Here is a 57,671-nt window from a genome sequence, read left to right as displayed (position 1 = left end):
CGCCATCCTCGGCGACGCTGCAGACATCGAAGTGATCATCGTTGATCGTGGTGAAAAAATCGGCGCGTCGATGGGGGCCGAGATCAGCGTTTCGATTGCTTTGGCCAGCGCCGAAGTGGGCGTTGAATGGCGTTTGAAGTCGTCGGTGGTGTCTGTCGATGAAAACGGCGTGACCTTGGCCGACGGCCAGCGGATCGACGCTAAAACCGTGATCTGGACCACCGGCGTGCGCGCCAGCTCACTGACCGAACAAGTGCCCGGTGAGCGCGACGCGCTGGGTCGTCTGCATGTGGACAGCCATTTGAAAGTCATTGGCCAGGACGACATCTTCGCCACCGGTGACGTGGCCTATGCCGCCTCCGATGACATCGGCAACCACGCGATGATGACCTGCCAGCACGCGATCGTTTTGGGCCGTCATGCCGGTAACAACGTGGCCGCGCAGATCCTCGGCGTTGATCCGACCCCTTACCGCCAACCCAAGTACGTGACCTGCCTGGACCTGGGTGCCTGGGGCGCGGTGTACACCGAGGGCTGGGATCGCCAGGTGAAGTTGGTCAGGCAGGAAGGCAAGGCGCTGAAAACCCAGATCAACACCCAGTGGATCTACCCGCCGGCGGCAAATCGTGAAAGCGCTTGGGCGGCGGCGGATCCGTTGATTCCGATTGCTTGAGGCTTTGCCTGAGAGATGTCGCCCCCTCTAATGCTGTTCACTAAGAATTTTCGAAGCGAATGAAATCCCGTGGCGAGGGAGCTTGCTCCCGCTGGGCTGCGCAGCAGTCCTTGTTTCAGAGGGCCGCTTCGCGGCCAACGGGAGCAAGCTCCCTCGCCACAGGAAACAATGTTGCGCTTAAGTAAACTGCATTTCCTCTATCGGAGGTGTTTAGCGTTCAAAATAATCAACATCACCTTGCCGTTATGAAATATCCCGTGTATTTTTTCATGAAATTTGAATAATAAAATTTCATGAGGCCCGCATGTTTCAGCAATCCGATCAGCACGTCGACAGCTATTACGCCCACACTTGCGCTGACCGTCTGATTGATCGCACCCCTCTGGAAGGCGAGCGCGACACCGAAGTACTGATCATCGGCGCTGGCTTCAGCGGTCTGCACACGGCGCTGCGCCTGGCGTTGGCCGGTAAGCGGGTGACGGTGCTGGAAGCCAGTCGGGTCGCCTGGGCGGCGTCTGGACGCAATGGCGGGCAGGCGATTCTCGGGTGGTCCTGTGACATGCCGCCCCTGGAAGCCGCGCTGGGTCTCGAACGCGCGCGGCGCTTGTGGGACGGTATGCGCTGGGCTGCTCGGGAATTGCGTGACTTGCCGGGTCGCCATTATTTCGATTGTGATTATCGTCCCGGCCACCTCTGGACATCAGTGATGCCGCGACGAGTCAGTCTGCTGACGGAGTGGCAACACGAGGCCAGCCACAAGTGGGGCCACGATGGATTGCAGTTCATTGCCAAGGAGCAGTTGCCGCAATGGGTGGCCAGTGATCGCTATCAGGCCGGGCTGTTCGATCCGGAAGGCGGGCACCTCAATCCACTGAAACTCGCCCTCGGCCTGGCGGCTGCCATTGAACGCGCCGGTGGACGCATTCACGAACTCAGCAAAGCGACGAGCTATCGCGAAGAAAACGGACGCTATTCCGTCGACACCGAGCGCGGGTGCATTCGCGCGGATGTGCTGGTGCTGGCGTGCAATGCCTACCTCGATCAACTGGATCCCCAGCTGTCGAGTTGTGTGCTGCCAGTCGGTACCTATCAGGTGGCCACTGAACCGCTCTCGGAAGAGCTGGCCATCACGCTGCTGCCGCGCAATGTGTGCGTGACCGACAACCAGTTCGTGCTCGATTATTTCCGCCGTACGCCGGATAACCGGCTGCTGTTCGGCGGTGGCTGCACCTACCTTGGCGGTATGCCCAAGGACATCGCCGCTGCGACCCGGCCGTATCTGGAACGCGTGTTTCCTCAACTCCAGGGTGTCGGTCTGGAATTCGCCTGGGGCGGGCACATCGACCTCACCCTCAAGCGCACGCCGGACATCGGTCGACGCGGCGATCTGTACTGGATGCAAGGTTACTCCGGGCACGGCGTACTCCCGACCCTGGCCGGGGCTCGCGCGGTGTCTGATGCGATCCTCGGTCAACCGGATGAACTCGCGTTGTATCAGGGGCTGGTCAACGACCGCTTCCCCGGCGGCAAGTACATGGCCGCTCCTCTGGAAGCCATTGGCAAAGCCTGGTATCGCCTGCGCGACAGCCTCTGAACCGCACTATTTCTGGAAGCTATCTAGATGGACATGCAAGAAGAAATATCGGCGCTGGCGATCCTGATCCAGGACCTGCGCAAACACAAAAAGTACACGCTCAAGGAGCTGGCGGACAAAATCGGCCGTTCGGTCGGCTTCCTTTCTCAGGTCGAGCGCGGCTTGTCCCGGCCCACGGTGGCCGACTTGACCGCCATCAGCGAAACCCTCGGCGTGCCGACCACCTATTTCTACAGCCTGCCCAAACCCATGGCCCTGCCGTGGGTGACCCGTCCGGACGAACGCCGCACGTTGTACTACGCAGACGGCATCACCGACATCCTCGTCTCGCCGAAAATGCGGGCGTCCTTCTCGATGCTCGAAAGCCGGCTCGAGGCGGGTGCCAGCAGTGGTGACCGGCACATGAACGACAGCTCGGAGCAGGGCGGTTATGTCCTCGAAGGCGAGCTGACGCTGTGGCTGGATGACGATCAACCGGTCACGTTGCGCACCGGTGACAGCTTCCAGCTGGCCAGTCATACCCACTGTCGTTACGGCAATCTCACCGACCAACTTACCCGCGTGCTCTGGGTTTACACCTGATAACAACAAGGAACATTACGATGGATGCTGTCTGCTCTGATCTGGTTGCTGAAGTGCGTGCGTTTCGCCAGCGTTTTCCGGATGTGCGATACGTTGATCTGATCGCCCTGGACATCCCCGGGCATTTTTACGGCAAGCGCTACCCGATCGAGATGCTCGAAAAAGTAGCCGCCGGCAGCGTGTTGAAACTGCCGCAGAACTGCGTGCTGCTGGGCACTCAGGGTGGGCTGTTCAAAATCGGCGATTACTGCTTCAACGACGGTGACCCGGACGCCGCGCGTCGACTGGTGCCTGGAACACTGAAACTGGTGAGTTGGGAAAAGCAACCGCTGGGGCAGATGCTGATTACCTCGGACGGCACTGCCAATCCGATCGAGTTCGAACCCCGTGAAGTCCTGGCGCAGGTGCTGCAACGGCTGAACCGCAAAGGGATCTTTCCGGTGGTCGCGTTCGAGCTGGAGTTCTATCTGTTCGACCGTCAGCTGCGTGACGGCCTGCCGCAGTTCCCCCGTGATCCGCTGACCGACGATGCCGATGATCAGCCGAACATGCACATCGAGCGGCTGTCGCGCTTTTCAACGGTACTGGACGACATGGTCGAGACCGCACGCGAGCAAGGCATCGAGACCACGGTGATCACGGCGGAGTTGGGGCCGGGGCAATTCGAGATCAACTTCGGTCACCTTGACGATGGCCTGCGTGCGGCGGACTGGGCGGCGTTGTTCTGCCGAAGCAGCCGAGGCGTGGCCCTCAAGCACCATTACCGCGCCAGTTTCATGGCCAAGCCCTATGTGCAGCACCCCGGCAGCGGCATGCATGTGCACGTGAGTCTTTACGACGAAGCCGGGAACAACCTGCTGGCGGCCAATGATCAGCAACCCCTGCGGCATGCTGTTGCCGGCTGTCTTGAGGTGTTGCCTCACTGCATGCCGATCTTCGCGCCTAATCACAACGCCATGCGTCGTTTGAGCGGCACGGTCAACACCGCCACTCGAGCCAGTTGGGGTTTTGAAGATCGGGATGCCTGTTTGCGGGTGCCTGATTCAGACCTGAAAAACCTGCGCATTGAGCACCGTTTGTCGGGAGCCGATGCCAACCCTTATCTGGTGTTGGCAGCCATTTTGGTCGGCTTGGAGCAAGGGCTGGAAGCCGGCCAGGAACCGATCACACCACTGAACGAAGATCGCAACAGCGGCATTGGTTTCCCGACCCAAATGCTCGAAGCGGTGCAAGCCATGCAAGGCTATGCGCCCGTTCGCGAAGGGTTGGGCGCGGAATTTGTGGACGTGTATTGCGAGAACAAACGCCAGGATCATTTGGCGTTCATGGAGGAAATCAGCGCGCGGGAATACCGTTGGTTCATGTAGTGGCATCCTTAAAAAATGTGTGGATATATAAGGACTTATAAACCTTAGTAACTTTATGGTTAATCAAAACATATTGTTACATGGGGAAATATTCAGTAATATTCGCCCCGCGTTCACCACCACGGTTTATGCATTTTTAAGTCCCAGGCGTCCATCAGCTGCCTGGGATTTTTTTTGCCCGAAATTTGGCCCACCGCTTTTCTCGTGGATGCGCTCCCACAAGATACTCGGGAAGAAACCTTGAATATCGAGCAAGTCACTCACGGCAATGCTTCCCATTTGACCTGGGTTACCCCGGACTTTTCGGCGTGCAGGCGCAGCGCCGCAAAATCCTCCTGCGCATCATCGTCCCCGTACACAAGGCCCACACCCGCGTGCAGGCAGGCGTAATACCAGGCATCGGCATCGGTCATGTATGAGTCGGGCTGGACGAACACCTGTCGGGCGTCGTTCAAGCGGTAAGTGATTTGAAAATGCAGGGCGCGCATCCGATTCTCCAGGCGAAGCCACTACGACCTTGCTGGCCCATCGCCAGTTCCCTTTCTTTTCGGATGCGCGACTTGGATTACCGCGAGGCTTGCTCCAGTACAGGTCGATGTTTGTTACCCAACTTCATCAACCCGTAGTAGCTCAGCGCCGGCACCAGCAACCCGACGATCCATGCCAGGTCCACGCCATCCAGTGCCGTGGCGATCGGGCCGACATACAATGTGGTGTTCATGAACGGAATTTCCAGAGCAATGGCCAGCAGGAAACTGCCGCAGGCAATCCAGTTGATGCGCCCGTAGATGCCGTTCATGTCGAAGATGTCATCGATGCGGTACTGACCTTTGCGCAGGCAGTAGTAGTCCACCAGATTGATAGCGGTCCACGGGATCAGGAAGTAGCTCATGAAGAAGATGAAGTTGAGGAAGAAGTTGATGAAATCGTCCTGACTGATGGTGCACAGGGCCGTCGCCACCAGGCTGATCACCAGCATGAACAGACCCCGCACCCGAGGCGTGACTTTGAGTCGGGCAAAGGGCTCGATGACGGTAACGGTCGACATGAAGGCGCCGTACAGGTTGAACACGTTGATCGAAACCTGGCCGTAAAGGATGAACGCGAACAACAGCACCGCGCCGCTGCCGAACAACCCGGCAACATTCCCCCCCACGTTGCTGGAAAAGTCGCCGATGCCGACGCTCAGGATCGCACCGAGAATCATCATCCACGCACCGCCACTGACCGTACCGGCATAGCTGTACCAGAACACTTTGGCGCTCGAGGTGTGTTCAGGCAGGTAGCGGGAATAGTCCGCCACATACGGCGCGTACGACAGCTGCCAGGTGACCGCGATGCTCACCGCCACCAGAAATTTCGAGAGCACAAAACCGGTCGGCAGCCATTGTTCGCTCGGGATCTGCAGCTGCAATGCAAACAGCGTGGCGGCGGCGAACACCAGCAGTGACAGCAACGACAGCAGCTTTTGCAGTCGATGGATCAGTCGATAGCCATACAGGGCGACGACAAAACACAGCGTGCCGATCAGGTAGATGTTGCCGGTCGCCGGTAACGGGCTGACGGACTCCAGTGCCTGGGCCGCCAGCAATGTATTGCTGACGAAGAAGCCCAGGTAGATCAGCATCACGAACAGCAGCGGCAGCACTGCCCCCAGCACGCCGAATTGCGCGCGGCTCTGGATCATCTGCGGAATGCCCAGTTTCGGTCCTTGAGCAGAATGCGAGGCCATGAAAATCGCCCCCAGCAGCGATCCGACGATGATCGCCAGTGCGCTCCAGAACAGGTTGAGCCCCATCACCACCGGCAGCACGCCGGAAGCGATGGTGGTGATGTTCATGTTGGCGCCGAACCAGATGAAAAACAGTGAGCCCGGTTGGCCATGACGCTCGGACGACGGGATGAAATCGATGCTTCTTTTTTCGACTTGCATGGCGATTACTCCTGAGTCCGGTCGAGGTGGGTGTGGAGGCGGGCGATGGCGCTTGCGAACTCATGAGGCTGATGGGCGAACTGGTCCGGGTGTTCGGCAATCAGGCTCAAGTAATCGTGCTGGTCCATGGCGCGCAGGCACTGGGCACAGGTCAGGATTTCCAGGGCATACACCCAGTTGGCCATGATCAACAACGCCGCATAATGTCCTGCCAGGGTGGTCGTGGTGCAGGCGTCGCTCACCAGGCGAACCTGATACCCCAGGGCAAAGGCATCGAACACGCTGCTCAGTACGCAAACATCGGTCAATACGCCGCTGACGATCAGCGTGTCGACGCCCAGCGCCTTGAGTCGGGCATCCAGATCGGTGCGGTGGAAGGCACTGTAGCGGCCTTTGTCCACCACCTGTTCGTCGGCGCGGGGAGCGAGGCGTTCGATGATGTCGACACTCGGGGTTCCGGCGCGATAACCCGCAGGACCACCATCGCCCGCACGGGGTTCGCCGCGCGGCATGTCGGAGCCGTCGGCCTGATTGATGTGGCGGGAATAAATAACCGGAATCCGCTGACGGCGGGAGGTATCGAGCAGGTCGGCGGTATTGCTCACAACCGACTCGAAGTTTTCCAGGACGAAGCCGTCCTCTTGCTGCATGTCGATGATCAACAGCGCGTTGTTATTGTTCATTGGGCAAACCTGATCATGAGCGAAACACAATGCACCCGCCGCGTCTCGCGTTCGCGGCAGACGGGTGCGTGAAAGGCTGTTCGGGTGAGCTCAGTGAACTATTTGCCAGAAGCCATTCTGCTTGGCCGAGACACTGGCGCGCAGACGTTTGAGATGGATGTGCGAAGCGGTCCATTCGCCGCGCAGATAGGCCTGCTCGGCGCCGGAGGGAAGGGCAAGTGACGGGAGACGATCACTGTTCATGGGAAGGACCCTGCACATCGGTCTGCACATTGATATACACATCGGCTCGCGTCCGAAGGGCAGGGTGGGGACTCAGCGGAACGCCGGCACGACGTGTTTGATAAACAACTCCAGGGATTTTTTCTTTTCCGCGTGGGGCAGGCTGTTATCGCACCAGAAGCTGAACTCGTCGACGCCCAGTTCTTCGTAGTATTTGATGCGCGGGATGATTTCTTCGGCCGTGCCGATCATCGCGGTCTTGTGCAGGCTTTCCAGTTCGAACTCGGGGCGCCCGGCGAATTTTTCTTCAGGACTTGGCTCCAGGAAACCGTTGACCGGCACGGTCTTGTTGCCGAACCAGGCATCGAAGGTGCGGTAGAAACGCGAGATCGCCTTGGCCCCGACTTTCCAACCTTCAGGATCATCGGCGGTGTGCACGTGTGTGTGACGCAGCACCATCAGTTGCGGGCGCGGCACATCCGGATTGTTGTCCAGCGCGGCCTGGAACTTGTTCTTCAGGTCGAGCACTTCTTCATCGCCCTTCATCAACGGTGTGACCATCACGTTGCAACCGTTGGCCACGGCGAAGTTGTGCGAGTCCGGGTCGCGAGCGGCGATCCACATCGGCGGATTAGGCTTCTGGATGGGCTTGGGCACGCTGGTGGACATCGGGAATTTCCAGATGTCGCCGTCGTGGGCGTAGTCGCCTTGCCACAGCGCACGCACCACTGGAACCATCTCGCGCAGCGCCTGGCCGCCGGAGGAGGCGGGCATGCCGCCGGCCATGCGGTCGAACTCAACCTGGTAAGCGCCGCGTGCCAGGCCCACCTCCATGCGTCCATTGCTGATGACGTCCAGCAATGCGCATTCACCGGCTACCCGCAACGGGTGCCAGAACGGCGCGATGATGGTGCCTGCGCCGAGATGAATGGTGGTGGTCTTGGCCGCCAGATACGCCAGCAGCGGCATCGGGCTTGGCGAGATGGTGTATTCCATGGCGTGGTGCTCGCCAATCCAGACGGTGCTGAAACCACCGGCTTCGGCCATCAGGGTCAGTTCGGTCAAGTCTTCGAACAATTGGCGGTGGCTGACGCTTTCGTCCCAACGTTCCATGTGCACGAAAAGGGAAAACTTCATGACGCTTACCTCGGATCTTTTGTTGGCGGCCTGTCGACTGCGGGCCTGATGATTATTGGTATACCATAATACGTAATTTGTGCCAAATTGTTCCGGCCCGGCAGTAATCCTGTGGCGGGGGAATTTGCTCCCGCCAGGTCGCAACGCGGCCGCAAGGCGTCACGACGGCTTCGCAGCCGAACGGGACGATTCGACAAGCTCCCTTGTCACAAGAACTCACGCAAGAACCGGCAGGGCGCCCATCTTGCCGTGGCAATACACCAGCGGGCCGGCATTCTGCTGAGGCACGATGAGGTTTTTCACCGCGCCCACCATGATCGCGTGATCGCCCCCTTCATATTCACGCCACAACTCGCATTCGATCACTGCCGTGGCATTGGCCAGAATCGGATTGCCCAGTGCGCTTAACGTCCATTCGATGCCCTGTGCCTTGTCCTTGCCTTTGCGCGCAAACGCATAGGCTTCGCTTTGCTGGCCGCCGGACAGGACGTGAATGGCGAAGCGCTTGTTCTTGATCAGGACCGGGTAGGAGTCAGAGCTGTAGTTGGGGCAGAACAGTACCAGGGCCGGGTCCATGGACAGCGAGCTGAACGCGCTGGCAGTCAGTCCGACGATTTGTCCGTCGTCATCCAGCGTGGTGATCACAGTGACCCCGGACGGAAACGAACCCATCACTTGTTTGTAGATGGCGGCATCGATCATGGGACGGTCCTCTGGCGGTGGAGCAGTTTTTATGAGTTTGTAGGTCTGATGGTATACCGTAATACATAGTTTGCAAGGGCTTTTTCCATGACCCGATAAACGTAGGTTGGTGGCGTTAAGTTCAATGTATACGGGGCTTTCAGAGGATTTGCGATGCGTCACGCCGTGCTTTTTACCAGATCAGTGGGGCGCTTAACGACCGGATCAGTCTTGTTAAAATGTTGGAATACCATAATATGGTTCGCATCTGAGGGGTTGCCGAAGAGCACCCCCGGTTTGGCTTCATACAAATATAAGATCAGACAAACTTGAGTTCATTCCCATGTCCCAGATGTCCCGGCAAGACCCCCTGATCGAGAATCACACGGTCGATTACGTCCCACTCGCGGAACGCCATGGGAAGGCCCGCGACCTTTTCACCCTATGGTTCAGCACCAACATTGCGCCTCTGCCCATCGTGACGGGCGCCATGGTGGTTCAAGTGTTCCACCTCGACCTGTTCTGGGGTTTGCTGGCCATTGCCCTCGGGCACATGATCGGCGGCCTGGTGATCGCCCTCGCGTCGGCCCAGGGGCCGCGCATGGGGATTCCGCAAATGGTCCAGAGCCGTGGCCAGTTCGGCCGATACGGCGCACTGCTGATCGTGTTCTTTGCGGCGATCATCTACATCGGCTTTTTCATCTCCAACATCGTGCTGGCTGGCAAGTCGATTGTCGGCATTGCCCCCTCGGTTCCCGTGTCCGCGAGCATCCTCATCGGAGCCCTGGCCGCCACCGCGATCGGGGTGATCGGGTATCGCTTTATCCATACCCTTAACCGCATCGGGACGTGGGTCATGGGCGGTGCGTTGCTCGCCGGTTTCATTTATATCTTCGCTCATGACCTGCCGGTGGATTTCTTCACCCGCGGCAGTTTCAACCTGTCCGGCTGGCTGGCGACGGTATCGCTGGGGATCATCTGGCAGATCAGTTTCTCGCCGTATGTGTCGGACTACTCGCGTTACCTGCCGGCAGATATCGGCATTGCGCGGCCGTTCTTTGCAACCTACCTGGGCGCGACGCTGGGCACGATCCTGTCGTTTTCCTTTGGTGCGGTCGCAGTACTGGCGACGCCTGAAGGCACGGAGGCGATGTCTGCGGTGAAGCAGTCCACCGGGTGGCTGGGACCGATTCTGATGGTGCTGTTTCTGCTCAATATCATCAGTCATAACGCCTTGAATCTGTATGGCGCGGTGCTGTCGATCATCACGTCGATCCAGACCTTTGCCAGTCAATGGACGCCGACCGTCAAGGTGCGTGTGGTGCTGTCGAGTGTGGTGCTGGCGGGATGCTGCGTGGTGGCGCTGGGGGCTTCGGCGGATTTCATTTCGCAGTTTATCGGGTTGATTCTGGCGCTGTTGCTGGTGCTGGTGCCTTGGGCGTCGATCAACCTGATTGATTTCTACCTGATCAAGCGTGGGTGCTACGACATTGCGTCGATTTTCCGCGCGGACGGTGGGGTCTACGGGCGTTTCAACCTGCATGCGATCGTGGCGTATTTCATCGGGATTATCGTGCAGCTGCCGTTTGCCAACACGTCGTTGTACGTCGGGCCTTATGCCAACTGGGTAGAGGGCGCGGATCTGTCTTGGCTGGTGGGGTTGGTGGTGACGTGTCCGCTGTATTACTGCCTGGCGACGCGGGGGCAGACCCAAGCTACCAAGGCGGCGCGATTGGGGTATACCGACTGATTTTTTGCAGCGTGTTTGTCTGAAGTGCCCGGCTCATTGCCGGGCATTTTTGTTTGTGGCTGGTTCGCGCCGATCTTCTGTAGGAGCAAAGCTTGCTCGCGATGGCGGCGCGACAGTCGCTCATTTCTGGCGGGTGTACCCAAATCAAACTGTGGGAGCGGGCTTGCTCGCGATGGCGGCCTGATCGGCGGTGAGATTCTTGCTGGTGTACATATCCATTCCTGCGGTCACGGCGGCTATTGGTTTCGCCCTTACGGCGAGTCACTTGGAAAAGCCCCAAGTAACCAAGCGCTCTTGCCCCTTTCGTACGGTGCCTCGCCTGGGCTCGGCATTCCCTCGCTCCGGTCCTGTTCCGTGGGCCCGCCGCGATCGGCCATCCATGGCCGTGCGCGGCTAACCCGGCATCCATGCCGGGTTACCCACTGCGCAGAACCTGCGCTCGGCCTTCCCATGGGGCAAGAAGATCAAAAGCAGATCAAAAGCCAAAACGAGGCGGCCTGAAAGCCGACCTGACTCTGGAGGCTCACGCGGTCACCTGTGGGAGCCGAGCTTGCTCGCGATGGCGGCCTCAAAGCCGATCGATATCTTCCTGATGCACCCGAATCAAACTGTAGGAGCTGGCCTGCCGGCGATGGCGGCCTGATCGGCGGTGAGATTCTTGCTGGTGTACATATCCATTCCTGCGGTCACGGCGGCTATTGGTTTCGCCCTTACGGCGAGTCACTTGGAAGAGCGCCAAGTAACCAAACGCTCTTGCCCCTTTCGTCCGGTGCCTCGCCTGGGCTCGGCATACCCTCGCTCCGGTCCTGCTCCGTGGGCCCGCCGCGATCGGCCATCCATGGCCGTGCGCGGCTAACCCGGCATTCATGCCGGGTTGCCCACTGCGCAGAACCTGCGCTCGGCCTTCCGATGGGGCAAGAAAATCAAAAGCAGATCAAAAGCCAAAGCGAGGCGGCCTGACAGCCGACCTGACGCTTGAGGGTTGCGTGTTTCCCTGTAGGAGCTGTCGAGTGAAACGAGGCTGCGATCTTTTGACTTTGATTATTTAAAAGGCAAGATCAAAAGATCGCAGCCTCGTTTCACTCGACAGCTCCTACATGGCGACGTTTTCCAATGACATCGTGTATTCGTTAACCTCCATCGCGAGCAAGCTCTGCTCCCACAGGGAAACGCGCAGGCTTCAAGCGTCAGGTCGGCTGTCAGGCCGCCTCGCTTTGCTTTTGATTTTGATCTCAGGCGCTCCGTTAAACCACGCTGGCCCAGCGCGGCGAGCCGCGGAGCAGTGCCGGAGTGTGCCACCACCACTCCAAAACTCACCCAGAATCACACCCACAAAAAAAGGCCGCTACAACCCGACGTTGTAGCGACCCGAGGGTGACACTTGTTCAAGCAGGCTGCATAACCAGCCCCAATACAGAATCAATGCGCGCCGGCAGCCTTGTTCAAATCACTCTCGGCCCACTCGGTATAAACACAGGCATCCGCCGTCGCCCAGCGAACCTGCACCGGATCACCCGACTTGAGCGGCATCCCTGCAGCAGACAGCGCTTTCACCGTCATCGACGTACCGCCTGAAGTCACCACACTGCACGTCTGGCTCTCACCCAGGAAAAGCACCTCCACCACCTTGGCCGAGACCTCGTTCCAGCCTGCCGCCAGCGGCTCGCGAATGGCTTGATCGACGCTCAACGCCAGGGCTTTTTCCGGACGTACCATCAGCAATACATCCTGATCGCTCTGCAACCCTGCGGTCAGTCGAATCGACAGCGCCTGGCCTTCAAACGTTGCCACCGCATTCCCTTGAGCCTTGAGCTTGAGGAAGTTTGAATTGCCCAGGAACGACGCGACAAATGCGTTTGGCGGATTCTGATAAAGGTCATACCCACTGCCCAGACCGACGATCCTACCGTGACTGAAAATCGCGATGCGCTGAGACAGGCGCATCGCCTCTTCCTGATCGTGGGTCACGTAAACGATGGTGATGCCCAGACGCCGATGCAGCTGACGAAGTTCATCCTGCAAATCTTCACGCAGTTTCTTGTCCAGTGCACCCAGGGGTTCGTCCATCAACAGGATGCGCGGTTCATAAACGAGTGCCCGGGCGATGGCGACGCGTTGCTGCTGGCCGCCGGACAGTTGCGAAGGGCGGCGATGGGCGAACTGTTCCAGTTGCACCAGCTTGAGCATCGCATCGACCCGGCGCTCGCGTTCTGCAGTGGCCAATTTGCGGATGGCCAACGGGAAGGCGATGTTGTCGCGCACCGACAGATGCGGGAACAGCGAGTAACGCTGGAACACCATGCCGATGTCGCGCTTGTGCGGCGGTACGTTGACCAGGGACTGGCCATTGACCAGGATCTCGCCGCTGCTCGGGGTTTCGAAGCCGGCGAGCATCGACAGCGTGGTGCTTTTGCCCGAGCCGCTGGAGCCGAGGAAGGTCAGGAATTCGCCGTCCTTGATGTCCAGCGAGATGTCGTCCACGGCGGCAAAATCACCGTAGTACTTGTTCAGGTTGCGCAAGCTGACCAAGGGTTTGTCGTTTTGCTGCGCGGTGTCTTTGATCACGGCACTCATGTCGTACTCCTCGCGCTCAGGCGCTGATTTCATTGCGCCGGCGAACGGCAGCGGCGATGACCATGACCAGTACCGACAGGCCGATCAGCAGCGTCGAGGCGACGGCGATCACGGGTGTCAGGTCCTGGCGCAGGGTGGTCCACATTTTGACGGGAAGGGTTTGCAGAGTCGGGCTGGCCATCATCACGCTCAGCACCACTTCGTCCCAGGAAACAAGAAACGCGAACAGTGCTCCGGCGACCATGCCCGGGCGAATCGCCGGGAACGTCACCTTGAACACCGCCTGCAAGCGGGAGGCGCCACAGATCACCGCAGCATCTTCGATCGACTGATCAAACAGCTTCAACGAGTTGATGATCGAGATGATGGTGAAGGGCAAGGCCACGATCACGTGGCTGACCACGAACGCAAACATCGTCCCGGTGTAGCCCAGTTTGAGGAACAGCGCGTATACCGCCACAGCGATGATCACCAGCGGCACGATCATCGGCAGGGTGAACAGGCCATAGAGCATTTCCCGGCCGGGAAAGCGTCCGCGCACCAACGCAAATGCGGTCGGCAAGCCCAGCGCTACGGCGAAGAACGTAGTCAACACCGCCACCTTGAGGCTCGCCAGTGCCGCGTTCATCCAGTCGGCGTTGGAGAAGAACTGGCCGTACCATTTCAGCGTCCAGCCCGGTGGCGGAAACACCAGCCACTGGGAGGAGCCGAAGGACAGCAGCACGATGAACACGATCGGCAGCAGCAGGAACAGTGCGATCAGACCCGTCGTGAAGTACAAGCCGAAACGCATGCGTCGGCTCATCGCGTTGGGAGTCAGCAGCATGACGGCTTACCTCGCGTTACTGGCGCCAACCGGGGATTCCGGCTGGAGCTTCAGGTAGAAGTAGAACAACACCAGCGTAATGACGATCAGCAACGCGGCGCCGGCGCTGGCCAGACCCCAGTTGAGGAACGACTGCACCTGCTGAATGATGAACTCGGGCAGCATCATGTTCTGCGCACCGCCCAGCAATGCCGGGGTGACGTAGTAACCGAGGGACATCACGAACACCATCAGGCCGCCCGAGAACAATCCTGGCCGGCAGAGCGGCAGGAACACCCGGAAGAAGTTGGTCCAGGGGCTCGCGCCGCAGATCGATCCCGCTTGCAGGATCATCGGGTCGATGGCCTGCATGGTGGCCTGCAGCGGCAGCACGATGAACGGGATCATGATGTAGCTCATGCCGATCACCACGCCGGTCAGGTTGTGCACCATTTCCAGTGGTTGATCGATGATGCCCATCGCCATCAGCGCTTTGTTGATCACCCCTGAAGCCTGGAGCAGTACCAGCCACGAATAGGTCCGGGCGAGCAGGCTGGTCCACATCGACAGCAGCACGATGTTGAGAATCCAGCGGCCCCAGCCACGCGGCACCAGGGTAATCGCCCAGGCCAGTGGAAAACCCAGCAGCAGGCTGAACAGGGTGACCAGGCCCGCGACCGAGAAGGTGTTGAGTAGCACCCGCGCATACGCCGAGTTGGCAAACAGCTGCTCGTAGTTGCCAAGGCCTGGCGTCGGTTCCAGCACGCCACGTAGTAACAGGCCGATCAGCGGTGCCAGAAAGAACAGACCGAGGAACAGCAGGGCGGGCACCAGGTTACTGGCGCCACGCCAACGCTGCGCCAGCGTCAGGGTTTGCGTCATCGCGGCGGCCTTGTCGGAGGCGCTTTGAGCGCTCCCGACTGGCGCGGGTTGACGGGCTGCGGTTGCCACCATTTTTATTTGACCAGCCATTCGTTCCACCGTGTCGCGATGGCCGGACCGTTTTTGGCCCAGTACGCGAAATCAAGAGTGATCTGATCCTTTGCGTAGGCAGTCGGCAAGTTAGGCGCCAGCACCGAATCCAGGCGCGCCACGCTGTCGACGTTGACCGGCGCGTAGGCCGTCAGGTTGGAGAAGTCCGCCTGGCCTTTGGCGCTGCTGGCGTTGGCCAGAAACTTCATCGCCGCATCCTTGTTTTTCGAGCCTTTGGGGATGACCAGAATGTCGGCCATGACCAGGTTCTGTTTCCAGCTTACGCCTACAGGTGCGCCGTCTTCTTGAAGCGCGTGGATTCGGCCGTTCCAGAACTGACCCATGCTGGCTTCACCGGAGGCGAGTAGCTGTTGCGACTGTGCGCCGCCGCCCCACCAGACGATGTCTTTCTTGATGGTGTCGAGTTTTTTGAAGGCGCGATCCAGGTCCAGCGGGTAGAGCTTGTCGGCGGCGACGCCATCGGCCAGCAGGGCCAGTTCGAGTACGCCCGGGCTTGGCCATTTGTACAGGGCGCGCTTGCCGGGGTAGGTCTTGGTGTCGAACAGGGCGGACCAGTCCTGGGGTTTGTTGGCGCCGAGTTTGCCTTCGTTGTAGCCGAGGACGAAGGAGAAGAAGAACGAGCCGACGCCGTAATCGGAGACAAAGCGTGGGTCGATCTTGTCGCGCTGGATGACCTTGAAATCGAGGGGTTCGAGCAGGCCTTCGGCGGCGGCGCGTAACGCGAAGTCGGCTTCGACATCGACCACGTCCCACTGCACATTACCGCTTTCGACCATGGCTTTGAGTTTGCCGTAGTCGGTAGGGCCGTCCTGGACCACTGTGATGCCGCTGGCCTTGCTGAACGGGTCGGCCCAGGCCTGCTTCTGCGCATCCTGAGTGCTACCGCCCCAGCTGACGAAGTTGACGCTCTCGGCAGCCATCAGCGCCTGGCTGGTCACGCTCAGCAGTCCCGCAAAAAGAACTGCGGTTGCACGTTTGTTCAACACCATTTTTACGCCCTCATTGTTGTGTTTATGAGCGGGGCTTTTTATGCCCGCCTATCGGGAGCAGTAGGTCCGTACGGTCAGTCATGGTCGTCCGGTCTATGGAATATCATATTATGGTATTCCAAACTTTGTGCAAGCACTTTGCCTTACCGGCTATCTGCTTGAGTAGGGTTTTGTCTCCATTCCAAAGCAACCCTGTAGCAGCTGGCGAAGCCTGCGTCCGGCTGCTACAGGTCATGGGTCGCGTCAGTGATGGATTTCACTCCGTGAACGGAATGCTCTCCACCACTTCAAGGTCATACCCGGTCAAACCCGCGTATTTGAGCGGCGGTCCAAGGTGCCGCAGCTTGCCCACCCCGAGGTCCTGCAGAATTTGCGCCCCGGTGCCTACTTCAGAATAGATCCGCGATTGCGAACGGTTGAACTGGCGCGGTGCCTGGGTCAGTTGCGGCACCCGTTCCAGCAGTGCCTGGGACGACTCATGATTGGCCAGCACCACCACGACACCGCAGCCTTCCTGCGCCACACGCTGCAGCGCGGCCCACAGGGTCCAGTTGGGCGGGCCGCTGTACTCGGCGCCCACCAGATCACGCAGGGGATCGATCACATGCACGCGCACCAGCGTCGGCTCATCGCGCTGTAATTTGCCCATCACCATGGCCATGTGAACACCGCCTTCGATCCGGTCTTCAAAGGTGATCAGGCGGAACGTGCCGTGCACGGTGGGCAATTCACGTTCACCGATGCGCACTACCGTGTGTTCGGTGCTGAGGCGGTAGTGGATCAGGTCGGCGATGGTGCCGATCTTGATCCCGTGCTTGCGCGCGAACACTTCCAGGTCGGGACGGCGGGCCATGGTGCCGTCGTCGTTCATCACTTCGACAATCACGGACGCCGGGGTAAAACCTGCCAGGCGCGCAAGGTCACAGCCGGCCTCGGTGTGACCGGCGCGGGTCAGTACGCCACCTTCCTTGGCGCGCAATGGGAAGATGTGGCCGGGTTGCACCAGGTCTGTGGCCCCGGCATTTGTCGCGACGGCCGCAGCCACGGTGCGTGCCCGGTCAGCGGCAGAAATGCCGGTGGTCACGCCCACGGCGGCTTCAATGGAAACAGTGAACGCTGTGCTGAAGACGCTGCCGTTGCTGGGCACCATCTGTTCCAGTCCCAGGCGCTGGCAGTGCTCGTCGGTGAGGGTCAGGCAGATCAGGCCGCGCGCTTCACGGGCCATGAAGCTGATGGCTTCCGGGGTGCAACAATCGGCGGCCAACAACAGGTCGCCTTCGTTTTCACGATCTTCGTCGTCGACCAGCAGTACCATCTTGCCCTGGCGGTAGTCTTCGATGATTTCTTCGATGCTGTTGAAGGCCATGTCGGGGATCTCAGTATTGGGTGAATGTGTAAGATGGTATACCATAATACAAAATTATCTGAGAGGTCACTATGAAGGCGTACTGGATTGCTCACGTAGACATCACCGACCCCGTTCAATACGGCGAATACACCCGGCGGGCGCCGGCGGCGTTTGCGTTGTATGGCGGGCGAATGCTGGCCAGGGGCGGGCGCAGCGAGTCGATGGAAGGACGGCCGACGCCGCAGCGCAGCGTGGTAATTGAATTCGATTCTTATGAACAGGCGGTGGCGTGTTATCGCTCCGACGAGTATCAGGCGGCGCGTGGGCACCGTGAGGGCGTGGCGAGAGCCGAAGTGATCATCGTCGAGGGCATCGCGCCGCTCTGACAGCGTTCGCAACCCCTGTAGGAGCTGCCGAAGGCTGCGATCTCTTGACCTTGATCTTCGGCGGCAGCAATTCCGCCCAGAGCCAAGATCAAAAGATCGCAGCCTTCGGCAGCTCCTACAGGGATCGCATCTGTCGCTGAGTCGAGCAGGGCACTCAATCCACGGCAAAGCCGTTAGCGGATAAAATGGATCTTCCCGGTATCGTCGTTACCGATATAGATGCCGTATACCCCGGCCTGGCGCTCCTCGATATAGCGCTCGAGAATCTGCCGGATTGCGGGGTAGTAGATGCTTTCCCAAGGAATGTCCTCGGGCGCGAAGAATTTGTAGTCGAGGGTTTCCGGCCCGTATTGCCCGGTAATCTCCAGGGCGATGGCGCGGAAGATGATGTACACCTCGCTGATCTTCGGCACGCTGAAGATCGAGTACGGCGAGAGAATTTCCGCGCGTACACCGCTTTCCTCCCACACCTCGCGCAACGCCGCCTGCTCGGTGGTCTCGCCGCCTTCCATGAAGCCCGCTGGCAACGTCCAGGTGCCTGGACGTGGGGGAATGGCGCGCTGACAGAGCAGGTACTTGCCGTCCTGCTCGATGATGCAGCCAGCGATGATTTTCGGATTGATGTAGTGGATGTAGCCGCAACCGCTGCACATCAGGCGCTCGTGCGTATCACCCGGCGGCAGCTGTGACCTTAGGTCATTGCCGCCGCACTTTGGGCAAAAGCTCGGGCTGAACATGATCAGCGACCTATGCGCGGTTCTTTGAGCGCGATCGGCAGGGTGATGACCGGCATCTCGCCGGTTTCTTCCTGCTTGCGCTTGAGGTAATCCAGGGCAACGCTGGCAGCTGCGCGGACGTGGTCGACGCAGGCTTGGTGCGCGGCCAGTGGATCGCCGCTTTTGATCGCTTCGACCATGCGCTCCATTTCCTGGTTGCTCGCACCACGACGGTTTTCCTGGGACACCGAAGTCGCCCGAAGGTAGCTGATACGCGCCTGCAACTGGCGCAGCTGGGTAGCCGCGACATGGTTGCCCGAGCCTTCGAGCAGGACGTCGTAGAAACCCTGCACCGAATCGATCACGGTTTGCAGCTCGCCGTCCTTGAGGGCCTTGCGGTTTTCCTCCAGGGCTTTTTCCAGGGCCTTGATGTCCTTGGCCTTGGCACGCAGGGTGAACAACTGCACGATCAGGCCTTCGAGTACGCAGCGCAGCTCGTAGATATCGCCAGCGTCGGAGAGGGTAATGATGGCGACCCGCGGCCCCTTGGCATCGGCGAATTCCACCAGGCCTTCGGATTCGAGGTGACGCAAGGCTTCACGTACTGACGTGCGGCTCACGCCCAAGCGATCGCACAGATCACGCTCGACCAGACGGTCTCCCGGCAGGAGCTGGAAGTTCATGATGGCGCTTCGCAGTTTATCCAGCACGATTTCGCGCAGGGTAACGGGGTTGCGATTGACCTTGAAGCTGTCGTCGAGTGGCAGGCGTTTCATGGGGTCCGCTCTGAGTGTGGCTGTCCATGCAAAAAGAGCACCTGGATCAAAACGATCACCCGTGCTCCGGTCAGATCAAACAGCCAAGGGTTAACTGGAGGCCTCGGCATCGGCTTCGGCGAACGCTTCGCGGGCAAGCCGGAAACTGTCTACGGCGGCGGGTACACCGCAATAAATACCGACCTGAAGCAAAATTTCGCGTATTTGTTCACGACTCAGCCCGTTACGCAAGGCGCCGCGTACATGCAGCTTGAGTTCATGCGGCCGGTTGAGGGCCGAAATCATTGCCAAGTTTATCATGCTGCGTTCTTTAAGCGACAAACCCTCACGGCCCCAGACGTGGCCCCAGCAATACTCGGTGACCATCTCTTGCAGAGGGCGGGTGAAGTCGTCGGCGTTTTCGATGGAGCGATTCACGTAGGCGTCGCCCAGCACCTGGGTGCGGATTTTCAGGCCTTTTTCGTACTTCTCGTTGCTCATTTCATTGTCTCCCGCGTTATTCCAGTAGGAGCTGCCGAAGGCTGCGATCTTTTGATTTTGATTTTCAAAAGACGAGATCAAAAGATCGCAGCCTCGTTGCACTCGACAGCTCCTACACAGCTCCACAGTTCCTACAGATATTGATTTAGAGGCCGCCCATCAGGGTGTATTTGAGTTCCAGATAATCTTCGATGCCGTACTTGGAGCCTTCGCGGCCCAGCCCCGAGGACTTGATGCCGCCAAAGGGTGCCACCTCGGTGGAGATCAGCCCTTCGTTGATGCCGACCATCCCGTACTCCAGCGCCTCGCTCATGCGCCACGCGCGGCCGAGGTCGCGGGTGTAACAGTAGGCGGCCAGGCCGAACTCGGTGTCGTTGGCCATATGGATTGCCTGGGCTTCAGTATCGAAACGGAACACGGCCGCCAAGGGGCCAAAGGTTTCTTCCTGGGCCACCTTCATCGACGGGGTAATACCGGCCAGCACGGTCGGCTGGAAAAAGCCGTGACCCAGCGCATGCCGTTCACCGCCACAGAGCAACTGTGCGCCCTGGGCGAGCGCGTCTTGCACATGGTCCTCGACCTTTGCCACGGCACGCTCGTTGATCAATGGGCCTTGGGTGATGCCGCTGTCGAAGCCGTTGCCGACCGTGAATTGCTTCACCCGCTCAGCCAATCGAGCGACAAATGCATCGTGGATGCCGGCCTGCACGAGAAAGCGATTGACGCAGACGCAGGTCTGGCCGGCGTTGCGGAATTTGGCGATCAGCGCCCCTTCCACGGCGCGCTCCAGGTCGGCGTCGTCGAAGACAATGAACGGCGCGTTGCCGCCCAGTTCCAGCGATACTTTTTTCAACGTCGGCGCGCACTGGGCCATCAGCAACTTCCCAATGGCGGTGGATCCGGTGAACGACAGTTTGCGCACCAAAGGGCTGGCGGTCAGCTCGCCACCGATGGTCACGGCGTCGCCGGTGATGACGTTGAAAATGCCCGGAGGAATACCGGCCTGTTCCGCCAGCGCGGCCATGGCCAATGCCGAGAAAGGCGTCTCCGGTGCCGGTTTGACGATGCAGGGACAGCCGGCTGCCAGCGCGGGGCCGGCCTTGCGGGTGATCATTGCCGTCGGAAAATTCCAGGGGGTGATGGCCGCGACGACGCCGATAGGCTCCTTGGTCACCACGATGCGCGCATCGCCTTTATGGCTCGGGATGGTGTCGCCGTAGATGCGTTTGGCTTCTTCGGCAAACCACTCGATAAAGCTCGCAGCATAGAGGATTTCGCCCTTGGCTTCGGCCAGTGGCTTGCCTTGTTCGAGGGTGAGAATGGCTGCCAGTTCATCGGCATGTTCAAGCATCAAGGCATGCCAGCGCTTGAGGATGTTGCTGCGTTCCTTGGCGGTCAACGCACGCCAGACCGGCCAGGCTTTGTTGGCGGAGGCGATGGCCAGGCGCGCGTGTTCGGCACCGAGGTTGGGTACGCGGCCGATCAGCTCGCCGTTCGCCGGATTGAATATGTCCTGAACGGCACCGTCAGGCGCATCCAGCCATTGGCCGTCGATGTAGGCCTGTTGGCGGAACAGTGGTGAGGATGCTGGGCGCATGCCGGCTCCTAAAAAGTGGGCGGTATCTGTAGGAGCGAGCTTGCTCGCGAAAAGCCCGAGAACGCCACTGAGTGTCAGGTTGACAGCGTTATCGTTCACGACCATCGCGAGCAAGCTCGCTCCTACACAAAAAAGTGCATCAGGCCAGCGCGGGCAGGGGGCCCAGCTTGCCTTTGTGGTAGATCATCGGCGTGACCGGCTGCTCGGGCAGGATCAGGTTCTTCACCGCGCCAACGATAATCGCGTGATCGCCGCCATCGTATTCACGCCACAGTTCGCACTCGATAATCGCCGTCGCTTTGCCCAGCAGGGGATTGCCCAGCGCGCTCAAATGCCATTCGATCCCCTTTGCCTTTTCCTTGCCTTTGCTGGCAAACGCATAGGCTTCGGCGGTCTGATCAGCGGACAGCAGGTGAATCGCGAACTGCTTGCTGTCACGCAGGATCGGGTAGGTGTCCGAGGCGTAGTTAGGGCAGAACAGCACCAGTGCAGGATCAATCGACAGCGCACTGAAGGCGCTGGCGGTGATGCCGACGATGCCGCCGTCCGGGTCCAGGGTGGTGACCACCGTGACTCCGGAAGGGAAGGAGCTCATCACGTCTTTGTAAATGCCGGGTTCGATCATGTCAGTGGTCTCCTAGCGCATCACGAAGGGGTCAGGCATCGGTGCCTGGGAGAGGTTGATCCACACCGTTTTCAGTTCGGTGTAGGCCAGCACCGAGTCGATGCCGCTCTCGCGTCCATAGCCGCTGTTCTTGAAGCCGCCGATCGGCGCCATGGCCGAGACCGCGCGGTATGTGTTGACCCAGATGATCCCCGAACGCACATCCCGGGCCAGGCGATGGGCACGGCCCAGGTCGCGGGTCCAGATGCCGGCGGCGAGGCCGAATTGCGAGTCGTTGGCGATTGCCAGGGCTTCGGCTTCGTCCTTGAACCGGATGACCGACGCCACCGGGCCGAAGACTTCTTCCTGCATGATCTTCATGGAGTTGGTGTCGCATTCGAACAACGTCGGTTCGTAGAACCAGCCGTCGCCCAGATTCTGCGGACGCTTGCCGCCTGTACGCAGGCGCGCACCTTCGGCGATGGCATCAGCCACCAGACCTTCCACCACGGCCAGTTGCTGGGCGGTGGCCATCGGACCCATTTCGCTGGAATCTTCCTGCGGGTTACCGATGCGGATGCGCTTGGCCCGTTCGACCAGGCGCTCGACGAACTCGTCGTAGATTTCATCCTGGACCAGCAGGCGTGAGCCCGAAACGCAGCTCTGGCCGGACGCGGCGTAAATCCCCGCGATGGCGCCGTTGATCGCGCTGTCGAGGTCGGCGTCGGCAAAGATGATGTTGGGTGATTTGCCACCCAGTTCCAGGGACAGCTTGGCAAAATTCTCGGCGCTGCTGCGCACCACATGCCGTGCCGTGGCGGCGCCGCCGGTGAAGGCAATCTTGCGCACCAGCGGATGGCGGGTGAGTGCGGCTCCGGTGCTTGGCCCGTAGCCGGTGACGACGTTGACCACACCCGGTGGAATGCCGGCTTCGAGCGCCAGGCGTGCCAGCTCGAGAATCGTCGCCGAGGCATGCTCCGAAGGCTTGATCACAATGGTATTGCCAGCGGCCAGGGCCGGGGCCAGTTTGATCGCGGTCAGGTACAGCGGGCTGTTCCACGGAATGATCGCAGCAACCACGCCCATGGCTTCGTGCACGGTGTAGGCAAACAGGTCCGGCTTGTCGAGAGGCAGGGTGCCGCCTTCGAGCTTGTCCGCAAGGCCGGCGGTGTAGTGGAAGAACTCTGGCAGGTAGCTGACCTGGCCGCGGGTTTCGCGGATCAGCTTGCCGTTGTCGCGGCTTTCCAGCTGCGCCAGTTGTTCCTTGTTCTCGGCGATCAGATCGCCCAGGCGACGCAACAATTTGCCGCGAGCGGTGGCGGTCAAACCACGCCAGGCCGGGCTGTCGAAGGCGGTCTGCGCAGCCTGTACGGCGCGCTCGACATCGGCTTCGTCGGCATCGGGCAGTTCAGCCCAGGGTTGGGCCAGCGCCGGGTTCAGGCTTTCGAAAGTCTTGCCGGACAGGGCATCGACCCATTCACCGCCGATGCACATCTGGAAGCGTGCGAGTGTCATGCAACGATCCCCTTTATTTGATTTTGTCGGGAGTGCGCCGTGTCGAGAAACTCCAGCAACAGCTGGTTGACCAGGCGCGGCGATTCTACGGGCATCATATGCCGCTGTTCAGCGAGTACGGCAACCGTCGCGCCGGGAATTCGCTCAGCCAGTTGCCGGGCCATTTCCGGCGTCGAGCCGGGGTCCAGCTCACCGGTGGCGATCAGCGTCGGCACCTGGATGTTGCTCAGGTCGTCGGCGCGGTACATGTCCTGGGTGGCAAACAGCTCATAGGTGGTCAGGTAACCCTGCGGATCGTTGTCCGCCAGGGTTTGGCGCAAGGCCGCGATCTGCGCCGGATTGGCCGCCTGATACTCACGACTGAACCAGCGTGACAGGGCGGCTTCGGCGTTGGCATCCGGGCCGTGCTCAGCTGCTTGAGCGGTGCGCGCAATGACGCCGGCGCGCTGTTCTGGGCTTCGATTGAACACGCTGTTGAGCACCACCAGACCTTGCAGTCGATCCGGGTAGTGCAGGGCAAACGCCCGCGCCACCAGTCCGCCCATGGAGAAACCGATCACCGTCGCCTGGGGCAATTGCAGGTGATCAAGCAGCTCCAGCAGTTGATCGGCGTAACCGAGCAAAGGCGTGCCGCTTTCCGGACGCGGGCTGGCACCATGGCCGAGCATGTCGTAGGCAATCACACGGTATTTCGTGGCGAGGCCAACGACCTGGCCGCCCCACATTTCTTTATTCAGGCCCACGCCGTGGATCAAGACCACGGGCTGGCCTTGGCCGGTCGCCAGGTAACTGGTGCCAGCCGGGGTGCGTTCAGCGGTGAGCCGAATCATGGAGCGCTCCTGCATGCCTTTTTGTTGTTTTTACCGATCTTGATTACTGGGCGTTTTCAGCGGCCAGTTCTTCCAGATCGATGTAACGGTTACCAATGCGCGGATGCAGGCGGCCACCATCGGCGCAACCCAGGACCACGACGATTTCGTCGGCGCGCGGTGCATCTTCGATCTTCATTTCCAGGGTGATGTAGTGCGAACGCAGACCTTCGTCGTCCTTGTGCATCATCGGGATTTGAATGGACGTGCCCGGACCGCCACGCTTGTTGGTGAAGCTGAGGTAGCTCTTGGCTTTCACGGCTTCGCGGTAGTGGTTACCGAAGCGCAGGGTATGGATGACGGCGGAGGCGTGTTCGATCTCGCCGTCAGCGCCGACCACTGCGGCCTTGCCATACGCTTCGATTTTGTCCGCGCCGCCAATGATGCCGACCAGGCGTTCAACCATCAGGGCGCCGAGGTCCGAGCAGTTCTCGCGGATCTGCGGTTTGAGGTCTTCGACAAAACCATTGCCCACCCAAGGGTTTTTCATGACAACGGCCAGGCCGACCATGGTCACGGGCTTATCGGTGGTCTTGCCGCCTTCAATGAAGGTTTCTTCGACGTAGCTGACGATCTTGCGGATTTCGAAACTCATGAGCTGCTCCGTGTGGTGTAAGAGTGTCTGTGCGTCTGATGGTATACCATAATACTGGAAGCACAAGTCCCTCGAGTGAGTTTCTGGTCGGATGGTTTGTATGGGGGGATCAGCGGGGGATTGCGGGAGGGGTGTCAGGTAATGGAGTGGGTGACTAAACGGACGCTATCGCGAGCAAGCTCGGCTCCCACGGGGATCTCTAGCGAACCTGGCGACTGTGTTCACCACCGATCAACTGTGGGAGCCGGGCTTGCCCGCGATGGCGATGTGTCAGGCGGTGGAGGTAGTGGCTGGACGGACGCTATCGCGGGCAAGCCCGCTCCCACAGGGATCTTCAGCGAACCTGGCAACTGTGTTCACCACCGATCAACTGTGGGAGCCGGGCTTGCCCGCGATGGCGATGTGTCAGGCGGTGGAGGTAGTAGCTGGACGGACGCTATCGCGAGCAAGCTCGGCTCCCACCGGCTCACTCCCTGAGGGGGCCGGCGATGGATGCAGTGGCGGTGACTCAGCCTTTCGATTCTTTGGTGCCGAGTACGTCGCGAATGCTGTCCACCACGTTGCTGTCCTTGATCACGTCATTCAACCAACCTTCCAGCGGCATGTTGCCCCATTTGATCGCGCGTTCGATCAGGTAGGGGACAGGGCTCTGCGGTTCGGTTTGTTTGAAGAACTGGGCAATGCCCGCGAGCTGGGTGAACGCTTCGTCACGGGTCAGCGGGGTGGTGCGTAGCGGGGCGGTCGAGACGTCGTGTTGAATCTGGGTCATTGCAACACCTGCAGGTTGGTCGGCAGCGCTTTGCGCGAGGGCCTGAGCGGGAGCGACTGGGGCGGGATGCAGTTCGATCCCCCGGTCCTTGAGCAGCTTCTCGGCCAGTTGGCCTGCGCGGGACAGAACGTCAGACAGCGAAGCAAAGCTCGGCGCGTCGGCACCGAACAGTCGATCAGCGGTGATCTGCAACTGTTGGCAAGCCTTCAGGCTGGCGCCAATCTCGCCGGCCTTCAGGCGCAGATGATCCGAATCGGTGAGCACCACCGAGCGCTGGAAGACTTCGGCGTTGATTTTGCCTTCATCAATGGCGGCACGCATGGCCTGGGGGTTTTGCAGTGCCAGGTTCTCGACATGCCTGGATTCGTCATAACGAAGCAAGCCGAACAGCTGGCCCTGGGTGATGGGCAATCCGCCGACGACGTCGGCCAGGGACGTTTTCATCCACGCCAGGCGAGCGGCGCGTTCATCGACACCGTCTTCAAGGGACGGGTACAAGTCCGCCCAGAAGGCTTCAAGAATGCGTTCGGCCAGGGTCAGGCCGAAGGTGATACCCACGAAGTGGTATTTGTGCGCCAGGCCCTCGCTGAGCCAGGCCACGAGCATCAGGTCTTTGCTCTGTCGAGCCAGGCCTTGTGCAGCCAGGGAGATGGTCAGATCCCAATCCGAAGATTTGAGGTCGGTTTGCCAATCGCCCTGGGTGAGGTAGTCGGGGTCTGCTCGACGCGCTTCTTTCACCTGATCGAACAAGGTGGAAAAGCTCAGGTCTTCACCGCTCCCCTCATTGATGGGCGCTGTCAGTTCGGCCAGCGAAAGGTCGTTGAGAAATTCAGACATAGGGAACTCTGATCAAAATAAAAGAACACCGCGCCCAGAAACAGGCACGGTGCTAAACGCGGGCCGCGTGCGCGGCCCGCCATTACTGCAGACTTAAGCGAAAACCTTATTGGCTGTGCGATCCCAGCCACCGGTGACGTTGCCGCCGCCCTGGCCATCGGCACGGCTCTGTTGGGTGTAGGTGGTTTTGATGCGCGCGAAGTTGAAGCTGATTTCTTCAATCGGCAGATCGCTTTCCGCTTCGTCCTTACCGCCCTGGCTACCGCCGGCAACGGTGTTGACCGAAGCTACGACCACTTCTTCCAGGTTGTAGGTCAGGTAGGTGACCTTGTCGCCACCGGCGCGGTTCACGTTCAGCTGGATCTTGGCGATGTGAGTGCCTTTGCAGCATGCTTCGAACAGCTTGGCAGTCGCTTTGTCGGCCGCTTTGCGGATGGTGAAGTTGCTCAGGACAACGCGTTCCGAAGAAGCACCGCCCGAAGAACTTGCTGTCGCAGAGGTGGCCTGGGTGGCGCCGAACTCGTAGCCCAGCACTTCGATCCAGTCCTTGTGCTTGTCGTCCAGTACTTCGCCAGGAATGCCGTCGATCTGGATGTATGCGTCAAATGCCATTTCTAATTTCTCCTTACCTACATTTAAACGGTGTGCCTGCGAGCAGTGCACAACCCTTCGTTTTAACCTCTTTGAAAACAATCAAGAGAGGTGTCTTGCCGTTGACCGGGCCTCAGATCGAGACAGCCCGGGCAGCGGTTTTTCTTCAGCAAGCGGGGCAGTGTCAGTTGACTGCCCGCACTTCGATTTCCACGCGCCGGTTAGGTTCCAGGCACTCGATAAGTTGGGCTCTTGATTGCTGCATATCGCACTTGACCAAGGGCTTGGTGCTGCCTTCACCGACCGCTTCGACCAACTCACCAGGAACGCCTTTGCCCACCAGGTACGTCTTGATGGTTTGCGCACGTTGTTTGGAAACCTGCTGGTTGATTTGCGGGTCCCCCAGTTGATCGGCGTGGCCGGCGATGATGATCTTGCCAATGTCCGGCGTGCTCAACAGCTTGCCGGCGATGGCGCTCAGCTGGCTCTGGCCCGCGGTTTTCAGGCTTTGGAAATCGGCACGGCCAAAGGCGAACAGCGTGTCCGACTCAAGCGTGATGGTCTCAATGGAACGCAACGACTGGGTCAGCAGGCTGTTGATGTAGTTACGCGAGCTGGACGTCAGGAAGGCGTTATCGAGAATCCGCGGCACGTCTTCTTCGTGGATCTGATCGCTGTAGAAATTGATCTGCCGACTGGCAAATTCGTAATCCTGAGTGGCGCTTTCAGTGCCGTTGGAAGCACCGATGGTCTTGCCGGTCTGGCGGGCGATCGCCGGGTACCAGTAGTCCGGGATTTTTGCCTTCAGGAACGCCGGGTCAGCCTTCTCGCGCTGGGCTCGGGAGAGCATGACGTAGGTGTCCAGCGTGGTCTTGCCGAAGGCTGCAATGGATTGCGCCCGGTTGTCGTCAGGCAGCGCCTTGGGCTCTACGCTGTCGATGCCGGTCACGGGCAACAGTTGATTGGTGTTGCGCTGATACACCTTGAGGGTGGTCAGCAGGTACAACGAGCGGGTCAGGTTGTCGGCCGTTGGCTTGAGCATCACGCTTTCCAGGCGATCGAAATACTGACTGCGCACCAGAGGCTCGACTTTGTAACCCTGGTACAGCCCCAGGCGCATGCGCAGCGGCACGCCTTCACTGTGGTGTTGCGCGTAGTAATGAGCGGTCCAGAAACGCATGCGATCCAGGGTTTGCCACTCGGTGTATTGCCCGGTTGTCGCGGCGTCGGCAGTCGCCGCCTGGGCCAGCTCCGTGGAGATGCTCTGCACGGTGTTGCGGTTGTTCACATAGGACCAGCCCAACAGGCCGCACAGCAACGTCGCGACCAGGCCGGCGCCACCAATCCAGGCGGCCTTGCGCCGACGTTCGCGGTGGTTGGTGGTGTACAGCGCCACCAGATGCTGATCGGGGATGATGACTTTTCTGAACAGGCTGTTGATGAACAGCGGACGCGGTTGCGCATCGCCGCTGACAGTCTCCAGATCACTTTCCAGCGAGAAACGCTCGGTAACCTGGCGTGCATGCCCACCCAGTTCAGGTCGGTCGGCGTCCAGTGCACTGGTGAAATAGAAGCCGCGCAGCAGTTCTGCTTTTTGATACGGGTTGGCGCGCAACAGGGCGTCGACAAACAACTGCAGCCTTGGCTTCAGGGCTGCCAGCTCCAGCGGGAAGCGATAGACCGCTGAATCCTGACGGGTGATCTGGATGTCCTGCGTCACCAATTGCTGGCTCGCCACCTGCTGCCAATAGGCAACCAGCTCATCCATGGCCACGCCGAATTGCTGGCCCCAATCGGCCTGCTCATAACCTTTATGGGCAAACGTCTTGCCCATGACTTCGCCACGGGCGACGTCATCCAGTTGGCGGTAGAAGGGGGCAAAACCCGGTACCAGGTCGCACTTGGTGAACACCAGGTACACCGGCAGCCGCACTTCCAGCAGCGCATGGGTCTCCTGAATGCGTTCTCGCAGGCGTTTGGCAATGCGTTCCTGATCGTCAAGGGACGCTTGCAGGATGTCGTGGATGCTGACGGTGACGATCAGGCCATTGAGCGGGCGACGTTGGCGGTGTTGGCGCAGCAGCTGGAGGAATGCCCGCCATTTACCGGCTTCTTCCTGGTTGTTCATGTAGCGCCCGGCGGTGTCCAGCAGGACGGCTTCGGAACTGAAAAACCAGTCGCAATTGCGTGTCCCACCCAACCCGGCCACGCGAGCGCCTTCGCGTTCTGCATAAGGGAAGTTCAGGCCCGACTGATAGAGCATCGTACTTTTGCCAGCAGCCGGCTGGCCGATCACCAGGTACCAGGGCAGGGCGTACAACGCATCCTTGGGATTGCTGCCACGCGGCTTGTTGCTGTGCAGACGCTCGATGCTTTGCAGCAGACGCTCGCGCAGCAGGCTGACTTCCTCGCGGTCCGCCGGGCTGGCGTTGAGCACAGCCTGGTCGGCGTCATCGCGCAGCAGGCCTTCGAGGTTGTGGTGTCGGGACACCCCGCGATACATCAGCAGCACGTAGCCCGAAGAAAGCGCCAGGAACACACCGATGCCCGTCAGCAGGCTGTTCAGCGAGCTGAAGTCAAAGGCCCGGCCGATGCCCCACACCACAAAGATCGTGAGGAAAAAGGCGACCCCCAGAATGTAGGGTTGATAACGCAAGAAGTAATACTTGATCTTGTTCATACAGACTTCGAATCCAGGGCATCGACAAAACGGTCGATGACGTCATCAAGGGGGCGGTCGATTTCGGGAAAAGCGTGTACCGGGTGGTGCTCGTCAAACGCGTCGAAAGACGCCAGTACGTCGTAGCTTTGCGAGCGCTCACCGATACCGGTCAGCACGCGATAGGCGTCGCTGGTCGTACGTGATGCAAAGCAGATGAGTCTTGGGCGCATGAAGTCGTCGGCCAGCAGGCTGATCTGCGGCACCGCGTTTCCGGGTGTCATGCGCGTCAGCCAGGTCACCCACAAATCCGCCGTGGGGTTTTTCAAACCTCTTTCCGCCGGCAACGGCAGGGCCATGCCGATTGGTGAGCCGTGTTGCAGAGGTCGTTTCAAGGCTTGCAAACGAGTGAGCACGGCATTGGTGACGAACTCCGGGTACGAGCTTTCAAGCGCGGTTGCGATGTCGCGAAGGTTGAAGTTCACGAGGAATTTTGCGTGCACGCGCCGGAACAATTCGAAGTCCTGGAGTTGCAACGGGCGCAAGGCCTTGATGCGTTCGAACAGGACCGAGGTGCTTTCCCCTTGGGCGGCCATGTGCAGTAACGGCTTGATCTGCCCGCTGAACAGTTCGCCCAGGGTGAAGGGATTGACGAACGGCTCGGCGTCGCTGGCTTTTACCGTCTGGAAAATGAAGAACGGATAGCGTCGCTGGCTGGAGTCCCTGGAACTGATCAACCCGCCCAGCAACCAGTTGCCACTGCGTGCGCGGTAGCAGAAAAAACACAGCGGCAAACCGTCGAACAGCGCTCGCCAATCCTCGTGACGCTGCAGGGACGCCAAGGCACCTTGCAGCCACGCATCGAACTCGCAGACGTCGTCAGATGCGCCGTGCAGGCTGACGAAGTCCGGGCTCGCGGGCACCTTGCCGAAGCAGCCAATCATTGGCCGCGTCCCTGATTCAAGGCGAGCATGCTCACTGGACCCGCCCGCCGGACGCATTGAGTGAACTCAACGCCTTGACGTTGGCCAGGTCGGTCAGCTTGACCCCGCCATAGTTGCGCACGGCGAGGCTGACCTGACCGCTGGCGGTGTTCCAGCTGAAGCGCTGCTGGATACCGTCCAGGTCACTGACGCGGGCACTGTCGTTCATGCGCAACAGACCCCAGCGGCCCGGATAATCGAACACGGTGATGCGTTCGCCGGTCAGCGTGACCACGTCCATGCGGGCGCCGGGTGCGGTGGTGGTGCCCGGCCAGGAGAAGCGACTCCAGCTGGTCTTGCCGTTGCGGTAATGCTGCACCTGACCATCGAGGGTAAAGATGATGTCGGTGAAGTAAGCCGACGGTTCCAGCATGATCTCGAAGCCGTTTTCACGGTCCGACAAGCTGGCGATCACCTGACCCAGGGAGCTGGCCTTGTCGATGCTGTTGACCATGTTCGGGTTGACCAGCGGCGTCGATTTGCTCGCGCTGCTCATGCCCAGGCCTTCACCACCGGAAAGGTTGCCGATTTCGTTGCGCTTGAAGTTCGGCAGCAAGCCGGACTCCGGGTCGACGAAACGCTGCAGATCCTTGACCGAGGCTTCATTGCGGCTGCCGGCTGCAATCGGGAAACGGTGTGCCATGACCTGTTCCCAGGGCTTGGCGATCTGTTGCGCCCAGGCCTTGGCGATCTGCTCGCCGGCCGGGTCGCGCAGGGTTTCCCAGGTGAACTGGATCGGCAGGCTGAACAGGCTTTGCAGCGAGGACGACAAGCCGCCCTGGCTAGTGTCGACGGTGGTCTCGACATAGTTGCGCACGCTGGTGACTTCGCTCGGCTGACCTTCCAGGGTCTCGCTGATCAACTGCTTGCTGCTTTTACCGACGTCCTGCGAGCGCTGGATGTTGTTCATCCGCACCTTGAGTTTGCGCAGCGCCGCCAGGTAGCGATCCATGATGGTGCTGTCCGCGCCCTCGGCGTTCTGCACGGCGAAGACCCGGGACACCGGCTCGAAACGCTTGGCCAGGCTGCCGTCATCCACCGCTGGCAGCGGCGAGATCAGCGCATTTGGCGCAGCGTCCGGGCCGTCGAAAATGCCCGTGACCTTGCCCCAGAAACCGTCATCGCGCTTGATCCCGGTTTGTTGTGTTTCCCGCGGCGCCGGCACATCCCACTGGGTGTTGTCGTTGACGGCGGCCAGCAGGATTTTCACCGGCGAGTTCTGTACGTCGCTGAGCAGCGACAGTTGCTGGGTCGCGTTGGCCATGTCAGTGAAGTGACGCACGCCGACACTGTCGATCAAGGTGTACCAGGCTTGGGTGTAGTCTCGCTTGTAGCGCGTCATGAATTCGCGGATGAAGTTGGCTTTTTGCACCAGGCTGTCGCCACCTTCACCATCGAGTACCCAGTCCGATTCGTTGCGCAGGTTCCCTGACACCAGCTTGATCAGCTCCGGCTTCACGAACTGTTCCCAGCCCTGACGGGTGAAAATCGCCGGCACGGCTTCGGTGCCGTACAGCAGTTGACGTCCTGGCAGGGGCACCAGGTCGCTGAGGCCAAGCGCCGGAAACTGGCGGCTGGATTCCAGTTGCAGGCGCAGGTATTCACGGTCCACCAAGGAGCTGGAGATCATGAACGACTTCAAGCTGCTGCGGGTTTCGCTGATCAGTTGCTCGTTGCGTGGCAAAGTCGGGGCCTGACCATTCTTCAGCAGTTGCACGTAGACCGGCACGTTGTCCTGAATAACTTCAGCGCTGACAGGATTCTGCTCGCTGGCGGTATTGGCCCAGGCCGCCGGCAATGCGGCGCCGACGAACTCAGGCTCCGGATGCGCATCGGGTTGGGTCAGCATCAGGTACAGCTTGAGGGCGTTGTAGGACTCGATGATCGATGCGACCTGGCGTTCGTCCAGTCGGCCCAGCATTTCCTCGGACAACGACAGCCCGCCCGTGGTCGCCGACAGATCGGCCGCGTCACTGGCGGTGGCCGGGTTGCGCAGTGCGGTCATGGCATCACCGCGCGCTTTGTTCGCCGCACCTTTGGCCGCACCGCTCAAACGGCTGGTGACTTCACCGGTGCTGCGTGGAACGCTGCTCAAACGGGTCGGCAGTTTCAGGCCCTGGACGCGAGCTTTGGCGGACGGACTGCCCGTCTTGGCCGGTGCTGCCGCAAAGCTGTTCTGCGGGTCCATGGTTTTTGCGAACTCATTGAAGGCACGCATCTGCAATTGAAGTTGCAGCGTGACGGGCTCCAGTGCCTGGGTGCGCAGTTGCTGCAAATAAGCGTTCTGGGCGACGAGGTAGATGTCGTCACCCCGATAAAGACCTGCACTCAGTTGCAGCGGCACGCCTTTGGCGCGGTGCTTTTCGATGACGGCAAGTTGATCACGGAGCAATTCCAGCCCTTGTCCCGAGGCGAGCAATTGCGCCCGGTCCGGGGATTGCTGCAATTCGTTCAACTGATCGCGCAACGAGGCCAGCCATTGACGGTTGTTCTGGAACGACAGGGCTTGCCAGCCGATGAACGCCAGGCCCGCCAGCAGCGCTACACCCAACACGACAGGGCTCAGGGACTTGTTTCGGCCGAAGCGTGACTGGTACAGCGTCAGGTCGCGGTCCGGAAAAATCACCCGGCGGAACGTATCGGTAATGAAGTAGCTGCGGTCGCTGATCTTCTTGCCGCTGCTGTCGTTATCCAGGGCGGTTTCCGGCTGCAGGGCAAACGACTCGGCGAGGTCGTCTTCATAGACCTGGCTCAGTTGCTGATCGGTTTGCAGTGCGCTGGTGAAATACAGGCCGCGCAACAGCAGGGGCGAGCCGGCATGCCGGGTGTCGGCGAAGTGCTGGAGGAATTGCTCCAGCACCACAGACAGTTCGGAGAAATAGTTCGGGAAGTTCAGCAGCGCACTGTTGGCGTCCGCGCCCAACGCAATCATCTGCGCGTCGACGTGACGGCGGATATGGCTGTGCAGGTTGGCCAGCTTGGCATCCAGCACCGGGCGAAGGCCCTGGTTGCGGATCTCCGACAAGCCGAACGTCATGCCCAGCGGTTGCTGGCGTTCATTCAGGTCCAGGCCTTCGAAGGCCTGGCTGAAGCCCGGCAACTGGTCGGTCTTGCTCAGCATCAGGTAGATCGGTGGATTGGCGTCCAGGCAATCGGTGTATTCCTCGATGCGCGACACCAGCTGTGCCGCCAGCGCGTTACGTTCGTCAGCGCTGGCCGCGAGCAATTCCGGCAGGCTCACTACCAGCACCAGACCGTTGACCGCCGCTTTGCTGCGTTGCTTTTTCAGCATCTTCAGGAAGGCGGCGAACTCGCTGGCGGACTGGTCGTCGCGCAGATACCGACCGGCCGTATCGATCATCACGGCCTCGGGGCTGAAGTACCAGTCGCAATGTTGCGTGCCGCTTTGGGTGTCGTTGGCACTGTTGGCGATGCTCGCGGACAGGCCGGAACGGGTCAGCAACGAGGTCTTGCCGGCACCGGACATGCCGATGACCAGGTACCACGGCAGGTCGGACAGGGCGGAAGCACCACCGCCACCGGCCGAGCGATCGGTACGCAGCATCGCGATGGCGTGCTTGAGGCGTTCGCGCAGCACTTGCTGATCGCGGAACTCGCCGGTGGACTTGAGCGAGCGATCGACCTCGATCTGCACCAGGTTCTCAAGGTTGTGTTCAGCCCGGATTCGCTTGTACTGACGCAGCACAATGATCAGCAGGTAGAACGCACTGATGATCGCCATCGCTTCCAGCGTATAGCCACGCAAACCGCTCACGTGCGGCGCCACGAACCAGCAGACGGCCAGGCTCGCCAGCCACAAGACCGGGATCACGAACCAAAAACTTTTTAACAAACGCAATAATGTCTTCATGTCTTCCTGACTCGATTACCTGACCTGGGATCAGGCACTGAACAGCTGGCTGATTTGTTCGGACAGTGCGGCTACGTCCTTGGCCAACAGCCAGTCCAGCGTCAGGTAAACACCCACGCAGACCAGCGCAATGAGCGCCAGGTAGAGCCAAACGGGTACTTCGTGTCGCAGCATCTGCGAGACCTGATCGGGCAAGGCCCAGTCAGGTGAAAGCGCTTTGGGCGTTTTTTTATAACGGGCGATGTCCTGACCCAGGGTATTGGCCAGGTAGCGCAACTGGTCTTTCTGACCGAGGCTGAACTTGCCTTCGAAACCCAGCGCCAGGCACAGGTGATACACCTCGAGCACGTCGAGGTTCTTTTTGACGTCGCTGCGCAGCGAATCGATTTTTTCGAAAAAGCCTTCACCCGCCAGGTGCACGCCGAAGTAACGGAACTGCAACGGCTGCAGTTCGAAGTGGCGCCGCAGTTCGTTGTCGCCGGAACGCAACACGCTCTCGTCGAGGAACGCGCACAAGGCGTATTGGGTGTCCTTGACCTGTTCAACGCTGTAGTTGGCGCTGCGGGCTTCGCGTTCCAGGTTCGAGAAGAAGTTGTCGACGCTTGCCTCGAAGGCCGTGACCGACGTCACCTGTCGGCCCTTGCGTACGATCAGCGCCATGCTGATGAAGTCTTGCACCAGGTCTTTCAAACCCGGTTTTTCGGTTGCGGCCGTCACGGCGCCTTGCATTACGGCTTCAGTCATTTGAGTACCGCCATCAGTTCAAGCTTGAGATTGGTAAAGGCGCTGGGTGCGTAAAAAGAGATGGCCTGGGCACTCATCATTCGTTCGTACACGCGGCCATGGGGCTCGATGGAGAAGTAGTGATTGTCCAGTCGCACCGGAATCGCATTGGGCAGGCGGGTCGAGTGATTGAGCGTGACCCCCGGCATGGCACTGTTGACCACGACCTCGATGTCTTCCGGCGAACCCACCTTGAACGCGCGCGGCACCAGTTCCAGCAGGCTGGAGCCAGGCATGTCGGCGTGCACGGAAATATAGAAATCCGCCTCGGCCAGGCGCGGGTCGAGCAATTGGCCCTGCCAGTACGAAGGCTTGGTCTGGGTCAGGTTGATCACCACGCACTGGTTGGGCACGACGTTGTCGAGCAGCACCCGGATCATTTCATCGAGCTTGACCAGCGAGGCCGCCGGGTCGTGGTGGTCGTACTCGGGGATATCGTTGAGTTGCGTATCCAGCGAGAACGTCAGCAATCCACCGGCCAGTTCCGCCAGAAACAGGTACAGGCGCTCGGGGTGCAGGCGAGGGTGAGCGAGCAGGTGCGCGAGGCTCGGGTGAGCCCGGTTGACCGTGTTCAGCAGCCAGAACAATGTCACGTCGCTGGAGCCAAATTCGGCAATCTGATCCGCCCGTTCACGACGACGGCCCGACAGTGCCTTGCTTTTGGATTGCAGGGCGCCGAGCAGGCGTTTGCCCAGGCCGATCAGCGTTTCATGGGTACCGACGTGCAGCGTGGGGTGCACGAAGTGCGCATCGAGGTTGAAGCCGCCGATGTTGTTGCGCGACAGGCGGGCGATCGGGCAGTAGCTGTAACCGTCCAGGTTGTCGCCGTCGATCAGCATCACGACGTTCAGGCGCAGGCTGGTGATTTCGTTTTCCAGGTCGCCTTCGTTCAAGTCCGGCAGGGTGTCGAACTGCTTGCGAAAACGGCGCGCGCTCTTCTGTTCCTGACCGTCTTCAACGTAGTTCATGCCGAAGGGCTCAGGCAGTTTCAGCGCGGCGTAGACCTTCAGGTCGTTGCCTTTGAGCAGGTCTTTCAAGTCACGGGCGGCCGGCAGCGGATCATGCTGCGGCGCGTCGAACAGGCTGCCGTCCGGGAACACCAGCTTCAGTCGCTTGAGCTGCAGGGAGCCGGTCGCGAGGGCTTCTTCGTCAACCTGGAGCATCTGCACGCCCCAATGAAACGGCGTGCTGCGCAGTGTCGACTCCGCCAACTGATGCTGGTGGAACTCATCCTGGTATTGGAAATGCTGCGGCAAAAGGAACATGCCTTCCGACCACATCACCCGGCTCTGCTTACTCATGAACGCCATCCAATAGAGAGTTTAATTTTGATTCGGTCGCTTTCTTCGCGGAGCTGGTCGCTGTGTCTTCCGCTTGCTGCAGGGCCGCGTCCTGAAGGCGTTGGGTCAAGGTGTTTTCTTCCGGCGCAGTGGAGGCCTGGGCGAGTTGTTCGGCGGTCTTGGGTTTGTTCAAGACGTCGACGCCAGCCACGGCCGTGACCGTGTTGTTGTCCACCAGCACCCGCAGGCCATCGGCGGAGAACCAGATGCCTTCTTTGCGCAGGGAGTTGGCGTCAAACGCGACCTTCCAGCGACTGTCTTCATCCGAGCGGAAAAACGCGGCGACGCCGACATAGCTCGCGGCCTTGTTCAACGGCCAGCGGTCGACTTGACCCATGCCGGGCAGCAAGGTGATTTCGCGGTTCTCGATCAAGGTATTGCCGAGGGCTTTTTGCGGGTCGTCCCACAGGGAGTCGGCGTCGGTGGACGAAAAGCGTTCCAGGGAACTGAGCTGGTACACGCGAATCACCACGGACAGCGGCTTGCCGGTTTCGTCGGGATTGAGCTGATTGCCGCCGTCGGACGTCAGGATGACCTTTTCGTTATCGTCGAACAGCATGTCGCCGGCCCACGTGTCGTCCACGCGCTTGCCGACACGGTCGGTGACGCCACAGGCCGTCAGCACCATCATCATGGCTGCGGCGATCAGGCATTTGCCAAATACGGGTTGCGCAGAGCGCTTCCTTGCTTGTTGGTTATCCATGAGGGTTACCTTTAAATGCTCGTTCAGCACAGGCTGTAGGCGAAATCGCCGTCGCTGCCCAACTCGATCTTCAGACTTTGAATCGGCTTGTCCTGCGCCATCCGTTCCAGGACCCGTTGAGCCAGTTCCGGCATCAGGGTCTTGGACAAAATGTTGTCGATGTTGCGGGCGCCGCTGTCGACTTCCGTGCAGCGCGAAGCGATGGCTTTGACCAGCGCCTCGTCGTAGCTCAGAACCGCTTGATGATTGCGCTCGAAACGCTTGCGAATGCGCTCCAGCTTGAGCGCAACGATGCGCTCCAGAATGGCGTCCTTGACCGGGTAGTAGGGGACGATGGTCAGGCGACCGAGGAACGCGGGTTTGAACACCTGGTTCAGCTCGTCGCGCAGGCCTTCGACGATGTCTTCCGGCGTCGGTTGCTGCTCGGCGTTCAGGCACCACTGCATGATGCGATCAGTGCCGGTGTTGGACGTGAGGATGATCACGGTGTTGCGGAAGTTGATCTCGCGACCTTCACCGTCATCCAGCACACCTTTGTCGAACACCTGGAAAAACAGCTCGAGCACGTCCGGGTGGGCTTTTTCCACTTCATCCAGCAGCACCACGCTGTAGGGCTTGCGCCGTACCGCTTCGGTCAACACGCCGCCTTCGCCATAGCCGATGTAACCCGGAGGCGACCCCTTGAGGCTCGAGACCGTGTGGGCTTCCTGGTACTCGGACATGTTGATGGTGATGACGTTACGCTCGCCCCCGTACAGGGTGTCGGCCAAGGCCAGGGCGGTTTCGGTCTTGCCGACGCCGCTCGGGCCGAGCAACAGGAACACGCCGATGGGTTTGTTCGGGTCTTCCATGCGGGCCCGGGAGATCTTGATGCGCTTGCCGATTTCATGCAGCGCGTGATCCTGGCCGAGCACGCGTTCGCCCAGCAGGGCAGGCAGGCGCTGGACGGTTTCGATCTCGTCGCGCAGCATTTTGCCCAACGGGATACCGGTCCAGCCGGAAATCACTTCGCCAATGGTTCCGCCGTCTACCAGGGCATGCACCAGCGGCTGTTCACCCTGGACGCTGGCCAGTTCGGCACGCACCGCGGCAATCTCCCGGGCATCGGGTGTCTTGTTGTCCGGGTGGCTGAGGGCACCGAGTTTTTCCACCAGTTCCAGCTCGCGCTGCCACTGTTGTTCCAGTGCGTCGCGGGTCTGCTGCTGTGCCTGCAACTCGGTGTGCAGGGTGGCCAGGCGGCGGGCATGGTCGCTGCCTTTGGCGGCTTCCTGTTCCAGTACGGTGATCTCGGCTTGCAGGTTGTCGATCTGCCGCTTGCAGTCTTCGAGGGGGCCCGGTTGTGCAGACTGGCCCAGGGCGACTCGCGCGCAGGCCGTGTCCAGAACGCTCACGGCTTTGTCAGGCAGTTGACGGCCGGTGATGTAGCGATTGGACAACCGCACGGCTTGCACCAGCGCTTCGTCCATTACCGTGACCTTGTGGTGATCCTGCATCTTGGCCAGCAGGCCGCGCAGCATGTGGATCGCCTTGTCTTCGTCCGGCTCTTCGACCTTCACCACCTGGAAGCGGCGGGCGAGTGCAGCGTCTTTCTCGAAGTACTTTTTGTATTCGGCCCAGGTCGTCGCGGCGATGGTGCGCAGTTCACCCCGAGCCAGGGCTGGCTTGAGCAGATTGGCGGCGTCGTTCTGTCCGGCCTGACCACCGGACCCGATCAAGGTGTGCGCCTCGTCGATGAACAGGATGATCGGATGCAGACTGCGTTTGGTTTCTTCGATGACGGATTTGAGACGATTCTCAAACTCGCCTTTCACACCGGCACCGGCCTGCAGCAAGCCGAGGTCCAGGGTATGAATGGCGACGTCTTTGAGTACCGACGGCACATCACCTTGAATGATGCGCAGCGCCAGGCCTTCCACCACGGCGGTTTTACCGACGCCGGCTTCACCGGTCAGGATCGGGTTGTTCTGGCGGCGGCGTGTCAGGATGTCGACCATCTGCCGGACTTCGAACTCACGGCCCAGCACCGGGTCAATCCGGCCTTCGCGAGCGCTTTGCGTCAGGTTGACGGTGTATTGATCGAGGGCCGGGGTCTTGCCGTTGCCTTTGACCGTGCTGCGGGTGCTGACGTCTGCACCGGCCAGGGGTTTGGCCTGTTGCGATTCGGCGCTGCCTTCGACCAGCGCGCCAAGGTTTACGCGCAGATCGTCGGCATTGATTTTTTCCAGCTCCGGCGCGGAGGCGATCACCACCCGGCGCAACTCGTCGTCATCGAGCAAAGCCTGCAACAGATAGCCGGTGCGAATCTGCCCCTGGCCGAATTCGATGGAGGCCAGTACCCAGGCCTGCTCGATCATGCGCGTGATGTGCGGCGACAGTGCAGGCGTTCGGGTATTGCCCTTTTTGAAGGTCCCCAGCGCCGTTACCAGCTGCGCCTGCAGGCGATCGGGCACCACGTCGTAGTGACGCAGGATGACCGGCAGGTCGTTGTCGTTGCTGTCCAGCAACTGCAACAACAGGTGCTCGATTTCGACGTCGTAATGCTGTTCCGAGAGACACAGGGCCGCCGCACTTTCTGTCGCGGTGCGGCTGGTGTCGTTCAGTTTGGCAAACAGGGACTTCAGGTTCACAGGGAGACCCCATCAAAAGGAATGTGGAAGAGGGCGCAACGGGAGGGTTCCACGTCGACGCCAGGGCGTTTGAGCCAGCCGAGCCAGCCCAGTGACACGTTGCCCTGGCGACCGAGGCGGGCCGCGGGTACTGCTTCGGGTTTGAGCTTGGGTGCCAACTGGAAGTCCAGTTCGGCGCCGACGTAGAACCGCACCAGTTCCACCAGCTTCTGGTAGTCCACGGTGCCGGGCTGGAAGCGTTGGTAGTCGGCCAGGTCCAGCGGGGCCGTCTCGATGCGTACGCAGGACTGGTAGTCCCAGACACGGTTTCCGGCGACAGCGCTTTGTCCGAGCACCGCGTTCTTGCGACCCAGTTGCGTGCATTGGCTGGCATCGAGTTTCAACCAGCGACCGGCAAACGGCTTGACCTTGAACGGCAGCGAAAAATAAAAGCTCAGCATTGCTTCGAGGTTCATCGCATTGCGTGGCTTCTGCGCGAACAGACCGGAAAAGTAGCTGAACAATTCGCGACGCAGGGGCGAGCCTTGCTTGTCGAATTTCTGCTTCTGCGCCTCGGGACCGAAGCCCACGAGGTTGAGCAGGTAGCGATCGAAATCCGAGGTGCCGTTGCGTTCGTACTCGATGTAGAACTTGTATTTTTGCCACGCTTCGTAAAACAGCGTGGTCATGCGATGGGAGAAAATATCGAGGAACGCATGGGCCGCGTCGTCCCGGTACTGGACGTGCCTTTCAATCAGCAGTTCGGTGTACGGGCGCGGCAGCACACCCGACGGCCCGACCAGTCCCATGAACGTGACTTGCACCTCGGACAGCGGCAGACCTGCCGCCGACACCTTGCCTTCACGCTCGAACTGCAAGTCGCTGACTTCGCTGGCAGGGAAGTTCAGGGACAGCTGTGAGCGAAAACGCAAAGGGTCTTCGTGCGGTCGGGTGTCCAGGTCCATGCGCCCGGTTCTGCTGTAATGCAGGCGGAGCAATCGCACCAATTGGAAAAATTCGAATCGGTGCGGCTCAGCCCGTGCCTGGTCGATCAGACCAGGGGTTGATCGCCGGTTCGAGGTGGCCATTGGACGACTCTCTTTTCGCGCTGCAAGGTGCGAAGGGTTAATTGGGTAAAGCTGTTCATGCTGCAGTACTGGCCAAAGAAGTGGTCCAGCACCATGCCGAACAAAAATACACCGCTGCCGGTGTACTGGCTTTCATCGAAATTCAGGGTGATGCCGACACCGCGCACGAAGTTCGGGCGCGGGTGACCGATACGTGCCACCACCGGTTCGCTGGTGACCGAGACAATGCCGTTGATCTGTTTGCGGATCGCCGAAACGTTGCGGTAGTTGTAGAGCGACAGCAGCTCCAGCAGCACGTCGCGACCGCGGGACACCAGCGACATGTGGTTGAGCGACAGGTGCGAGATCAACCGCCAGATCACCCCGTTGCCCAGCGGCACGCGAGCGGTGGCGGTGGGTTTGCGCAAGCAGCGGATGTCGCTGATGACCGAGTTGCCTGGAATACTGAAATCGCCGCGCTCGCCGCCGAACGGCAGCATCAGGGGCAAGTCACGATTGCTGCAGGTCAGGCGGATGCTCAAGGTGTCATTGCTGGAATCCAGCAGTTCCAGCTCGCGATCGACGACCCGGATAAACATGTTCGAGCCATCGCGCTGCCGGGTCTGTACCGGGCGACGCCGGGCAATCCAGAAGCTTTGGCCGGGACCCTGGTCGCCTCGCGGTTCGAAGAACGGATGACAGGTGGCGACCTGGTCGATGCCGCCGACTTTGCACACCCGACGCACGCGATCAATGGACACCACTTCCGCCGAGCTTTGCAGGCGCACGTCGGGCGTCACCGCGTACTCGTGCTGGGCGTGGGTCAGCTTGATCGGCTCGGCCTGCTGGCGGAACAGGTTGATGATCGGGGTGCAGTTGAGCTTGAAGTTGTTGCGACCGATGTTCTGCGTCAGACGCGCCAGGCGATCACTCAGGTCGTAGTCGGAAAAGTAGAAGTTGATCTCGATTTTCTCGAGATTCTGGCCCGCCAGCAGGCGCGCAAACCCTGACAGGTCGAAGAACATGAACTTGTCGGGGAAGGTGAAATATTCGTGCAGCAGGCGGTAACCCAGAAACGAGCGCTCCGAGTAATCCACCAGACCTTCGTCCAGCCCGTAACCCACGGCTTTCAAAGCATTCGCCGGCAACGTGATTTCGCGGGTGCGGCCCTGATCTTCGAAGCTCAACGTGGCTTTGGCCAGATTGTTGAACAGCAACTCGTAGAGCTGCAGCATCAGGGTGCTTTCGCCGTCGAGGAAAAATCGCAGGCGGTCCAGCTCCATCTTGCCGAACATCACATCAGACGTGGCGGTCAGGCCGATACGCAAACGTGCGACCAGGTCAGCGCTGTGGCCGTTGAACGCCGAACGCTCCATCTCGATGAACGAGGCTTGTTGCACCGCTACCGGCCACAGTTCAACCGGGTAGCAGGTGCGGAATTTGCACACCACGCCATCAATCGGGTTGGCGCTGAGTTCGGTGTGTCGGGCCACGCGGAAGGCTTCGGTGACTTTTTCCTGCTTGCCCAGGTTGAACTCGACAATCGACATCGACGGGGTAGGGCGCAGGTAATGCGGGTACAGCACTTCGAGAAACGACTCGACGATTTCAGGCAGCTCGTCATCGAGTTTTTTATGCACGCGGGCGGACAGGAACGAGAACGCTTCGATCAAGCGCTCGGTGTGCGGGTCTTCGCAGTTATCGCCCTCGATGAGCAACCGCGAAGCAATCTTCGGGTACTGACTCGCAAACTCCTGCCCTAAGAAGCGCAGGTGCGACAGTTCCTTTTCGTAATAGGGGAGCAGATCGTCGAGCATCAGTTGAGGTTCTGCACTTTGTATTCCTGGGTGTTGACCTGCAGCACCGCGTCGAAGGAAACCTGGCGGGTGATGTCCTGCAGGCGCAGTACTGCGTCCACGCGGAAGGTCAGCATGCGTTGGCCGGTTTGTTGTGCGAGCAGTTGGACCTTGACGCTGCGAAAGCGTCGGTCGCCGACGGAGATCGCCTTCTCCAGCTGGCGTTGAATCAGCAGGCGATCCTGCGGATCCAGCACACTGCGACTGGTGAAATCCGGCATGCCGTAGTCAAGGATGGTTCCGTTCAGATTGACGAAACCCTCCAGCTCGTTGGCAACCAGGGACTGGCGAGTGTTCACCAGCACCTCTAGGTCACGAACGATGCTGGCCTTGTAATCGGCCAGCGAACACAAGCGTTGCGATGAGGCTTCCATGGACTGATGTGGATGATCGTCCAGCAATCGATCCAGCAACGATGGCAACAGCTTGTGTTGACTACTCATCTTGCCTCCTTGGCAATGATGTCGATCAGCCGCGAGTCGATTGCGGCAATTCGGCAACCAGACGCAACGAAGCGGTCAGCTCATCCAGTTGATAGTGCGGACGCAGGTAGGTCACGGCCTTGTACACGCCTGGCTTGCCCGGAACCTCGAACACTTCGGCCCGTGCTTCGCGCAACGGGAACTTGGCTTTCGCTTCCTGGCTGGCGGTGTCGTCCAGCAACACATAGCTCGACAGCCACTTGTTGAGGAACATCTCCACGTCTTTGCGCGAAGCGAAGCTGCCGATCTTGTCGCGCATGATCGCCTTCATGTAGTGAGCGATACGCGAGGTGGCGAAGATGTACTGCAACTGCGCCGAGAGACGGGCGTTGGCGTTGGCGATGTCGGTGTTGTAATGCTTCTGCTTTTGCGTCGACTGGGTGCCGAAGAACGCGGCATAGTCGGTGCCTTTGCAGTGCACCAGCGGGATAAAGCCGAGGTCCGACAGCTCTTTTTCACGGCGGTCGGTGATGGCGATTTCGGTCGGGCATTTGAGGGCGATTTCGCCGTCGTCGGTCTTGAACGTGTGAGTCGGCAGGCCTTCAACCAGACCGCCACCCTCGACACCGCGAATCGCGACACACCAGCCATAACGGGAGAACGCGTCGGTGACCCGGGTGCCCAGGGCGTAGGCGGCGTTCATCCACAGGTATTTGTTGTGGTCGCGACCGTCGACGCTTTCAACGAAGTTGAATTCTTCGACCGGCGTGGTATCCGGGCCATACGGCAGACGACCCAGCACGTGCGGCAAGGTCAAACCGACGTAACGGGAATCTTCGGAAGCGCGGAACGACTTCCACTTGGCGTATTCGACGGTGTCGAAAATCTTTGCCAGGTCCCGTGGGCCGGACATGTCGGTAAACGAATCCCAGCCGAACAGCTCGGGCGAGGCCGCCGAGATGAACGGTGCGTGGGCTGCTGCGGCAACATGGGAAATCTCTTCCAGCAGGTACATGTCTTCCGGGCTGCGATTGAACTCGTAGTCACCCAGCAGCATGCCGAACGGTGCACCACCGAAGGTGCCGTATTCTTCTTCGTAGATCTTCTTGAACAGGGCGCTCTGGTCGAATTCGGAGGCGGCCTTGAGGTCGCGCACCAGATCTTTCTTCGAGGCGTTGAGCAGTTGAATCTTCAGCGTGGTACTGGTTTCAGTCTGGTCCACCTGATACTTCAGGCCGCGCCACGACGCTTCCAGTTGCTGGAATTCGCGGGCATGCATGATTTCGTTCATCTGCTCGGAGAGCATCGCGTCGATTTCGGCGATGCGCGCGTCAAGCACGGCAATCAGGTCCTTGCTCGGCGTCATTTCGCCTTCCAGCACCTGGCCGACCAGTTCACCGATCAAGTCGCGGGTACGGGTGCGCTCGGTCTCGGAGCGGGCCACGCGGCTTTCCGAAATGATGCTGTCGAGCAGGGAGGATTGCGGGGCGAAGTTTTCCACTTCAACCAATTCGCTGTCCTGTTGAGTCACGGTTTGCTTGTCGTTCATCTTCAGGCTCCTACTGTTTGCCATCGGTGGCTGGAACCGCGGCTTCGCGGCCGAATTCCTTGCCCAGCGTTTTCAACTTCTCGGTGTTCTGCAGCACATCCATGAGCAGCTCTTCGAGCTTGTCGTTGCCGCCCATCTTGTTGCGCAGGTCAGCCAGCTTGTTGCGCACTTCCAGCAGTTTGCGCAGCGGCTCGACCTGCTTGACCACGTTCTGCGGCTCGAAGTCTTCGAGGGCATTGAAGTTGAGCTCGATGCCCAGCTGCGTGCCGTTCTTGGCCAGGGTGTTGTCGACCCGGTAAGTCAGGCGTGGCTTGATGCCCTTGAGCACACCGTTGAAGTTATCGCGGTCGATGAAGATGAACTTGCGGTCCTTGAGCTTCGGCAGCGGCTCCAGCGGGTTGCCGGAGAAATCGCCCAGCACACCGACGACAAAGGGCAGCTCTTTCTTTTCCTGAGCGTCACCGATATCCACGTCGTAAGTGATATGGACCCGAGGCGCGCGAACGCGATCGAGTTTGTGCTGGGTACTTTCCTTCTTCGCCATCGTCATCTCCTGGTGCGAACAAATTCGCTGCAAGTCATTTGCGTCTAGGCTCAACAGTCGGCCTGGCGCGTTACATTCCTTCGATCGTCAGCAGAAGGCGCTGACGGATTTCATCGTTCATTTCCAAAATATTCTCGTGGCCTACCAGCTCTTCGAAGCTGGTATTGCCGGCGATCTGGGTGCTGCTGCGGATCACCGCGTCATCAGGCAGCTGGGCCCGTACGGGCGAGCTGATCACGCAAAAGGGCAGGTCACCAAAGTCTTTCAACCGTTCGAAACTGACGGGAAAACGCAGGCCTTCCAGCAATCGGCTGAGCCCCGGTGACTTGCTCAGGCAGTAGAACAGCACCAGGTAGTGCACGACGAAACGGTACAGCTCGGCGCTGCTGCGATTGGGGTCTTTGATGACGGTGCGAAAGCGGGCCAGGTCAAACGAACTGAACCCGACCACCCAGCGCACAGGGCTGGTGATGCGAATGGATTGACCGCTTTGCGACAGCACCTTGTCGTACTCCAGCGGGAATAATTCCGGCGTCGTACTGATCAGGTTGAGGGGGACTTCAAGCTCATTGACCAGCTGGAACGGCGAGGCCGAACCGATGCGGTCGTACAGTTCCTTGAGCTCTTTGAAATGGTGCTGGGTCTCACGCCCGCTGCTGCGTTGCGCGCCTTGCAGGTACTCACCGAAAAACGACTGCGGACGGATCAGCAATGCCAGCGTCGACAGGTAATCCGAAGCCTGCGTCTTGAGCGCGTCGGAAATAGCCCGGGTCTGGCCTCGCAATTTGATCAGTGCTTCAACGTCAAACGCTTGAGTCATCGGTATTTATCGTCCTTGAACCTTTCACGATTGCTACCCGGGTTATCCGGGAGCGTGAAGAGCCACTTATTTCTCGGTTGAACACCTGTTTACACAGTGCGAACCCTGATGCTTTTGACATCATTTATCGCACTGCCAGGAATAATTTCTTTGAATGCTGGCATATCAGTGTCGATTAGCCAGCAACGTGGTGTATGGCAACAATTGGCATACAAAAGTTCACGAGGGAGCGGATTTTTTCTCGTTTTTGATACATGCCGCAATGATGTCCGGTTGCCATTAGTCGGTGGTTCTGTCTTACAGACGGGTCTGAAACCCAGCAACTTCAAGGGTTTGAGGAGGGGCGTGGATCCAATTTTTAATTGAAATTAATTTCGAAAAAGGTGAAGCGGTTCACCTAATTTGGATAATCCCGGTCGTTAGGTGGGATTTTTAGTTTGAAGAATGGCCGTTGAAAGTGATGGCTATATCGAGTAATTGCACTAAAAAACATTATTTCGCAATCTGTTACTGGCGATGACTACCGACGTAAATGAAGTAAAGCTCGGTCAGCCGCGCTTTATTTGTCAAAGGCAGCAACCCTTACGGTGCCGTTGAGCAGATTGATCTTAACCGCTCAATGATCCCCACATTCATAGCGGCCAGATGATCCCGGGTGCTGTGCTACCGATGCCCTCCGGAGCCAGCACATGATGCGAACCGACGCTAAAGTCGAAAAAGTTTATCTCTACCCCAGGCCAGTGGTCTTCCGAAAAGCCCTTGATGGCGTCCCGGTAACACGTCATCAGGCTTGAGCGGCCTGCACGTAGTGATCATCGAAAATCAGGGACCCGACTGCTTGCGACAGGAAGCGACCCACTTGAACAATCTGCTCAACCACCAACGACTGCGCGCTTCGCGAATTTCGTCGATTTGCATGAAGGTGTAGGGGATGGGCATGGTTTTTTCTTGGATGCGGAGGGTGCGCAGGCCTCTGATTATGTGGCGTGCGTAGAATAATATTGTGACGGAAACAGCTAGCATCCCAAACAGGACAACCATACCGGTAGTGAGGAAGCCGGCTGTTTTAGTAAAAATACTTGCCGCCAAGGTGGTTGCGCCGGCCACCAAAAGAGGGCTATATGCGGCCGATGTTTTTTGCTTGTTTTGCGGGCGTGGCTGCACCTTGATTCCATCATATTCGAATGGATGAAATGACGATTTGCCATTTGCCAGGACCAAATACGTCAATGTCACGATCCCTACTGGAACAGGCCACATCATAAGGGCAGCAATACTTGTCTTACCCCAGAACCTGGCAGCAACCAAATAGGCCGAGGTGGAGGCGAACAAACAGAAGATGCTTACGACCGTAATTAGTATCGAAGTCATATACAGAGTAAATTTTTCGCACGCATAGACAAGATACAAGGTCCACATAAGTGCAGATAAAGACACCACGAAATAAACAGGCCAAAAATACCTAAAACCGGAAGGACCAAAGGCGAACAATAAAGCAAAAAAACCGAATAAAAACCACGTAAATTTTTTGAGCTTATCTGAGTCAATCATTATGAGTACTCGATCTTTAACGCGTTGCCAATCACATTATCTACCCCGAATTTAACCATCGCCCGCTGCACTGCCAAACCTGCAACGAATCCAACAGCCACTACCACCATTGATCAGTAGCTGACGCCATTCCAGTTACCGGCGATTACTGTCCCGTTTTTGTCGCAGTAGAGATTCACGTACGGCTTATCGACTTGCGTGCCATGGGGGCTTTCTTCGATTTGCCAGAGCAGTTCGCCGTGTATCGACAGTGCGAAGACGTTTCTGTTGAAAATCACATCGGGTGCGGGATCAACCAGAATCAAGAGCCTGTCCTTGTGTTGAAGGGTCTCTATGACGGGATGAGGAAGGTGGATAGGTTGATCCGCTAGCCACAGGGTTCCGTTTTGAACACGATGCCGGGTCTCGGTGGTCATTTTTGCCTCTAGCGTTATCAATGAAGTCGCAAAAAATGCTATGGGCGAGGAAGACTTTCTGGTGGCATTCCATTCGGCAGCTGAATCTTCAAACCGCGGGCAATTTGATCGCCAATGTAGAAGGCAATTCCCAGTGCGCGGGCTAGTTCAGGATCGTTGGGTTCAAACTCTTTGCCCGCCCAGGCACCGAGAGTTAATTGATGCAGTCTTGCTTTGTCTTTTTCAATGCCCAGCAACACGTTTTTGATGAATTGCAATTGGATCAACGAGCTTGAGTAGAGGTGGTATTGCGGGCACTTGTTGTATCCCCGGGCGGTGATTGCTATTGCGTTGTCGATGTAATCCAGGGCCGTTATTGGTGGTTTCGAGGAGTGCTCGCTTCCGGTTCCAGCGGTTTGATAGCTACGTGACGCCACGTAATCATCAAACATTTGAGCCTGTTTTCCTGCCTGGTCAGAGCTTCGAGCAACGTCTTTTCTATAGCCAAGGAACTGTTCCGATTGTGGCCCATGAGTCAGTAGGGAAACAATGGCTGCACATTGGATGAGCCAATAGATTTCAAACGAGGATTCGGTGCCTCGACAAAAACCAAGATTTTCTGACTGCTTGTACAAGTCAGCGGCCAGTTGGTCGGCGTTTTCGTGGTTTATCGTGTTCTGTGGGGTCAAACCGAGCGACTCATTCGCTATGACGAATACCCTGTAGCGTTGTAGCAGAAGGGCATCCACAAGCGTCAAGTCTGGGCAAGCGGGCGGCGACAGCGGTACAAAAACCTTTGTTTCACAATTGATGGGTATCCAGGACAAGTTCCTCTCCACTTGGGAAGGTTCCTTGGCCATTTCGGTCAAGGGGACTTCATCAACAACCTGCTCCGTGGGGACGGGGGGAAGAACGTTTTTTTGCCTAAAAAGAGCTTTTAATTGATGCAGTAGCTTTAACATGGGAAAGCCCTCAGCGGTCCAGTCAACGTTAATTATCGATATCTGTTCCCATCTAAATGTTAAATGGCCGACCCTCTGTTATTTCCAGGCTTCTCAATCAGCAACTCGTCCAGTTCTCTGCGACGGCATTTCATAACGAAATCCACCGCGGCATCACTGTTTTGTTGAAAAAACTCGAAGCTTGCGTGATCTATTTCGTAATACTCCTCGTATTCAATCATGCCGTTGCTAACGGGAAATGAAACGTAGAACCTTCCGGAGGTCTCATCGATTCCCAAGGAAAATAGTTCTTCGCGGTTTACGTAAATGTCTTTACATTTCAAATGTGTTCTCCGGCAAAAATTACCGCGTCCATTTCGTCATGCAGTGGAGCCATCTCGAATAATCTTTGGGCCAAGCCCTGGATATGCTCTGACCAAGCGACTTGCGTGACCCATTCTTCCGGCATTCCCGATACCCCGTACAGCGCCCCGGCTATCTGGCCAGCGGTAGCTGCCACGCTGTCCGCATCATCTGCCAGATTGGCAGCCAGCAGGATTGCATCCTTGAAGTTATCCGTGTTCCACACCGCCCATAGTGCCGCTTCCAGCGTGTCGATGACGTAGCCGGAGGAACGGATTTGATCGCGGGTTTTTTGTTTGTACTCGCCTGCATTGATGATCAACGGGCGGGGGTACAGGGCTCTTGGCATTGGCGACAAGGCTTCTTCCTTGTCCGCACCGTTGAGAGCCAGGTGCAATTGTGCACCCAATAGTTCGCAGCCATTCACTGCCTCTACGGCCCGGTGGGTGCATCGGCTCTGTGCCGCGCTTTCCCGCCAGGTGCCAGACAAGGTGTGGCGCCGGAATATAGCGGTGGGTGCCAACCGGATGATTGACCCATTGCCAGCTGTCGATGGATGGTCATTACCGTACCAATCAACACCCTGCGCCAGTGACCCTTCCAGTGCAGCACGAGTGGCATTGCCAATATCGAAACACTTTCCGTTATGACTGTTTTCGCCGTTTTTGTACCAACGACAAAGCCGTTGTGAAAAGTCACGGAAGTCGAAATTGTTGTTTGCTATGTAAGTGTCCGCCAAGGCCAATGCCATGCTGGTATCGTCGGTCCACTCGCCCTTTTTCAGATTGAAGGGCCCACCTCCCACCATGTCATTGACATGTTCGATATCACGGGGCAAGAACTCCAGTGTTGTACCTACCGCATCGCCGATCGCGAGCCCTAGCAGGCAACCCTTCGCACGGTCCAGCCCCTGTTCTTCAGTGAGGGTGCAAGGCCTGGAAGTCAGCCAGCCAGGTTTCTCGTTTGTTACCTTGGGGGCGTCCGGCTGCAACATGAAATCCATGCGCTGACGCAGCTGAGGAGAAGGGAGAGGGAGGAGATGATCGTAACGCTCAGTGTATTTGGAGAGCGCTTCGTCCGGGCTTCTCAAATCAATCATGGCTGCTCTCTAGTCTGGTGTGCTCTCAAAGATACGACTTCCAGGCAACTCGGGCGAGGTCATAAGGATTTTGGTTTTCGATAAAATGTGTCTCATAACTCCTTGGTCAACTCAGAAGTAACTTCCTGATTACCGATCATTTTGCATGGCCAGTTATCGTTGATGTGCGGGTGGGTTTAAAGCATGCGTTAACTTTTGCAATCGCCCGGTGCTAACGTGACTTCGGCGATGTTTTTTAAATCAGCGCTATTGTATTGGTAAGTGATTTTGTTGCCTAAAGCCAGAACCAACAAATACGCGGTTTGGCTGCACAGGGATTTGTTTATTTGTTGGGCCAGATAGCTTTGATAATAAGCTTGCTCGCCAGGACGACCTTCGTAGCCCGACAGCGTCAATTTATAATGGACTGTTCGATCTGCGTACGTGATGTTGTCGATGCGTGTGGCTAAGTCGAGCATGATCGGTAACTGTTGCTGCTGCTGATTAACAACCTCGGCGAGTATTTTTTCCGCATCCTCTGCGTACAGGGGCGTCGTGAAAATCATTGCAGCGATGAAGGCCAAAGGGCCATGGCGGAAACAGGATTGCTTCAAACTGATCTCTCCCTGATGTGTGGTTGCGGCTGCAAAATTGACAGCCGCACATGCTGACTGATCTTCCTTGGTGACGCGTTCGCGCTGTTGTCAGTCAGGCTTCAAACCGCTGTTCTTCTTCTCTTCCATCTGCGCCTTGAGTCGACGCAGCGTCGGTGATTCTCCGCCAGTCAGTTCGATTTTGAACTCGGCGAAGGCATGCTCGAGATCGGCGTACTGCTGCAAGCCTTCTTCAGTAAACAGGTAACGTCCGGGGATGTCCCTCCACTCCATTGGAGCCTGAATCTGGCCACGTTCCGCCAGGATCAGCAACGGTTCCAGCTCCACGGCCAGTTTTGCGGCGGCAGGGTCTTTTGCTTTCAGCGCGTCAATGGCTGCCCGTAGCTTCTGTGTCTTTTCTTTCAGTAGTTCAATATTCATACGGGGCTCTAGTTGGAGGTCGTGCCGATCAATTTTGGCACTCCCCACTCGGCACGGTTAGGTGTCAGGTATTGGAAGGCTTCGCCAGTTCGCTGGATCGCGCCGCTCAATTCTGTAGTAGGGGCGACTTTACTGACAAATACCTCGGTTGGCTTCAAAGGCGCCATCTCGAAGATGGAATAGCGGGGTGCCTCGCTCCCCAAAGGCAAGCCGAACGAGTCGGCCAGTGTGCGCCCGGAACTGGCGGCTGCCTGCAGTTCCTCGTGGGTTGTGAAGAAAGGCGAGTAGGGTGAAACGCCCTGGCCTTCAGGCACAATCTTGATCAGAGGCGAATTGATCAACCGGACTTCTGGAATCGTCGAGCCTGATGCCACCTGGTCAAACGCTCGGGAGTAAATGGTGGTGGCGTCGGCATCCGGCGCAGCGGCTTGCAGCTTGCCCAACAGTTTCTCCCCGTCCGTAGTGTTCAGGAAGCTTTCGATCTGCTCGTTCGACAAGCCCTTGGTCTTGAAGGTCTGGACCTTCTTGATCTGGTCTTCCACGGACACGAAGTCGGGATCCTGCTTGGCGTAGTACTCACGCATCGTCTCCGGTTCAGCCTTCGCCAGTGGCGTCGGCTCCTTCACCTGCAACTCAGCCTGAGCCAGCAACTTCTGCTCATTGCGCGCCAGCCAGCCCGCCAATTGCTTGTTCGATATCTCGGCCTGCAGCTTCGCGCTGCGTGTTGCGATGCTTTCCATGCTGCCCACGACGCCCGCTTTCACCTGGCCGCGTGTCAGGTAGGTGACGATGGCGGTCAGTAGCAGCAACACCAGTTGCTCCTGGCCCCGGGCCAGTTGTCGCGCTGCGCGTTCGGTGCGTTCCTGGACCAACGACGCAGAGCCGCCGCTGGGGTCCAGGCCCGCGGGCTTCACGCCTTCTTCGGCGTGCCATGCAGTGGCAATGCCTTCCTGCAACGTGGAGAGGCAGGCGGGGAGGCCGTCGTAAAAATACTCAGCGATGGCCGACAAGCCCAGTCCCATAAGAATCAGGTTACCGACTTGCAAGCCGATACCGGCCCCGGCAGCAGCTCCCGGTGCTGCGCCAATCCCGAACGCAAAGGCACCCGCCGCACCGCCGGCGATAGTGCCGACCGCAACGCTGCCACCCAGAATCATCGACACTTCTTTGACCAGTTGCAGCAGCACAGGAAGGATCTGCTCGATTTCGATCGAGGCCCATTTGCGCTTGAGGTCCATCTGGATGATCGGGTAGGAGAGGGCGAATGCCCGGTTCACCGCATCGATGCGGTGGCCGCCCATGTAGCCATAGGCCTGGCTCGCGCCGTTGCCGACGCGTCGGGTGAAACCGTTCCAGTTGTCGTGAGCGCTCTGCAAGCCCTCGTTGACGCCCTGGTTCAGTTCGCTGAATTTCTGATCGAGGTTGCGTTCGACGTCGGCCCAGCTGGGCACATTCGCTAAAAGATCCATTTACACATCACTGTCCTTGGGTGGGAGAAGCTTCCCTGTCGCCACGTTGAAGTGCCGGATATCGACTTTATGTCAGGGTCAAAGTGCTGGCCATTAGCCGCACTCTAGACTGCAATACGTGTCATTAAATTCAATGTGGATCCCATTTTTATTATTCACGTTACTCTCGGCAATGATGTCAATGAGGCACCACTGCAGATTGTGTGTCGCGCAAATGTTCTTTGCGCCTTGATATACAGGCATTTCTTGCATGTCAGATGGCCGGGTAAATAATTTTCAAACTTTCCCGCTGGATGCGCAGGTGCCTGAAGAACACCGGCAATTTCCGTTTCCGGGTTGACACAATGCGGGGTGAAGGTGTTTCCTTTGCCGCTTTCGAAACACCCTATTACTGCTTGGATTGTGATCGTCTTCTCAATTTTTGCAGGGGTAGTGGCACTTTCGCACTGCATTGCGGTCGCAGTACCAGACTTGCAGCAGGTGGCTAAATAGCTCAAGTGTTTCAGATTTATGGCGGGAAAAGTTTGTAGGCAGTTTCATACAAAGTTTCACGTATTCAGGTCCGCAAGTTCATAGACAGCGGGTTGTTAACCCATCCGAGAAGTGCGATCGGGTTTCGTCCCTCTGTCAGATTCGTTATGCGCAGTGGCAGGCGAGGGCGGTAGCGTTCTTCACTGCTTTCAAGGAGATACACATGTTGATGGACCTTGCCGCAATGCTTTCCCCGCAAAATCGGCGCCTGTTCAAATTCAAGAATTTTGCCAATCCCGACCAGCAGTTACTGCTTGAGTCCTTCAAGGGGACTGAAGGTCTGTCGCGTGCCTACAACTTCGAGTTGATGTTGGTGTGCGAGGATTCCGAGGTCGAGCTCAAGTCGATGATGGGCCAGCACGTGTTGCTGGAGATCGAACTGGCTGAAGCCGGGCCGCGATACCTGGCAGGTTACCTGACCCGCTTCGCCAGCCTCGGTAGCGACGGCGGCATGGCGCGCTACACCGCGACGCTGAATCCCTGGTTCTCGATGCTGAAAAACCGTTTCGACACCCGCATCTTCCAGGGCTGCACCGTCGAAGAAGTCGTGACCCAGGTGTTCGCGTTATGCCCCGCGTTTTCCCTGCATGAATTCCGCCTGAGCAAGCCGCTCAAAAAATACACCTACATCACCCAATACCGCGAAACCGACTTCAACTTCGTCCAGCGCCTGCTGGAAGAAGAGGGGATGTTCTACTACTTCGAGCACACTGCCGAAGGTCACATCATGATCATCTGCGACGACTCCAGTACGCTGCTGCCGTTGCCAGAACAACCTCAAATCCGCTTTCACACCGCCTCGGTGACCGAGACAGCTGACGCCATTACCCAATGGAGTGGCAATCGCCAATTGCAGTCCGGGAAAATCGCCGTCCAGACCTTCGATTATCGCCAGCCGACCAACCGTCTGCCGGTCGCCATGAAGAGCCTGAACAAGCAGGGCGACGTCGACGATTTCGAGATCTATGACTTCCCCGGCCAGTACACTCACGGCACCTATGACGAAGGTGAAGCGCTGCTGCGGCTTCGCGTCGAAGCGCTGGAACTCAAGGGCAAGAGTTTTCATGGCGCCAGTAATTGCCGCGCCATGAAACCCGGCTACACCTTCGAACTGCTGCAGCATTACGACCACGATCAGGGCTCGCCCGACGATCGCCAGTTCCTGTTGATGAGCGTCGAAAGCGAAGGCCACAACAACTACCTCAACGGCCATCAGGCGAGCTACTACAACACCTTCTCCTGCGTGCGAAAAAAGATCGTCTTCCGCCCGCAACTCACCACCCCGCGGCCAACCATCTCCGGCCCGCAAACAGCCATCGTCGTCGGCCCGCCGGGTGAAGAAATCTTCACCGATGAACTCGGTCGCGTGAAGGTGCAGTTCCACTGGGACCGCAAGGGCGAGCACAACGACAAGAGTTCGTGCTGGGTGCGCGTCGCCCAATCCGGCGCCAGCGGTGGCTTCGGCAGCATCCTCATTCCCCGTGTCGGCGACGAAGTCGTCGTGGTCTTCCTCGACGGCAATCCTGATCGGCCGTTGATCATGGGCAGTTTGTACAACAGCAAGAACACACCACCCTGGTCGTTGCCGGCGAACAAGACGCAGAGCGGGTTTTTGACGCGGTCGATGAAGGGCGATGGCGGCACGGCGAACTTCTTTCGCTTTGAAGACAAGGCGGGCGCCGAGCAGGTCATCATGCACGCCGAGCGCAACATGGACACCGAGATCGAGGTCGATGAGACCCACAGTGTCGGTAGCAATCGCACGATCACTGTGGGTGGCACGCACACCGAAACGATCAAGAAAGACACGGTGATGAATGTCCAGGAAGGCTCGTTGACGATTCAGGTCGATAACCAGTTCATTCAGGTGAATGCCAAGCAGCATATAATTTTGCAGGTCGGAGAAAGCAGCATCACGCTGACTCCGGACGGCATTGAGATCAAAGGCAAGGCGATCACCACAACCAGCACGGGCACCACCCAAATCACCGGCTCCGAAGTTCGGGTCAATGACTAGGGAATCGTGCTAATGACCAGAACCAGCCTTTACGACCGAATTTCCGCCAAGCGCATTGCGCTGGAGGAAGCGGCTCGTCTTGAACAGCAGAATGCACCGATAGTTGAAGCAGAGGCCGAGGCAGAACCTGTAGCTGTGGTTGCCCTGCAAGACACGCCTAGCAGCTTCAACTTCGGCGGGTTCAATCTGGCATTTCCATCGGGTTTCAACTTCCGCGATATTCAGACAACCATCGAGCACGAAGGCGAGCCAATCATCCTGACGATCAATCGTCGCGATGTGGCGCAGGGCCAGAATCTTGAAAATCTTTTTGACGGCTCCGTGCAGTCGTTCCACACGATTTATCCGGGGCTGCGCATCATCCGTCAGCGCGAGTACAGCCTGGCAGGCAATGCCGCCAAGTGCGTGGATTTTCACTTCAAGACCGGTCACGCCGAACGCCATGGGCGTCTGGTGGGCGCCATCGTTCCTGTCGCCGGGCGTGACGAAGTGCAATGGCTGAATATTTCGTGCGTGATTGATCCGACCAAGCCTGCGCTGAGTCTATGGCTGGTTGATTTCGACAGCATGCTCGACGGCCTAACGGCCCGCTGATAACTAATTTTTTCGATTTCAGGAATTTACATCACATGGATTATGAATTGCAGGAAGGCAGCATCGCGTTGCCGCAGGGTTTTCAGGACCGCACGGTAAACATGTTTGTGCTGGGGGCGAGCATTCCTGCACCGCTGAGTATCACCATCTCCAGGGACATGCTCCTGCCGGCCGAGGAGCTCAAGGCCTACGTAGACCGCCAGGTAAAAATGCTCGCATCGAAACTGCGTGGCTACACCTTGCTGGGCAAAAAATCGGTGGAGCTTTCCAGCACTGCGCCGATTGAAGGCATCCAGATCGATGCGTATTACATGACCGATGGTCGTCCGTTCTATCAGCGTCAGGCGGCATTCCTGATCGAGCCGGGCCGCGCAATCATCTTCTCCACCACGGCGCAGGCTGACTTCAGCAGTGAGCAGAATCAGAACTGGGCCGACCTGCTGGCCAGCTTCCAGCCTCGCCAGCCCGGCGCTACCAAGACCGACTCCAGCGAACAGGAGTAACGGTCATGTTCGAAGCCGCAAGGTTTGGCGATGAAATAAGCCACACCAGTGCCCTGGGCGGGTTCCTGATAGGGGCCGCGCTCGGGATTGCATTGATTGCCACGGTCGCTATCGCGACGTTCACCTGTGGGTTTGGTGTGGCGCTTTTGGCGGGTCTGGCCGCAGGCGTCGGAGGTAGCCTGCTGACTTTCCTGGGGGAGAAAATAGGCAGTAGTTTTTCCTCGCCCTCCGGGACCATCGTCATTGCGTCGGACAACGTATTTGTTAACAGTCGCAAGGCTGCCCATGTCGAAAAAAGCATTGGCGCCTGCGACAAGCATCCCGGTCCGGTGCAGGTCGCAGAGGGTTCGACCAACGTTTTCATCAATGGCACTGCAGCGGCCCGAAAGGGCGACAAGATCACCTGCGGCGCAACGATCTCCAGCGGTTCGGATAACGTATTCATCGGCGGCGGCACCCACCGCTACCTGCCAGTAGATGACGAGATTCCCGGCTGGCTGCGCACTACCGTCGATATTCTGATGGCGGTCGCTGGCGCGGCGGGCGGTATCGCACAACTGATCAAGAACGCTTCCCAGGCCTGCCTCAAATCCGGCATGTCCTGTGTGTTGAAATTCACCGCCGGGTTCGTCGCCGGTGAAGTGGCCAGCCGTTACGTCGTAGGCCCGGCGATCGAGCGTGCAGTCGGCGGTCTGGTCGGCAACCCTGTCGATGCCACCACCGGCCGCAAGGTCATCCCTGACGAAACTGATTTCAGCCTTCCAGGCCTGATGCCCATCGACTGGTCACGCTTCTACGGCAGTGACCTGACCGTCGACAGTGTGCTCGGCAAGGGCTGGGTGTTGCCTTGGGAACAAAGCCTGCGCCGCAGTGGCAGCTTCGTTTACCTGACCGACAATCAAGGTCGCACGGTGCCCTTCGTAGAC

The 57,671-nt window shown here is 58.8% G+C and carries 53 protein-coding genes (1 of these 53 running past the window's edge); 10 read left to right on the top strand and 43 right to left on the bottom strand.

Going from position 1 to position 57,671, the window contains the following annotated elements; genetic code table 11:
* The 4 genes from GBC55_RS18000 to GBC55_RS17985 all read left to right on the top strand — a co-directional run.
* A protein-coding gene (locus tag GBC55_RS18000; protein ID WP_162440566.1) for an NAD(P)/FAD-dependent oxidoreductase crosses the window boundary here: on the top strand, positions 1-673 show its 3' portion. 530 nt of this gene lie to the left of the window's left edge; only the last 673 of its 1,203 coding nucleotides appear in the window; its start codon lies beyond the left edge, outside the window; its stop codon occupies positions 671-673.
* A gap of 304 nt (positions 674-977) precedes the next feature.
* The gene (locus tag GBC55_RS17995) at positions 978-2,267 is read left to right on the top strand and encodes an FAD-binding oxidoreductase (RefSeq protein WP_162440567.1); all 1,290 of its coding nucleotides are present in this window, start codon (positions 978-980) and stop codon (positions 2,265-2,267) included.
* A gap of 27 nt (positions 2,268-2,294) precedes the next feature.
* Positions 2,295-2,849, top strand: coding sequence for an XRE family transcriptional regulator (locus tag GBC55_RS17990; RefSeq protein WP_162440568.1), 555 nt, complete (start codon positions 2,295-2,297; stop codon positions 2,847-2,849).
* Between the two features lie 20 nt (positions 2,850-2,869).
* Entirely contained in the window at positions 2,870-4,216 is a 1,347-nt protein-coding gene (locus tag GBC55_RS17985; protein ID WP_162440569.1) for a glutamine synthetase family protein, read from the top strand.
* A 126-nt stretch (positions 4,217-4,342) separates the two neighbouring features.
* On the opposite strand, the gene GBC55_RS17980 is transcribed toward GBC55_RS17985, so the two are convergent.
* From GBC55_RS17980 to GBC55_RS17950, 7 genes are all read right to left on the bottom strand, one after another.
* Entirely contained in the window at positions 4,343-4,480 is a 138-nt protein-coding gene (locus tag GBC55_RS17980) for a hypothetical protein (RefSeq protein WP_162440570.1), read from the bottom strand.
* Positions 4,477-4,704, bottom strand: coding sequence for a DUF6555 family protein (locus GBC55_RS17975; RefSeq protein WP_162440571.1), 228 nt, complete (start codon positions 4,702-4,704; stop codon positions 4,477-4,479). The genes GBC55_RS17980 and GBC55_RS17975 overlap by 4 nt, the downstream gene beginning before the upstream one ends.
* Positions 4,705-4,781: 77 nt before the next feature.
* Complete coding sequence (locus GBC55_RS17970) at positions 4,782-6,149, bottom strand: cytosine permease (protein ID WP_162440572.1); 1,368 nt, start codon at positions 6,147-6,149, stop codon at positions 4,782-4,784.
* 5 nt (positions 6,150-6,154) lie between these two features.
* Positions 6,155-6,832 carry an isochorismatase family cysteine hydrolase gene (locus GBC55_RS17965; RefSeq protein ID WP_162440573.1) on the bottom strand — a complete coding sequence of 226 codons (678 nt, stop codon included), beginning with the start codon at positions 6,830-6,832 and terminating at the stop codon, positions 6,155-6,157.
* A 90-nt stretch (positions 6,833-6,922) separates the two neighbouring features.
* Positions 6,923-7,075 (bottom strand): hypothetical protein, encoded by a 153-nt coding sequence (locus tag GBC55_RS17960; protein ID WP_178114346.1) that lies wholly within the window; start codon positions 7,073-7,075, stop codon positions 6,923-6,925.
* Between the two features lie 72 nt (positions 7,076-7,147).
* Positions 7,148-8,191, bottom strand: a complete 1,044-nt coding sequence (locus GBC55_RS17955; protein ID WP_162440574.1) for an LLM class flavin-dependent oxidoreductase — start codon at positions 8,189-8,191, stop codon at positions 7,148-7,150.
* Positions 8,192-8,407: 216 nt separating this feature from the next.
* Positions 8,408-8,893, bottom strand: coding sequence for a flavin reductase family protein (locus tag GBC55_RS17950; protein ID WP_162440575.1), 486 nt, complete (start codon positions 8,891-8,893; stop codon positions 8,408-8,410).
* A gap of 322 nt (positions 8,894-9,215) precedes the next feature.
* On the opposite strand from GBC55_RS17950, the gene GBC55_RS17945 reads away from it, so the two are divergent.
* Positions 9,216-10,622 carry a cytosine permease gene (locus GBC55_RS17945; RefSeq protein WP_162440576.1) on the top strand — a complete coding sequence of 469 codons (1,407 nt, stop codon included), beginning with the start codon at positions 9,216-9,218 and terminating at the stop codon, positions 10,620-10,622.
* A 1,419-nt stretch (positions 10,623-12,041) separates the two neighbouring features.
* Here GBC55_RS17945 and GBC55_RS17940 read toward each other — a convergent pair.
* The 5 genes from GBC55_RS17940 to ribBA all read right to left on the bottom strand — a co-directional run bounded on the left by GBC55_RS17940 (position 12,042) and on the right by ribBA (position 17,349).
* Positions 12,042-13,196 carry an ABC transporter ATP-binding protein gene (locus GBC55_RS17940; protein WP_162439842.1) on the bottom strand — a complete coding sequence of 385 codons (1,155 nt, stop codon included), beginning with the start codon at positions 13,194-13,196 and terminating at the stop codon, positions 12,042-12,044.
* Between the two features lie 16 nt (positions 13,197-13,212).
* Positions 13,213-14,022 carry an ABC transporter permease gene (locus GBC55_RS17935; protein ID WP_162439841.1) on the bottom strand — a complete coding sequence of 270 codons (810 nt, stop codon included), beginning with the start codon at positions 14,020-14,022 and terminating at the stop codon, positions 13,213-13,215.
* Between the two features lie 6 nt (positions 14,023-14,028).
* Positions 14,029-14,973, bottom strand: coding sequence for an ABC transporter permease (locus GBC55_RS17930; protein ID WP_178114327.1), 945 nt, complete (start codon positions 14,971-14,973; stop codon positions 14,029-14,031).
* Positions 14,958-15,983 carry an ABC transporter substrate-binding protein gene (locus tag GBC55_RS17925; RefSeq protein WP_162439840.1) on the bottom strand — a complete coding sequence of 342 codons (1,026 nt, stop codon included), beginning with the start codon at positions 15,981-15,983 and terminating at the stop codon, positions 14,958-14,960. The genes GBC55_RS17930 and GBC55_RS17925 overlap by 16 nt, the downstream gene beginning before the upstream one ends.
* A 256-nt stretch (positions 15,984-16,239) precedes the next feature.
* Positions 16,240-17,349, bottom strand: a complete 1,110-nt coding sequence (ribBA, locus tag GBC55_RS17920) for a bifunctional 3,4-dihydroxy-2-butanone-4-phosphate synthase/GTP cyclohydrolase II (RefSeq protein ID WP_162439839.1) — start codon at positions 17,347-17,349, stop codon at positions 16,240-16,242.
* 71 nt (positions 17,350-17,420) lie between these two features.
* Here ribBA and GBC55_RS17915 point away from each other — a divergent pair, with 71 nt between their 5' ends.
* Complete coding sequence (locus GBC55_RS17915; RefSeq protein ID WP_162439838.1) at positions 17,421-17,717, top strand: DUF1330 domain-containing protein; 297 nt, start codon at positions 17,421-17,423, stop codon at positions 17,715-17,717.
* Positions 17,718-17,890: 173 nt separating this feature from the next.
* Here the strand turns inward: GBC55_RS17915 and GBC55_RS17910 are convergent, their stop codons facing one another.
* The 31 genes from GBC55_RS17910 to GBC55_RS17760 all read right to left on the bottom strand — a co-directional run bounded on the left by GBC55_RS17910 (position 17,891) and on the right by GBC55_RS17760 (position 53,100).
* Positions 17,891-18,454, bottom strand: coding sequence for an NUDIX hydrolase (locus tag GBC55_RS17910; protein ID WP_162439837.1), 564 nt, complete (start codon positions 18,452-18,454; stop codon positions 17,891-17,893).
* 2 nt (positions 18,455-18,456) lie between these two features.
* A complete protein-coding gene (locus GBC55_RS17905; RefSeq protein WP_162439836.1) occupies positions 18,457-19,209 on the bottom strand; it encodes a GntR family transcriptional regulator in 753 nt (250 codons plus the stop codon).
* 90 nt (positions 19,210-19,299) lie between these two features.
* Positions 19,300-19,689 carry a 4-carboxymuconolactone decarboxylase gene (pcaC, locus tag GBC55_RS17900; protein WP_162439846.1) on the bottom strand — a complete coding sequence of 130 codons (390 nt, stop codon included), beginning with the start codon at positions 19,687-19,689 and terminating at the stop codon, positions 19,300-19,302.
* A 145-nt stretch (positions 19,690-19,834) separates the two neighbouring features.
* On the bottom strand, positions 19,835-21,286 hold the full coding sequence (locus GBC55_RS17895) for an NAD-dependent succinate-semialdehyde dehydrogenase (protein ID WP_162439835.1): 1,452 nt from the start codon (positions 21,284-21,286) through the stop codon (positions 19,835-19,837).
* A gap of 139 nt (positions 21,287-21,425) precedes the next feature.
* Positions 21,426-21,911 (bottom strand): flavin reductase family protein, encoded by a 486-nt coding sequence (locus tag GBC55_RS17890; protein WP_162439834.1) that lies wholly within the window; start codon positions 21,909-21,911, stop codon positions 21,426-21,428.
* Positions 21,912-21,923: 12 nt separating this feature from the next.
* Positions 21,924-23,405, bottom strand: coding sequence for an aldehyde dehydrogenase (locus GBC55_RS17885; RefSeq protein WP_162439833.1), 1,482 nt, complete (start codon positions 23,403-23,405; stop codon positions 21,924-21,926).
* A complete protein-coding gene (locus tag GBC55_RS17880; RefSeq protein ID WP_162439832.1) occupies positions 23,402-24,235 on the bottom strand; it encodes an alpha/beta fold hydrolase in 834 nt (277 codons plus the stop codon). Before GBC55_RS17880 ends, GBC55_RS17885 begins: the two co-directional genes overlap by 4 nt.
* A gap of 43 nt (positions 24,236-24,278) precedes the next feature.
* A complete protein-coding gene (locus tag GBC55_RS17875; protein WP_162439831.1) occupies positions 24,279-24,869 on the bottom strand; it encodes an amino acid synthesis family protein in 591 nt (196 codons plus the stop codon).
* A 508-nt stretch (positions 24,870-25,377) separates the two neighbouring features.
* A complete protein-coding gene (tssA, locus tag GBC55_RS17870) occupies positions 25,378-26,475 on the bottom strand; it encodes a type VI secretion system protein TssA (protein WP_162439830.1) in 1,098 nt (365 codons plus the stop codon).
* Between the two features lie 93 nt (positions 26,476-26,568).
* Entirely contained in the window at positions 26,569-27,087 is a 519-nt protein-coding gene (locus GBC55_RS17865; protein ID WP_162439829.1) for a type VI secretion system tube protein Hcp, read from the bottom strand.
* Positions 27,088-27,250: 163 nt separating this feature from the next.
* Positions 27,251-29,746: a type VI secretion system membrane subunit TssM gene (gene tssM / locus GBC55_RS17860; protein ID WP_162439828.1), complete on the bottom strand. Its 2,496-nt coding sequence runs from the start codon at positions 29,744-29,746 to the stop codon at positions 27,251-27,253.
* A complete protein-coding gene (gene tagF, locus GBC55_RS17855; RefSeq protein ID WP_162439827.1) occupies positions 29,743-30,669 on the bottom strand; it encodes a type VI secretion system-associated protein TagF in 927 nt (308 codons plus the stop codon). The genes tssM and tagF overlap by 4 nt, the downstream gene beginning before the upstream one ends.
* Before the next feature lie 31 nt (positions 30,670-30,700).
* Positions 30,701-34,579 carry a type VI secretion protein IcmF/TssM N-terminal domain-containing protein gene (locus GBC55_RS17850; RefSeq protein ID WP_162439826.1) on the bottom strand — a complete coding sequence of 1,293 codons (3,879 nt, stop codon included), beginning with the start codon at positions 34,577-34,579 and terminating at the stop codon, positions 30,701-30,703.
* Positions 34,580-34,609: 30 nt separating this feature from the next.
* Positions 34,610-35,323 (bottom strand): type IVB secretion system protein IcmH/DotU, encoded by a 714-nt coding sequence (gene icmH / locus GBC55_RS17845; RefSeq protein ID WP_162439825.1) that lies wholly within the window; start codon positions 35,321-35,323, stop codon positions 34,610-34,612.
* Positions 35,320-36,663 (bottom strand): type VI secretion system baseplate subunit TssK, encoded by a 1,344-nt coding sequence (tssK, locus tag GBC55_RS17840; RefSeq protein WP_162439824.1) that lies wholly within the window; start codon positions 36,661-36,663, stop codon positions 35,320-35,322. Before tssK ends, icmH begins: the two co-directional genes overlap by 4 nt.
* The gene (tssJ, locus tag GBC55_RS17835) at positions 36,656-37,405 is read right to left on the bottom strand and encodes a type VI secretion system lipoprotein TssJ (RefSeq protein ID WP_162439823.1); all 750 of its coding nucleotides are present in this window, start codon (positions 37,403-37,405) and stop codon (positions 36,656-36,658) included. The genes tssK and tssJ overlap by 8 nt, the downstream gene beginning before the upstream one ends.
* A gap of 23 nt (positions 37,406-37,428) precedes the next feature.
* Entirely contained in the window at positions 37,429-40,032 is a 2,604-nt protein-coding gene (gene tssH / locus GBC55_RS17830; RefSeq protein ID WP_162439822.1) for a type VI secretion system ATPase TssH, read from the bottom strand.
* Complete coding sequence (tssG, locus tag GBC55_RS17825; protein WP_162439821.1) at positions 40,029-41,099, bottom strand: type VI secretion system baseplate subunit TssG; 1,071 nt, start codon at positions 41,097-41,099, stop codon at positions 40,029-40,031. The genes tssH and tssG overlap by 4 nt, the downstream gene beginning before the upstream one ends.
* On the bottom strand, positions 41,063-42,895 hold the full coding sequence (gene tssF, locus GBC55_RS17820) for a type VI secretion system baseplate subunit TssF (RefSeq protein ID WP_162439820.1): 1,833 nt from the start codon (positions 42,893-42,895) through the stop codon (positions 41,063-41,065). Before tssF ends, tssG begins: the two co-directional genes overlap by 37 nt.
* Entirely contained in the window at positions 42,895-43,377 is a 483-nt protein-coding gene (tssE, locus tag GBC55_RS17815) for a type VI secretion system baseplate subunit TssE (protein WP_162439819.1), read from the bottom strand. Before tssE ends, tssF begins: the two co-directional genes overlap by 1 nt.
* A gap of 25 nt (positions 43,378-43,402) precedes the next feature.
* Positions 43,403-44,905: a type VI secretion system contractile sheath large subunit gene (tssC, locus tag GBC55_RS17810; RefSeq protein ID WP_162439818.1), complete on the bottom strand. Its 1,503-nt coding sequence runs from the start codon at positions 44,903-44,905 to the stop codon at positions 43,403-43,405.
* A gap of 10 nt (positions 44,906-44,915) precedes the next feature.
* Positions 44,916-45,449 (bottom strand): type VI secretion system contractile sheath small subunit, encoded by a 534-nt coding sequence (gene tssB / locus GBC55_RS17805; RefSeq protein WP_162439817.1) that lies wholly within the window; start codon positions 45,447-45,449, stop codon positions 44,916-44,918.
* Between the two features lie 70 nt (positions 45,450-45,519).
* Complete coding sequence (locus tag GBC55_RS17800) at positions 45,520-46,269, bottom strand: hypothetical protein (protein WP_162439816.1); 750 nt, start codon at positions 46,267-46,269, stop codon at positions 45,520-45,522.
* A gap of 822 nt (positions 46,270-47,091) precedes the next feature.
* Positions 47,092-47,820: a hypothetical protein gene (locus GBC55_RS17795; protein WP_162439815.1), complete on the bottom strand. Its 729-nt coding sequence runs from the start codon at positions 47,818-47,820 to the stop codon at positions 47,092-47,094.
* Between the two features lie 113 nt (positions 47,821-47,933).
* On the bottom strand, positions 47,934-48,236 hold the full coding sequence (locus GBC55_RS17790; RefSeq protein WP_247266945.1) for a hypothetical protein: 303 nt from the start codon (positions 48,234-48,236) through the stop codon (positions 47,934-47,936).
* Positions 48,237-48,274: 38 nt separating this feature from the next.
* Positions 48,275-49,177, bottom strand: coding sequence for an immunity protein Tsi6 family protein (locus GBC55_RS17785; RefSeq protein WP_247266944.1), 903 nt, complete (start codon positions 49,175-49,177; stop codon positions 48,275-48,277).
* 59 nt (positions 49,178-49,236) lie between these two features.
* Positions 49,237-49,500, bottom strand: a complete 264-nt coding sequence (locus GBC55_RS17780) for a hypothetical protein (protein ID WP_247266943.1) — start codon at positions 49,498-49,500, stop codon at positions 49,237-49,239.
* Positions 49,497-50,618 carry an ADP-ribosylarginine hydrolase Tri1 gene (gene tri1 / locus GBC55_RS17775; RefSeq protein WP_162439814.1) on the bottom strand — a complete coding sequence of 374 codons (1,122 nt, stop codon included), beginning with the start codon at positions 50,616-50,618 and terminating at the stop codon, positions 49,497-49,499. Before tri1 ends, GBC55_RS17780 begins: the two co-directional genes overlap by 4 nt.
* Before the next feature lie 188 nt (positions 50,619-50,806).
* Positions 50,807-51,211, bottom strand: a complete 405-nt coding sequence (locus GBC55_RS17770; RefSeq protein WP_247266942.1) for a hypothetical protein — start codon at positions 51,209-51,211, stop codon at positions 50,807-50,809.
* Between the two features lie 90 nt (positions 51,212-51,301).
* The gene (locus tag GBC55_RS17765; protein WP_162439813.1) at positions 51,302-51,631 is read right to left on the bottom strand and encodes a hypothetical protein; all 330 of its coding nucleotides are present in this window, start codon (positions 51,629-51,631) and stop codon (positions 51,302-51,304) included.
* Between the two features lie 8 nt (positions 51,632-51,639).
* Complete coding sequence (locus tag GBC55_RS17760) at positions 51,640-53,100, bottom strand: DUF6861 domain-containing protein (RefSeq protein ID WP_162439812.1); 1,461 nt, start codon at positions 53,098-53,100, stop codon at positions 51,640-51,642.
* Positions 53,101-53,794: 694 nt separating this feature from the next.
* Here GBC55_RS17760 and GBC55_RS17755 point away from each other — a divergent pair.
* The 4 genes from GBC55_RS17755 to GBC55_RS17740 all read left to right on the top strand — a co-directional run.
* Complete coding sequence (locus tag GBC55_RS17755; protein ID WP_162439811.1) at positions 53,795-55,648, top strand: type VI secretion system Vgr family protein; 1,854 nt, start codon at positions 53,795-53,797, stop codon at positions 55,646-55,648.
* A gap of 12 nt (positions 55,649-55,660) precedes the next feature.
* A complete protein-coding gene (locus tag GBC55_RS17750) occupies positions 55,661-56,242 on the top strand; it encodes a hypothetical protein (protein WP_162439810.1) in 582 nt (193 codons plus the stop codon).
* Positions 56,243-56,277: 35 nt separating this feature from the next.
* Complete coding sequence (locus GBC55_RS17745) at positions 56,278-56,745, top strand: DUF1795 domain-containing protein (protein ID WP_162439809.1); 468 nt, start codon at positions 56,278-56,280, stop codon at positions 56,743-56,745.
* Positions 56,746-56,750: 5 nt separating this feature from the next.
* The coding region (locus GBC55_RS17740; protein ID WP_247266941.1) for a DUF6531 domain-containing protein at positions 56,751-57,671 on the top strand (921 nt) is incomplete at its 3' end.

This window comes from Pseudomonas sp. TNT3, assembly GCF_010095445.2.
GTDB lineage: Bacteria > Pseudomonadota > Gammaproteobacteria > Pseudomonadales > Pseudomonadaceae > Aquipseudomonas.
The sequence above is the reverse complement of the archived record's forward strand: the minus strand, read 5'-3'. Positions and strand labels throughout refer to the sequence as shown.

Coding starts and splice junctions, on each gene's coding strand:
- GBC55_RS17995 (WP_162440567.1), top strand. CDS start 978: ATGTTTCAGCAATCCGATCAGCACGTCGACAGCTATTACGCCCACACT.
- GBC55_RS17990 (WP_162440568.1), top strand. CDS start 2,295: ATGGACATGCAAGAAGAAATATCGGCGCTGGCGATCCTGATCCAGGAC.
- GBC55_RS17985 (WP_162440569.1), top strand. CDS start 2,870: ATGGATGCTGTCTGCTCTGATCTGGTTGCTGAAGTGCGTGCGTTTCGC.
- GBC55_RS17975 (WP_162440571.1), bottom strand. CDS start 4,704: ATGCGCGCCCTGCATTTTCAAATCACTTACCGCTTGAACGACGCCCGA.
- GBC55_RS17970 (WP_162440572.1), bottom strand. CDS start 6,149: ATGCAAGTCGAAAAAAGAAGCATCGATTTCATCCCGTCGTCCGAGCGT.
- GBC55_RS17965 (WP_162440573.1), bottom strand. CDS start 6,832: ATGAACAATAACAACGCGCTGTTGATCATCGACATGCAGCAAGAGGAC.
- GBC55_RS17960 (WP_178114346.1), bottom strand. CDS start 7,075: ATGAACAGTGATCGTCTCCCGTCACTTGCCCTTCCCTCCGGCGCCGAG.
- GBC55_RS17955 (WP_162440574.1), bottom strand. CDS start 8,191: ATGAAGTTTTCCCTTTTCGTGCACATGGAACGTTGGGACGAAAGCGTC.
- GBC55_RS17950 (WP_162440575.1), bottom strand. CDS start 8,893: ATGATCGATGCCGCCATCTACAAACAAGTGATGGGTTCGTTTCCGTCC.
- GBC55_RS17945 (WP_162440576.1), top strand. CDS start 9,216: ATGTCCCAGATGTCCCGGCAAGACCCCCTGATCGAGAATCACACGGTC.
- GBC55_RS17940 (WP_162439842.1), bottom strand. CDS start 13,196: ATGAGTGCCGTGATCAAAGACACCGCGCAGCAAAACGACAAACCCTTG.
- GBC55_RS17935 (WP_162439841.1), bottom strand. CDS start 14,022: ATGCTGCTGACTCCCAACGCGATGAGCCGACGCATGCGTTTCGGCTTG.
- GBC55_RS17930 (WP_178114327.1), bottom strand. CDS start 14,973: ATGGCTGGTCAAATAAAAATGGTGGCAACCGCAGCCCGTCAACCCGCG.
- GBC55_RS17925 (WP_162439840.1), bottom strand. CDS start 15,983: ATGGTGTTGAACAAACGTGCAACCGCAGTTCTTTTTGCGGGACTGCTG.
- ribBA (WP_162439839.1), bottom strand. CDS start 17,349: ATGGCCTTCAACAGCATCGAAGAAATCATCGAAGACTACCGCCAGGGC.
- GBC55_RS17915 (WP_162439838.1), top strand. CDS start 17,421: ATGAAGGCGTACTGGATTGCTCACGTAGACATCACCGACCCCGTTCAA.
- GBC55_RS17910 (WP_162439837.1), bottom strand. CDS start 18,454: ATGTTCAGCCCGAGCTTTTGCCCAAAGTGCGGCGGCAATGACCTAAGG.
- GBC55_RS17905 (WP_162439836.1), bottom strand. CDS start 19,209: ATGAAACGCCTGCCACTCGACGACAGCTTCAAGGTCAATCGCAACCCC.
- pcaC (WP_162439846.1), bottom strand. CDS start 19,689: ATGAGCAACGAGAAGTACGAAAAAGGCCTGAAAATCCGCACCCAGGTG.
- GBC55_RS17895 (WP_162439835.1), bottom strand. CDS start 21,286: ATGCGCCCAGCATCCTCACCACTGTTCCGCCAACAGGCCTACATCGAC.
- GBC55_RS17890 (WP_162439834.1), bottom strand. CDS start 21,911: ATGATCGAACCCGGCATTTACAAAGACGTGATGAGCTCCTTCCCTTCC.
- GBC55_RS17885 (WP_162439833.1), bottom strand. CDS start 23,405: ATGACACTCGCACGCTTCCAGATGTGCATCGGCGGTGAATGGGTCGAT.
- GBC55_RS17880 (WP_162439832.1), bottom strand. CDS start 24,235: ATGATTCGGCTCACCGCTGAACGCACCCCGGCTGGCACCAGTTACCTG.
- GBC55_RS17875 (WP_162439831.1), bottom strand. CDS start 24,869: ATGAGTTTCGAAATCCGCAAGATCGTCAGCTACGTCGAAGAAACCTTC.
- tssA (WP_162439830.1), bottom strand. CDS start 26,475: ATGTCTGAATTTCTCAACGACCTTTCGCTGGCCGAACTGACAGCGCCC.
- GBC55_RS17865 (WP_162439829.1), bottom strand. CDS start 27,087: ATGGCATTTGACGCATACATCCAGATCGACGGCATTCCTGGCGAAGTA.
- tssM (WP_162439828.1), bottom strand. CDS start 29,746: ATGAACAAGATCAAGTATTACTTCTTGCGTTATCAACCCTACATTCTG.
- tagF (WP_162439827.1), bottom strand. CDS start 30,669: ATGATTGGCTGCTTCGGCAAGGTGCCCGCGAGCCCGGACTTCGTCAGC.
- GBC55_RS17850 (WP_162439826.1), bottom strand. CDS start 34,579: ATGAAGACATTATTGCGTTTGTTAAAAAGTTTTTGGTTCGTGATCCCG.
- icmH (WP_162439825.1), bottom strand. CDS start 35,323: ATGACTGAAGCCGTAATGCAAGGCGCCGTGACGGCCGCAACCGAAAAA.
- tssK (WP_162439824.1), bottom strand. CDS start 36,663: ATGAGTAAGCAGAGCCGGGTGATGTGGTCGGAAGGCATGTTCCTTTTG.
- tssJ (WP_162439823.1), bottom strand. CDS start 37,405: ATGGATAACCAACAAGCAAGGAAGCGCTCTGCGCAACCCGTATTTGGC.
- tssG (WP_162439821.1), bottom strand. CDS start 41,099: ATGGCCACCTCGAACCGGCGATCAACCCCTGGTCTGATCGACCAGGCA.
- tssF (WP_162439820.1), bottom strand. CDS start 42,895: ATGCTCGACGATCTGCTCCCCTATTACGAAAAGGAACTGTCGCACCTG.
- tssE (WP_162439819.1), bottom strand. CDS start 43,377: ATGAGTAGTCAACACAAGCTGTTGCCATCGTTGCTGGATCGATTGCTG.
- tssC (WP_162439818.1), bottom strand. CDS start 44,905: ATGAACGACAAGCAAACCGTGACTCAACAGGACAGCGAATTGGTTGAA.
- tssB (WP_162439817.1), bottom strand. CDS start 45,449: ATGGCGAAGAAGGAAAGTACCCAGCACAAACTCGATCGCGTTCGCGCG.
- GBC55_RS17800 (WP_162439816.1), bottom strand. CDS start 46,269: ATGACTCAAGCGTTTGACGTTGAAGCACTGATCAAATTGCGAGGCCAG.
- GBC55_RS17795 (WP_162439815.1), bottom strand. CDS start 47,820: ATGATTGACTCAGATAAGCTCAAAAAATTTACGTGGTTTTTATTCGGT.
- GBC55_RS17790 (WP_247266945.1), bottom strand. CDS start 48,236: ATGACCACCGAGACCCGGCATCGTGTTCAAAACGGAACCCTGTGGCTA.
- GBC55_RS17785 (WP_247266944.1), bottom strand. CDS start 49,177: ATGTTAAAGCTACTGCATCAATTAAAAGCTCTTTTTAGGCAAAAAAAC.
- tri1 (WP_162439814.1), bottom strand. CDS start 50,618: ATGATTGATTTGAGAAGCCCGGACGAAGCGCTCTCCAAATACACTGAG.
- GBC55_RS17765 (WP_162439813.1), bottom strand. CDS start 51,631: ATGAATATTGAACTACTGAAAGAAAAGACACAGAAGCTACGGGCAGCC.
- GBC55_RS17760 (WP_162439812.1), bottom strand. CDS start 53,100: ATGGATCTTTTAGCGAATGTGCCCAGCTGGGCCGACGTCGAACGCAAC.
- GBC55_RS17755 (WP_162439811.1), top strand. CDS start 53,795: ATGTTGATGGACCTTGCCGCAATGCTTTCCCCGCAAAATCGGCGCCTG.
- GBC55_RS17750 (WP_162439810.1), top strand. CDS start 55,661: ATGACCAGAACCAGCCTTTACGACCGAATTTCCGCCAAGCGCATTGCG.
- GBC55_RS17745 (WP_162439809.1), top strand. CDS start 56,278: ATGGATTATGAATTGCAGGAAGGCAGCATCGCGTTGCCGCAGGGTTTT.